The organism is Tenacibaculum sp. L6 (assembly GCF_028823685.1).
In the GTDB taxonomy this organism is placed as follows: Bacteria; Bacteroidota; Bacteroidia; order Flavobacteriales; family Flavobacteriaceae; genus Polaribacter.
On record NZ_JAPEHZ010000017.1, the window covers coordinates 1 to 41839 of the forward strand.

Genomic DNA, 41839 nt, shown 5'->3' on the forward strand with positions numbered 1-41839 from the left:
TCGCCCAGTTCTTTTTTTATTTCTTCTAAATCGTTGTCTAAAATAGCATCTGCTAATTCGTAAGTTTCTTCAATAGTTAAATGACGTAGACTTTGTAAGGTTTGTTTTTTATCCCACGGACATTGCTCACGAAGATCATCCATGATGTCTAACAAACGATTAAAGGCGGCTAACTGTTGCTTACGAGTATTCACGATTTAAGCTTCTTCTGTAGTTGTTTCTTCAGCTTCAACTAAGGTACTAAAATCAAAATTAGCTTGTGCTAAGGTGTTGTACCACTGAATTACTTTTTTAATGTTTGAAGCATATACACGCTCTTGATCAAAATCAGGTAAAACTTCACTGAAGTACTCAGTTAATTTAGCAGCACTTTCTTTGTGAGAAATCGCTTCTTTACCTTCTGCTTTTTCAGCAATATTCTTAAATACACGTGCTAAAGGCACTTCTTCTTCGTATGTGTAAATAGCGATGTTTTCTAATAAACTTACATTGTGAGTCGCTGTAATAGGAAAACGTTTACCATCTACGATTGATTTTACGATAACACCAGTTTTGGTTTGTGATAAAATTTCATATAAACCTGGCTTACCAGTAACAGCTATAATTTTGTTAAATTCCATGTCTTAATTTTTTAGTGTATTACTACTTATTATTTCTTAGCATTTGGAAAACGCATGCGATACCCTGCATTTACTTTTCCTTTCGAAATATTCTCTAATTTCTTTTTAATTAATCGTTTCTTTAAAGAAGAAAGTTTGTCGGTAAACAAAACTCCTTCAATATGATCGTATTCATGTTGAAAAACACGTGCAGGTAATCCGCTTAACGTTTCCGTGTGTTTTTCAAAGTTTTCATCTTGGTATTCAATAGTAATGGTTTCTTGACGGAAAACATCTTCGTTTATTGAAGGAATACTTAAACATCCTTCACTAAAAGCCCATTCATCACCTTCTTCTTTAACAATTTTAGCATTGATAAAAACGCGTTTAAAACCTTCTAAAACCGTACGTTCTTCTTCGCTTAATTCTTCATCTTCAGCAAAAGGAGAAGCATCGATGATAAACAAACGGATGTCTTTTCCTATTTGAGGAGCCGCTAAACCAACACCATTGGCGTTGTACATAGTTTCTTCCATATCGGCAATTAGTTTTTCTAACTGCGGATACTCTTTATCGATTTCTTTTCCTACTTTACGTAATACGGGGTCTCCGTAGGCAACAATGGGTAAAATCATCTACTTTTTAATTTTTAAGGAATGCAAAAATACAAAGAAAGCGCTGTGTTAGAAAATTTATTTGTTGTACAAATACGATTGTAAGATAATTGTAGCACTAATTTCGTCTACTAAGGCCTTATTTTGACGTTGTTTTTTCTTTAAACCGCTATCAATCATTGTTTGAAAAGCCATTTTTGAAGTAAAACGCTCATCTACACGTTTGATAGGAATAGAAGGGATTGCTTTTTCAAGTTTTTCTAGAAATGGAAGAATAAGAACTTCACTTTCACTATCAGAATTGTCCATTTGTTTAGGTTTACCTACCAAAAAGAGTTCTACATTTTCTTTTTGAGTATAGTTTTTTAAAAATGTTAGCAACTCAGAAGTGTCAACTGTTGTTAATCCCGAAGCTATAATTTGAAGCTCGTCAGTTACAGCAATTCCCGTTCTTTTTTTTCCAAAATCTATGGCTAGTATTCTGCCCATTAAAAAAGTTTTTTGCAAATGTAGCTAAATTAAACAAGGAAGGAATATCTGTTTAAAAAATGTATCTTCGCGGCATATTCTTGAAAGCAATTTTATTTTTGCTGAAAAATATTTTAAAAATGACAGAATTACAATCAATTATAGAAAAAGCGTGGGATAACCGCGATTTATTGAAAGAAGAAACTACAATTAACGCAATTAGAAAAGTAGTAGATTTATTAGATACTGGAGATTTACGTGTTGCTGAGCCAACTGAAAATGGATGGCAGGTTAACGAATGGGTAAAGAAAGCAGTGGTATTATATTTCCCAATTCAAAAAATGGAAACCTTAGAGGCAGGTATTTTTGAATACCACGATAAAATTCCATTAAAGAGAGGTTATGAAGCGAAAGGAATTCGTGTGGTGCCTAATGCAGTAGCACGTCACGGTGCTTATATTTCAGCAGGAACTATTTTAATGCCTAGTTATGTAAATATTGGAGCATATGTTGATGAAGGAACGATGGTTGATACATGGGCAACAGTAGGTTCTTGTGCACAAATTGGTAAAAACGTACACTTATCAGGTGGAGTAGGAATCGGTGGAGTATTAGAACCTTTACAAGCAGCACCTGTAATTATTGAAGACGGAGCTTTTATTGGTTCTCGTTGTATTGTTGTTGAAGGAGTTAGAGTAGAGAAGGAAGCGGTTTTAGGAGCGAATGTAGTATTAACAATGAGTACTAAAATTATTGATGTAACTGGAGATGAGCCAGTAGAAATGAAAGGAGTAGTTCCTGCACGTTCGGTGGTAATTCCTGGGAGTTATACAAAAAAGTTTGCTGCAGGAGAGTATCAAGTCCCTTGTGCTTTAATTATTGGTAAACGTAAAGAGAGTACGAATAAGAAAACATCATTAAACGATGCTCTTAGAGAGTATGATGTAGCGGTTTAAAAAATATTTTATGCAAATAGATGCAGTAATTACTTGGGTAGATAGTTCTGATGAAGAATGGAGAAGCAAGATTAATCAATATTTAGATAAGAAAATTAATTGGGAAGATAAAGTTGATTCTACAAGGTACAATTCAATTAATGAAATAGAAATATCAATAACATCAATACTTAAATTCGCTACATTTATAAAAAATATCTATGTAGTAACAGATAACCAGATACCAAAGAACTTTTTGAAGTTGAAAGATAAAGCTTCAGATATAGGGGTAAATTTAGAACTAATAGACCATAAAATATTGTTTAAAGGGTATGAAGAATACCTACCTGTATTTAATTCTCAGACAATAGAGACAATGCTTTATAGAATCCCTAATTTGTCAGAGCATTTTGTATATTTTAATGATGACTTCTTTTTAATTAATAAAACAAATTCTAGTGATTTCTTTAAAGAGTCATATCCATTTTTAAGAGGGAATTGGAAGGAGTATGACGAAAATATTTGGTACAAAAGAATAGTAAATTCAAGGAAAAAGAAAAGAATATTCAATCATAGATATGTGAAAGAAGATACGGCTAAATTACTAGGTTATGAAAAGTACTATAATATTCACCATACTCCTTATCCTCTTAGAAAATCTACTATTCAAGCTTTTTTTGAAGAAAATCCTAGTTTATTAAAAAGAAATCTAAAATATAGGTTTAGACATAAAAATCAATTTTTATTACAAGTATTAGCTAATCATATAGAAATAAAGAATGGAACATGCACTTTAACTGAAGATTTAGCTTTATTTTATACTCATAAATATAGTTGGTTTAAAATTTTAGAGAAAATATATAAAACAAATTTAAGAGGAGATAAAGTATTATTTTGTTGTTTACAAAGTTTGGAAACTATTAGTAAAAGTAAATTAAAGTTTTTATTAAAATGGGTAGATAAAAAACTTGATTCAAATTTCGCAAATGAACTATAAAAAAATTATAGAATTCATAAAAAAAGAAAAAACCATTCTTTATCCAACTGATACAGTTTGGGGATTAGGTTGTGATGCAACTAATCAAGAAGCTGTTAAGAAAATCTATCAATTAAAAAATAGAGAAGAATCCAAAAGCTTAATTATTTTGGTAGATTCTGTTAAAATGTTGCAAAAGCATGTAGGGAATATTCCTGAAAAAGCTTTAGAAATTCTAAAAATATCCGAAAAACCAACTACCATTATTTATAACAATCCGAAAGGATTAGCACCCAATACCATTGCATCAGACAATACAATTGCTATTCGAATTCCTCAGGATGAGTTTTGTATTCAGCTAATTAAAGAGTTTGGAAAGCCTATTGTGTCTACTTCAGCTAACGTTAGTGGAGAACCTACACCTAAGTCTTTTTCAGAAATAAGCGAAGCAATTTTAAAGAATGTAGATTATGTGGTAAATTTGCATCAAGAGAAAGTAGCAGAGAAGTCTTCAACTATTTTAAAAATTGAAGGTGACGATGTTATTGTGATTAGAGAATAATTGTATGCAAAAACAATATTTTAAGGAAGCAATTTCCGCAGAAATATTTCAATATATATCCCAAGCAGCTAAAGAATTACAACTAGAAAGCTATGTAATTGGTGGTTTCGTACGTGATTTTATTTTACAACGAGGCACAGCCAAAGATGTAGATGTGGTTGCTGTTGGAAGTGGGATAGAGCTAGCCCAAAAAGTTGCCGAATTACTTCCAAACAAACCAAAAGTTCAAGTGTTTAAAACTTACGGAACAGCAATGTTGCGTTTTCAAGATATTGAAGTGGAGTTTGTAGGCGCTCGTAAAGAATCATATTCAGAAGAGAGTAGAAACCCAGAAGTTTCTGAGGGAACTTTACAAGACGATCAAAACAGACGAGATTTTACGATTAATGCCTTAGCATTGAGTTTGAATGAAGAAGATTTCGGATTGTTGTTGGATCCTTTTGGAGGAATAGCAGATTTAGAAGCTAAAATTATCAGAACACCGTTAGATCCTGATATTACGTATTCTGATGATCCGTTACGTATGATGCGTGCCATCAGGTTTGCTAGCCAGTTGAATTTCGAAATAGAAGAGAACTCTTTAAATGCAATTACAAAAAATGCTTCGAGAATTGATATTATTACTCGTGAGCGTATTGTGGTTGAGTTGAATAAAATTATAGAATCTCCAGTGCCGTCTATCGGGTTTTTACTGTTAGAAAAAACGGGATTGTTAGAGAGAATTTTACCAGAACTAATTGCTTTAAAAGGAGTAGAAGAGGTAGAAGGACAAAAGCATAAAGATAATTTTTATCATACCTTAGAAGTAGTTGATAATATTTCTGAAAACACGAATGATGTATGGCTTCGTTGGTCAGCCTTGTTGCACGACATAGGTAAGGCACCCACAAAACGTTATCACAAAAAAATAGGTTGGACGTTCCATTCTCATGAATTTGTGGGGTCGAAGATGGTGTATAAGTTATTTAAACGTTTAAAAATGCCATTGAACAATAAGATGAAATTTGTTCAAAAAATGGTGATGTTAAGCTCTCGTCCAATTGTTTTAGCAAGTGAAGTGACAGATTCTGCTGTACGTCGTTTAATTTTTGATGCAGGAGATGATGTAGAATCTTTAATGACACTGTGTGAAGCAGATATTACGACTAAAAATCCGAAGAAATTTAAACGTTATCATAAAAATTTCGAGCTTGTTCGTCAAAAAATAAAAGAGGTAGAAGAACGTGATCGAGTTCGTAATTTTCAACCTCCGATTACTGGTGAAGAGATTATGGAAGCTTTTAATTTGAAACCTTGTAGAGAAATTGGTCAGATAAAAGAAGCGATAAAAGAAGCTATTTTAGATGGTAAAATTCCGAATGAACACGATGCTTCTTATCAATTTATGATTGAAAAAGGAGAGCAGTTAGGATTAAAAATAAATCAAGAATAAGGATAAAAAAAAAAGAGAAGCATTTGCTTCTCTTTTTTTATCCTATCGACTGCATGTCAACAAGTTTCTTATAAATTCCACTTTTAGAAATCAATTCTTCGTGTGTTCCTCGTTCTACAATTTTTCCTTTTTGCATAACTACAATCAAATCTGCTTTTTGAATGGTAGACAAACGGTGCGCAATGACCACAGATGTTCTGTTTTGCATCATTTTTTCTAATGCATCTTGTACCAATTTTTCTGATTCAGTATCTAAAGCTGAAGTAGCTTCATCTAAAATCATAATTGGCGGATTTTTAAGAACCGCACGAGCAATGCTTAAACGCTGTTTTTGTCCGCCTGAAAGTTTATTTCCGCTATCACCAATATTAGTATCATAACCATTCGGTAAGTCTTTAATGAACTCATGAGCATTGGCAATTTTTGCTGCTTCGATAATTTCTTCGTCGCTTTTACCTTCAATACCTAAAGTAATATTGTTTTTTATGGTATCGTTAAATAAAATAGAGTCTTGAGTAACCAGACCTTCTAATTGACGTAGTGAATGTTTTTTGATGTTTTTGATATCTGTTCCATCAATTAGGATTGCTCCTTCATTTACATCATAAAAACGAGTTAATAGGTTTGCTATGGTTGATTTTCCACTTCCTGATTGTCCAACTAAAGCTACCATTTTTCCTTTAGGAATGGATAAAGAAAAATCTTTTAAAACGTAATTGTCTTCATATTTAAAAGAAATATTGTTAATAGTAATTTCAGCATCAAATGTTTTCTTATCAACTGCATTTTCAACATCTTCAAGAGGGTTTTTAGTTTCTAAAATTTCTAAAATACGTTCTGCTGCTGCATTTCCTCTTTTTACATTGTAACTTGCTTTAGATATAGCTTTAGCAGGAGTTAAAATATTATAGGCTAATCCCATATAAGCAATAAAATCTTCACCATCTAAAGAACCATCTGTAATAACTAGCTGACCACCATACCAAAGTAACACAGCAATAACTCCAATTCCTAAAAATTCACTTGCAGGACTTGCTAAGTTCGTTCTGTTTAATAGTGTGTTAGAGTAGTGATAGAATCGATTGGTTGAGTCTTCAAACTTTTGCTGAAATTCTTTTTCAGCAGTAAACCCTTTAATAACTTTCAGTCCGCCTAAAGTTTCTTCTAACAGTGATAAAAAATACCCTTGCTCTTTTTGTACATTATCTGATTTTCGCTTTAAACTTTTACCTATTAAAGAGATGATATACCCAGAAAGAGGGATGAAAATAAAAACAAAAAGCGTTAGTTTAAAGCTAATAGCAACCATAGCTACAATGGTAAAAACGATGGTTAATGGTTCTCGCACTAACATTTCTAAAATAGATAAAAAAGAATGTTGTATTTCTAATACATCTGTACCAATTCTTGCCATAGTATCGCCTTTTCTTTTTTCTGAAAAGTAAGCAAGAGGTAGCTCAATTGTTTTTTTATACAGTTCGTTTCTAATGTCTTTTAAAACTCCATTTCTTAAAAATGTAATAAAATACATAGCTAAGTAATTAAAGATATTTTTAAAAAAGAAAGTAATAATAACTAAACCAACAACAAGCATTAATGCCTTAGCTTTATCATCACCAGCAACTTGGTATATATAAAAAGATATAGTTTCTTTAAAATACTCGATTATTTTTGAAACACCTTCAAAAACTGGTTTTACAGTAACTTTAGGAGAATCGGGTTTAAAAATAACATCTAGCATTGGTATTAATGCTAAAAAAGAAAGAGTAGAAAAAAAAGCATACAAGATATTAAATAGTACATTTAATAAACCATACTTTTTGTAGGGAATGGCATATTTAATAATCTTTTTAAAGTAATTCATTATAAATTTAATTCTTTAATAATACGTTGAATTTTAGCGTCTAAATCATTTTCTACTTCAGCAATTTCATTAATAGTATTTAATTTAGTTTTTACACTAAAATAGAATTTGATTTTTGGCTCGGTACCACTTGGGCGAGCTGCAATTTTAGTTCCGTCTTCTGTGTGATAAATTAATACATTCGATTTAGGAATATCGATTGTTATTTCTTCACCAGTGATTAAATTTTTTCTTGTTGAAGATTGATAATCATATAAGAATTCAACTTTAGAACCGTCGATTTCAGTAAAAGGATTGTTACGTAAATCAACCATCATTTGTTTGATTTGTTGCGCTCCATCCATTCCTTTTTTTACTAAAGAAATTAAATGTTCTTTATATAAATGATGACGTGTATATAAGTTTAATAATTCTTTATAGAAAGAACTGTTATTAGCTTTTGCATCAGCAGCGATTTCACAAGCTAGTAGGGCAGAGGTAACCGCATCTTTATCGCGCACAAAATCGCCTACCATATAACCGAAACTTTCTTCACCACCACCAATAAAATCAAGTTCAGGGTGGTCTTTAATCATTTTAGCAATCCATTTAAAACCAGTTAAACCAACTTTGGTTTCAACCCCGTATGAATCTGCTATTTCATTCACTAAATTGGTAGAGACAATTGTAGAGCCTACAAATTGCTTTCCGTTTAGTTTTCCTTGTTTTTTCCAATCATTGATTAAGAAATCGGTCATCATACTCATGGTTTGATTTCCGTTTAACAAGGTCATGTTCCCTTCTATATCTCTAACAGCAATTCCAATTCTGTCTGAATCAGGATCGGTTCCTAATACGATATCAGCGTCAATTTTATTAGCTAAATCTACTGCCATTTTAAGAGCAGCTGGTTCTTCAGGATTTGGAGATTCTACCGTAGAGAAATCACCATCAGGAATAGCTTGTTCTTCAACAATATGAACTTGAGTATAACCTGCACGTTTTAAAACTTCAGGAATTAACTTGATAGAGGTTCCGTGTAACGAAGTAAAAACAATTTTTAAGTCTTCACGACCTTTGATATCAAAAGTACCATTGGCTAAAGAAGCTTTCCAAAAGGCTTCATCAATTTCGCTTCCGATAGAAGTTATCAATTCTTCTTTTGCATTGAAATTAATTTCAGAAAAGTCTAAAGAGTTTACTTCGTCGATAATTTCAGTATCTTGTGGAGGCACAATTTGCCCACCATCATTCCAATATACTTTATATCCGTTATATTCAGGTGGATTGTGTGAAGCGGTTAAAACAATTCCTGCATCACATCCTAAGTAATTTACTGCAAAAGATAACTCTGGAGTAGGGCGCATATCTTCAAACAAAAACACGTGAATGTTGTTTGCTGATAAAACATTCGCAACCACTTTAGCCAACCACTCACTGTCGTGACGACAATCGTAACCGATAGCTACTTTTAATGCTTTATTAGGGTAAGTTTTGTGTAAGTAATTACTTAGTCCTTGAGTTGCTTTACCTAAGGTATATTTGTTAATTCGGTTGGTACCTGCGCCTACAATTCCGCGCATTCCACCTGTTCCGAATTCTAAATTTTTATAAAAACGATCAGCTAAATCCTCAGCATTAGCGTCAATTAATTGCTGAATTTCTTGTTGTGTTTCCGAATCGAAAGCGTCAGAAAGCCACTGTTTAGCGTTGTTTAAAATCTCTTTCATGTGTCAAATTAAAAAACGTACAAAGGTACGAGTTTAAAAATTCAGTTGGTCTTTAATTTTGTAATGTTTTTGTTGTGGATTGCTCTTAATTATTAGCTCACCTAAGAAGCCTGCTAAAAACATAAGAGTTCCTAAAATCATAGAAGTTAAGGCTATGTAAAACCAAGGGTTATTTGTAACTAGTATTGCTTTTACTCCCACAGTAAGGTTGTATATTTTCATCACTCCAATAAAAAAAGCAGACAAGAATCCGAAAATAAACATTAAGGTTCCCCATAAACCAAAAAAGTGCATAGGACGTTTTCCGAACTTAGATAAAAAAGAAATAGTAATTAAGTCTAGAAAACCGTTTACAAAACGATCCATACCAAACTTGGTAACTCCGTATTTACGAGCTTGGTGTTGTACTACTTTTTCATCAATACGATTAAAACCTTCATTTTTAGCTAAAACAGGAATGTAACGATGCATTTCACCGCTCACTTTTACTGCTTTTACCACTTCATTTTTATAAGCTTTTAAACCACAGTTAAAATCGTGTAATTTTAATCCTGATGTTTTTCGAGCCGCCCAATTAAATAATTTAGAAGGAATATTTTTCGTTACAACATTGTCGTAGCGCCCTCTTCTTCCAACCAGAAACTAAATCGAAGTTGTCTTCTGTAATGAGTTTATATAATTCAGGAATTTCATCTGGACTGTCTTGTAAGTCAGCATCCATGGTAATAACCACTTGCCCTTGTGCTATACCAAAACCAGCATCTAACGCTTGAGATTTTCCGTAATTTTTTTGAAAACGAATTCCTTTAACTGATTTGTTTTTAGCCGATAACTCTTTAATAACACTCCAAGAAGTATCTGTGCTACCATCATCTATAAAAATGAGTTCGTATAAAAACTGATTGGATTGCATGACATTTGCAATCCAATCGTGTAATTCGTGTAAAGACTCTTCTTCATTAAGAAGAGGTATTACTACCGATATATCCATATAATTAGTTCAAAATTTATCAGGTAAAGTTACGAAGTATTACTTTTATGTAAAACTTTAACCTGTTTAAACTATGTTTTAATATTGTTCTTCTTCTGTTTTTTTCATGATAGCGCCTCCAATTGCAGAAATGATAAATCCGAAGAAAGCTGAAACAACTAAAGACACCGGAATAGTTATTACAGGGCTACTAAATTTTTCAGCCATAGCTTCTGAAGCTTCAATTTGTTCATCGTTCATACCTGCATCTAACCATGCTTGCTTTTGTACTTCCATCATTTGAGCTTGAAAATCTGGCTCAATAACATTTGTAAATAATAATGTGTAAACGGTAGTAATTACAGCGCTAATAACAGCAATACCAACTCCTACTTTTAAAGCTTGCCCAAAGGTTAAAAATCCGCCATTATCGGTTTTAAACTTTTTGATTCCTAGAATGATAATAGCAACCATTGCTACAAAGCTAATGATTCCATTTAACCATCCAAATTTAATTAAGGTACCTGTTGCATAAAATGCTAAATGAATAAAAACTCCAATAATACCTAGATATAATCCGTAGTTTAAAATTGTGCTTTTGCTGTTTGCTTGATTTTCCATTGTGTAATTTTTGTTAGTGATACAAATATATTCTTTTTTAATGTTACGTTTATTTAATACTGCTAAAAGCAAAAAATAAAAGCAACAACCTATTAGTATTCAAAAACTTAGAAATGTTACAGATTTTTTATGCAAATTTTGTTGTTTTTTACGGAAAAATCGTTGTAAATTTGCACAGGCAAGTCCTACACAACCAGCTCCCTTTGAATCCCCCAGGGCGGGAACGCAGCAAGGGTATTAGGTCGTAGCGGTGTGATGTAGGTAGCTTGCCTTTTTTTGTACCCGAAAGTTTCGTTTATTTTTCCTCTTCATTTAAATTAAAACCACTTCTAGGGTGATGTAATTCAACCACTTCTTTAAGATAGCTATTGTCTAAATGGACATAAATTTCGGTTGTCGTAATACTTTCGTGACCTAATAATTGTTGAATAACACGTAAATCTGCTCCGTTTTTTAGTAAATAAGTAGCAAAAGAGTGTCGTAATGTGTGTGGACCAATACTTTTTTTAAGATTAATTTTTTGAGCTAATTCTTTTAAAATAATAAAAATCATTTGACGGGTTAGCTTATTACCTCTTCTATTTAGAAAAACAGTATCTTCATCTTCCTTTTTAGGAGTTATTTGAGATCTGATTTCATTAATATAGAAGTTCAATCGATGAATAGTGGTAATATGAATAGGTACAAAACGGTATTTGTTTCCTTTTCCAAGAACTTGAATATAGCCCTCATCAAAAAATAAATCAGAGAGTTGTAAATTGATTAATTCGCTTACACGGAGTCCGCAACTGTAAATAGTTTCTATAATGGTTTTATTACGCTCTCCTTGAGGGTGACTTAAATCGATAGCAGCAATTAACTCATCTATATCTTCTTTTTCTAAAGTATCAGGAAGTTTTCTCGTAATGTTCGGGCTTTCAATTAAATCGGTTGGATTGTCTTTTCGATAATCTTCAAAAACCAAATAATCAAAAAAACTACGAAGTCCAGAAATTAACCGAGCTTGACTACGAGCATTGATACTTTTACTAGTTTCATAAATAAATTGTTGAATAGTTTCTGTAGTTATAAAAATTGGTGAAGGAGTGTTTTTTGGATTTTCTACAAATAAAAAAAGTTTATTTATATCCCTTGTATAGCTATCTATCGAGTTTTTTGAAAGTCCTCTTTCAATTTTTAAATAATTAGCATAGTCGTAAATAGTTTGATTCCAGTTCATTATTAAAAAGAGAAATGTTTTTAAAAAAAATATGATAAAAAATAAAAATACAGTTATTTTTGCTGCTCAAACTTAAAATTATAAATTTAAAAATTATGAAAAAATTATTATTAGTAATTGCTATGGTTGCTGCAGGTTTTACGGCTAATGCACAAGAAGGAAGTAAAGGTGGTTTTGAAAAACAAGATTGGTATGTAACAGGTACTGCTGGTTATAGCGATTCATCAGAAGGAGATAGTGATGCTAGTGTATTTACTTTTTCACCATCTGTAGGTTACTTTGTCTCAGAAAACATAGCTTTAGAGGCTGGTCTTATTATTGGAAGTGGTTCGCAAACATCTGTAGGAAATGAAGTAGATTACAATTCATTTGGTGTAAATTTAGGTGGTAATTACTTTTTTACTCCAAAAAATGATTTCTCATTTATCGTTGGGGCTGGATTATCATATGTTTCTTCAGGACGTGAAGTTAATGGAGTAGACCAACCTGATTCAGATACTTTTGCGATTGTTGTAGCACCAGGAGTAAACTATTTCATTTCTGAAAATTTTGCATTAAGAGCTTCAATAGGAGCGTTATCTTATTCAAACACAAGTATAGATGTTAATGGAGCTCCTTCAACTGATAATTTTAGACTAAACTTAAACTTATCTGATATTAATTTCGGACTAACATATAAGTTCTAAATAAATATTTTAGAAAAAATTTAAAAAGGAAGCAAAATTGCTTCCTTTTTTTATACAAGAAAGTTAAAAAAGCTATTTTTACCATAAATACTAGAGATGAAAAAAATAATCATAATTAACGGACCGAATTTAAATTTATTAGGAAAACGAGAGCCTACTATTTATGGTTCAAGTTCTTTTGAAGATTTTTTTAATGAGTTAAGAGATAAAAATAAGACAGTTGTATTAGAATATTTTCAATCAAATATTGAAGGAGAAATAATAGATAAACTACATGAAGTTGGTTTTGATTATGATGGTATTATTCTAAACGCAGCTGCTTATACACATACTTCTGTAGGTATTGGTGATGCTGTAAAAGCAATTGATACTCCTGTTGTTGAAGTGCATATTTCTAATATACATGCTCGTGAAGAGTTTCGTCATGTAAGTTATATTGCTCCGAATGCTAAAGGAGTTCTTTTCGGGTTTGGTTTACAAGGGTATGAATTAGCACTTCAAAGTTTTTTGTAGATACCAATAACGTATTCCTAACAATACAAATAAAGGAATCATAGGGTAGGTGTATAGTTGTATTTTAGTTAGCCATACTATAGGAATAAGGAGTAAAAAACCTAATAAAACTAAACAGTATTTACGAATCCACATAGGTGGTTCTTTTTTTAGCAAGAAGAAAGCTACAACTATATTTGGAGCAAATGCCCATAAAAAATTAAAGTTATTTGGTGCTGTTGAATGGTTGGTGAAAAACCATAAGAATACAATTAATAAACCTAAAATTCCTGTTGTAAAAAACAATGTAAAGTCAAGCCATTTACTTCTTTTTGAGTTTTTTATGTCTTTATAGGTTATAAAAAGTCCTAATAAAAAGAAAAGTACTATTGCTAAAAAAGGACTAAAAGCATCACTTTTTGATTTTTTTTCTTTAAAATCTAGTAAAATGTTTGTTTTTTGAACTAAATTTTCTTCTTTATTTTCTTTGATAATTTTTGAAGCTTTTAAAGCCTCAAAAACATAATCAGGTAGGTATAAATACTCTGAAGGACTAGCAATTTTATCTAGTTTACTTCCTAGCGCAATATTAATACCTAAACTTCCCCATGTATTAGGGTTAATTTCTTTATTCATTAACTGCCTCAGTGATAAATCTTCTGAAACAAAATCATCTTTAAAAAGTAAACTGTCATCTACTACTTTTTGGATGATGTCACGTGGTCTGGTAGCGCAATTGTCAAAAAATGGATCGTAGAAGTAACTTGCGTTTTCAGGAAGCGCATTGTTTTCTAAAAATTTAAAAAACTCATTTTTTTGTAGTTGTGTTAAGTTTAAAACTTGTTCTTTAACCCAACGCCCATCTTGTTGTGCGCTTTTTAAGGATAAATAAAATGGGTAGCGAGCCAATTTATATTTCATAAATCCTTTTGTGAAATTGATATAAAAGTTAGGGTCTTCAAAATCGAAAATACCGTAGTTATAGATTAAATCAATTTGCAAAACAGGATCTTTTACACGAACCGCTGTGTGCCCAAATTTTTCATATAAAGCTTCTCCAGGTCCTGAAGTAATTACACTTATTTGTGAAAATTTAGATAAAGTTAAAGTATTGGTGTTTTGAGAAATTCCTACGGTAATACTTAATAAAGTAAGTAAAATGAAAGCAAATTTTTTTATCATCATAAAAAGCTAAACTACATGAGTGTTTTACAAATATCATAAAACCGATTCATATAGTTATGAATTTTTAGGTTAATGTTTAATTCCAATAGTTTCTTCTATAAATTGAGCAATACGTTTTTCTAACCAGTCATTTTCAGTATTGGTAAAAGATGATATAAAACCAACATGTCCGCCATAATTTGGGGTTAACAAATAAAAGTTCTTCATGTTTTTGGCTTCTTTTGTTGGAAAGCACTCTTTTGATAAAAAACTATCGTTTAAAGCATTTATAAGTAATGTTGGGGCTTTTATTTCAGGAATAAAAGGTTTTGAGCTTGCTTTTTGCCAATAATCTTCAGGACTTTCGAATCCAAAGACAGGAACTGTGTATTGTTTTTCTAAGTGACGAAACTTACTTGCTTTAAATAACAATTCTTTGTTGAGTTTAAAATCAGGAAATTTTTCAGCTTTTTTTAGAAGTTTTAACTTCATTGTTTTTAAAAACTCATTCAGGTATATTTTGTTTTTTAGCTTGTTTAATTCAGCTTGTGAAGAGGTTAAATCAACAGGAACAGAAACAGCTACACCTCCTTTTACTTCTGAAGGAATGTCGCTAAACTCACCCAAATACTTTAACGTTAGGTTTCCTCCTAAACTAAATCCGACAAGAATAATTTCATCATAACTGTAATTTTTATTAAGATATTTGATGATAAAATCAACATCATCAGTTTTACCACTGTGGTATGTTCCTAAAAGTAAATTGTCTTCACCGCTGCAACCTCTCAGATTCATGCAAACAGTATCAAACCCTTTTTTATTAAGGTAATTAGAAGTGGTAATCATATAGTTTGATTGTGAACTCCCTTCTAATCCGTGAATTAACAAAACTAAGCTTTTTGAACCTACCAATGAAAAATCTAAATCTATAAAATCGGCATCCCAAGTTGTTACTCTTGTTCGGTCATACACAATTGTGTTTTTCATGAACAAAGGACGATATATTGTGTTAAAATGCCCGTTCTTAAAAGGTAAGCTGGGTGAAAATATGTCTGAAATAATTGGCATAATACTGCGTTATAGCTTTTAAAACAAATATGACAAAAAATAGCTAAAACATAAAACTCAACAAATGATTTCTTATTTTAGCTGTAAATTATGAACACTATGAATATCAAAAAATACATTCCAAATTTATTGACGTTAGGAAACTTGTTATGTGGTACAATTGCTACTGTTTTTGCGATTAAAGGAGACTTTTTCGCAACGGCAATTTTAGTAATGACAGGAATTCTTTTTGATTTTTTTGATGGATTTGCTGCACGTATGTTAAACGTTCAAGGAGAATTAGGAAAACAATTAGATAGTTTAGCAGATATGGTAACGAGTGGTGTAGTACCAGGAATTGTAATGATGCAAATGTTGGTAAATGCTTTTGATGTTGATGCTGTTGGTTACTTTGGTGTTGATACATACGGAGCTACTGGTAGTAATTTACCATATTTAGGATTGATATTAACACTAGGGGCAGGGTATCGTTTGGCTAAGTTTAATATCGATGAACGTCAATCGGATAGTTTTATTGGTGTACCAACACCAGCAATGAGTTTATTTGTAATTTCATTGCCATTGATAGCTCAGTTTGATAAAGAATCTTTTTTTATAGGTTTGATAGAAAATCAATATTTTTTATTGACTATAACTGCATTATTTACATATTTGATGAATGCTGAAATTCCGTTATTTTCTTTAAAGTTTAAAAACTTTTATTTTAAAGATAATGTGATAAAATATGTGTTTTTAGTTTTATCTGTAGTGTTAATTATCACCTTAAAGATAGTTGCAGTACCTATGATTATTCTTTCATATATAGTGTTGTCTCTTGTAAATAATTCGGATAAAAAACTTTCGTCAAAATAATATAGAAAAACTACCAAATAAAGGAGTGAAGTCATAAAAAAACCACGTTGTTAACAACGTGGTTTTTTGTATTAATTACTTTTTTCAGGATCATAAATATCCATTATGAAGTGGTAGTTATCTAAGGATAATTTATCTTCAGCAAAAGGTTTACTTATATGTTTGTTTTTTGAATAGTCTCCGCCTTTGAAGATATCCCAGTTTTCATTGTTTCTATTCGTTAATATAACTTTATCAGTGTCTATTTCGAAATTACACCAATCATTATAGTTGGCAATTTTACTGAAACTGTGATCAGAAACTTTAATGTTTCCTTTCACGCCTATATTTTTAATATCAATACAGATATTGCAAAAATCAACAAAGTTTGTCTGATCAGAAGGGATAACAAGGAAAGAACTGGTATTTCCCTTTTTTCTGTATAGTTTGAATCCTTCTTTTAAATTGTGATTATGATAAACTTCAGAAAAAGAGGCTAGAATTTCATCTTCTTTAGCACTTTCAATTATAAAATGATTCTGAGTAATGGCATGATTATTCTCAAAATTCTTCTTTTTTAGTTCAAAATCTTTTCCAAGATATACCTTACGAACTGTTTCGTCTTCTGCCAACTCTTCAGGGGTACCTTCTTTTAAAATACCACCATTGTACATTAAATAGGTTCTATCAGTAATAGCTAAGGTAGCTTGTACATCGTGATCTGTAATTAAAATACCGATGTTTTTATTCTTTAATTGAGCAACGATTCCTTGAATATCCTCTACGGCAATAGGATCTACACCTGCAAAAGGCTCATCTAATAAAATAAATTTAGGATCAGAAGCTAAACAACGAGCTATTTCTGTTCTACGACGTTCTCCACCAGATAATAAGTCACCACGGTTTTTACGAACATGACCTAAACTAAATTCATCAATTAATTCTTCTAAACGTTGTTTTCTTTCAGCTTTTGTTCTGTTTGTAAATTCTAAAACAGACATAATATTATCTTCAACAGATAATTTTCTAAAAACAGAAGCTTCTTGAGCTAAATAACCAATTCCTTTTTGAGCACGCTTGTACATGGCATCGGTAGTTATTTCTTCATCATCTAAAAATATATGACCGTCATTTGGCTTAATCATACCAACAATCATATAAAAAGAAGTCGTTTTTCCTGCTCCGTTAGGCCCAAGTAACCCAATAATTTCACCTTGCTCTACCTCTAAAGAAATACCTTTTACAACTTTTCTGTTACCGTAAACTTTTTGTATGTTATCTGCTCTTAATTTCATTTCTTATAGTTGAAAGTGGAATTGTTTAAAAGTGTAAAAGTAACAAAACAGTTTCTTAAAATCCTCTTAAACAATTGCACGATAAAGTTAAGCTTCGTTTTCTAAAGCTTCCCAAAACTCTACAGCTCTTCGTAAATGAGGAATCACAATGGTTCCGCCTACTAAAGTAGCAATACTCATAGTTTCCATCATTTCTTCCTTGGTAACGCCATTTTTATACGCTGTTTCTAAATGGTAAGCAATACAATCGTCGCAACGTAATACAGCAGAAGCAACCAAACCTAATAATTCTTTGGTTTTTACTGACAAATGACCTTCTGCATAAGCATTAGTATCTAAATTAAAAATACGTTTGATTACTTTATTATCTGATGCTAGAATTTTCTCGTTCATTTTTGAACGGTACTCATTAAACTCTTGGACTTTTTGTGACATTCTTTTGTTGTTTTTTTATTACAAACTTTGAGATATAAATACTAATCTCATATAAAATCATGATAGGAACCGATACAATTATTTGACTTGCAACGTCAGGAGGTGTTATAATTGCTGATAAAATCAAGACAACAACTAATGCGTGTTTACGGTATTTTCGTAAAAACTCAGGAGTAATCAATCCTATTTTAGAAAGGAAATAAATTACTACAGGCAACTCAAAAAAGACAGCAACTCCTATAAGAGTATTGGTTATTAGACCTATATAAGCATCAACTTTAAAGTTATTTTGGATAGCATCTGATATTTCAAAATTGTAAAAGAAATAAACAGACATTGGTAAAATAACGTAATAGCTAAATAAAACTCCTAAGAAAAATAAGAAAGAGGAAGTGAAAATAAATCCTTTAGATTTCTTTCTTTCATTTTGATGAAGACCAGGAGCTATAAAACGCCATATTTCCCATAAAACATAAGGAAAGGCAACTACAAAACCTAAAATTAACGAAGACCAAATTCCCGTCATTAATTGCTGAGTAGGGTTTAAAGCTTGTAGTGTTTGGTTAAAACTTATATTACAAAAACTACTATCAATTCCTATAGCAGTAAATGTTTTGCAGAAGAATTTATAGGTAGCAAAATCAGGTTTTAAATGTGCCAATAAAATTTCATTAAATACAAAATTGATATTTGCAAAAATGACAATTGCTACCACAAAAATTGCAGTAAAACTTCTAACTAAATGCCATCTTAATTCTTCAAGATGATCTAAAAAAGACATTTCTTTTTCTGCCATATTAGAAAATGTTGTATTTAATTAATATTGAAAGAGAATCGTGTTAGTATAGCTGTTGTTATCTTTAAACTTAACGATAAAGTTACAACACTTGTATAAGAGCTCTTTAATAATTTTGCTAAATTAGCAAGAGTATTACTTTTTATAAGTATAGTTTCTTTTGCGATTGAGAGAGTAGCGTTTGCGTCTTTCAAGTTAAAAAAGTTTTAAGAAATTTTTAGAGTGTAAAAATAGGAATATTTAGGAAGAAAATCTTTTTAATAAAAAGAAAGTTTCGGCTGTTTATTGTTAGGATTTTTTGTAAATTAGTTCTCGTTTTTAATTTTTGATATTAGAAGATGAATAAAGAGCAGACGGATTTATATGGATCATTAAAAAAGATCTTCGGGTTTAATAAGTTCAAAGGACTACAGGAAGCTGTAGTGAATAGTGTGTTAGAAAATCATAACACATTTGTAATCATGCCGACAGGGGGAGGTAAATCGCTGTGTTACCAATTACCAGCACTAATGAAAGAAGGTACAGCTATTGTAATTTCACCTTTAATTGCTTTGATGAAGAATCAGGTAGATGCTATTAGAGGTATTTCTGAAAACCATGGAATAGCTCATGTTTTAAACTCATCCTTGAACAAATCGGAGATTGCCCAAGTAAAATCAGACATAGAGTCTGGTGTTACTAAATTATTATATGTAGCTCCAGAATCACTTATTAAAGAAGAATATGTAGATTTTTTAAGAAATCAAAAAATATCTTTTGTTGCAATTGATGAAGCACACTGTATTTCAGAGTGGGGACACGATTTTAGACCAGAATACAGAAATTTACGTAGTATTATTAAACAAATTGATAATGTACCAATTATTGGTTTAACAGCTACTGCTACTGAGAAAGTTCAAGAAGATATATTAAAAACACTAGGGATGACGGATGCAAACGTCTTCAAAGCATCCTTTAACAGAGCCAATTTATTTTACGAAGTACGTCCAAAAACGAAAGAAGTTGAAAAAGATATCATTCGTTTTATAAAACAACGACAAGGTAAATCAGGGATTATTTATTGCTTGAGTCGAAAAAAAGTAGAAGAAATAGCTCAGGTTTTACAAGTAAATGGTATCAATGCAGTTCCGTATCATGCAGGGTTAGATGCTAAAACGAGAGTAAAACATCAGGATATGTTTTTGATGGAGGACTGTGATGTTGTTGTTGCTACTATCGCTTTTGGTATGGGAATCGACAAACCAGATGTACGCTACGTTATCCACCATGATATTCCTAAAAGTTTAGAAAGTTATTACCAAGAAACAGGTAGAGCAGGTCGAGATGGAGGTGAAGGTTACTGTTTAACTTTCTATTCATATAAAGACATAGAAAAGCTTGAAAAATTTATGGCTAATAAGCCAGTAGCTGAACAAGAGGTAGGACATGCATTGTTACAAGAAGTAGTAGGATATGCAGAAACTTCAATGAATAGACGTAAATATTTGTTACATTATTTCGGTGAAGAGTTTGATGAAGTAAATGGTGAAGGAGCTGATATGGATGACAATATGCGTAATCCGAAGAAAAAACACGAAGCAAAAGACGAAGTAGTAACCTTATTATCGGTTATTAAAAATACTAGTGAAATGTATAAGCCTAAAGAAATAGTAAATACTATCATAGGTAAAGAAAATGCATTACTAAAGTCTCACAAAACAAACGAACAACCATTTTTTGGAGTAGGAAAAGCTAAAGATAATCACTATTGGATGGCGTTAATTCGTCAGGTATTAGTAGCAGATCTCATCAAAAAAGAGATTGAACAATATGGGGTTTTAAAAATCACAAAAGAAGGTAAACAGTTTATGAAAAATCCTGTTTCTTTTATGATGACTGAAAACCACGTCTACGAAACAGCTGATGACGGTACCATAATAACAAACGAAAAGTCAAATGCCGGAGGAGTTGATGATAAGTTGGTGGCAATGCTGAAAGATCTAAGAAAAACTGTAGGGAAACGATTAGGAGTTCCTCCTTTTGCAGTTTTTCAAGATCCATCCTTAGACGATATGGCTTTAAAATATCCAATTGATTTAGATGAATTGGCAAAAGTTCATGGTGTTGGAGAAGGAAAAGCTAAAAAATATGGTAAAGATTTTGTCGCATTGATATCAAAATATGTAGAAGAAAATGATATCATGCGTCCTGATGATTTAATCGTTAAGAGTACAGGAGTAAATTCAGGATTAAAACTATATATTATTCAGAATACAGATAGAAAACTACCTTTAGAAGATATAGCAAGTTCAAAAGGTTTAGAAATGTCTGAGTTGATTAAAGAAATGGAAGCTATTGTGTTTTCTGGTACTAAGTTGAACATCGATTATGCAATTGATGACTTATTAGATGAAGATCAGCAAGAAGAAATCCATGAATATTTTATGGAAGCTGAAACAGATAAAATTCAAGATGCTTTAGATGAGTTTGATGGAGACTATGATGATGATGAATTACGTTTAATGCGTATAAAATTTACAAGTGATATAGCTAACTAAAAAAACAACTAATATGCAAGCAAGTACGTATTTACATTTTAATGGAAACTGCAAAGAAGCAATGACTTTTTATGCTGATGTATTAGGTGGAGAAGTAACCATGTTAATGCAATTTAAAGATGCGCCAGAAGAAGTATGTAAAAATGTACCTGCTGAGGCTATGGAATTAACAATGCACTGTATGTTAGAAGCAGGAAATATTGCTCTTATGGCTTCTGATTATTTGAATGAACATGAGGCTTTTACCAAAGGAAATAACTTTGCAGTTAGTATAAATACTGAAGATGAAGATGAAGCTGTGGCTATTTTTAATGGACTTTCAGAAGGAGCTTTTGTAATGATGCCTCTTGAAGAAGCTTTTTGGGGTGGTAAATTTGGAATGTTACGAGATAAATATGGTGTAAATTGGATGGTTTCATTAGAAGAGCCGATAGCTTAATGAATGCTAAAGTAACAGAATATATTAATGATAAGAATACATGGACGCAAGAGTTGAATCTCTTGCGTTTTGTTTTGTTAGAAGTAGGTTTTGAAGAAACTGTTAAATGGGGAGCGCCCGTATATGTTCATAAAGGAAAAAATATAGTAGGACTCTCTGCTTTTAAAAATTATTGCGGATTGTGGTTTTTTCAAGGAAGTTTTTTAATTGATGAACAAAAAAAGTTGGTCAATGCGCAAGAAGGAAAAACACAAGCGATGCGTCAATGGAGGTTTTTTACAGTAGAAGATATTCAGCCTGATTTAGTAAAACAATATGCTTTAGAAGCAATTAAAAATTCTGAAGAAGGAAAAGAATTAAAGGTTAAAAGGAATACAAAACCTTTGTCGATTCCTGATGAGCTTCAATTAGAGTTTGATAAAGATGAGAGATTAAAAGAGGCTTTCAACGGTTTTTCTTTAAGTAAACAAAGAGAGTTTTCAGATTATATATCTGAAGCTAAAAGAGAAGCTACCAAACAAAAACGATTAGAAAAAATTATCCCGATGATTTTGAATGGAGTAGGCTTATATGACAAATACAAAAACTGTTAGTTAATCGTAATTTTATCGATAGTTGACGTAGAACCGCAGCGTATTACGTATAAATCAATATGTTTTAAGCTGTCTTTTCCAGTAATAAAATACTCAGCACAAGGTTTTAAACGAGGTTTACTTTTTCCAAAGTCCACATCACCATGAGTTAAAATAGTTGAAATTGTAGTAGTGTCAATTTTAGAGCTAGCTAATACTTGTTGAGCTTGTTCAGAAAATAAACGCTCTTTAATTCTGATCGTTTTTAAAGTACGAGCATCCATTCCGTAGTCAAAAGAAACATCTTTTCCTTTCCAGATAAAAAGAACTACTAAACTACCTAGGGCAATACCTATTAAATAATAACCAAAACGTTTTAACCACTGCATATTTTAAAATTGAAAGGCAAAAGTAATAACTTATATTATTCTTTTGGTAACATTTTTACTTTATTATATCTCGTTTTTGAAACTTTAGAAAAAGAGTAAGTTGATATCTCTATAGGGTAAATCAAACCAATCAGCTACTGTTTTATTCGTTAAAATTCCATGGTAAAAATACATACCATTACGTAAGCTTTTATCAAAACGAGCGGCATTTTCAAAGCCTCCTTCTTCAGCAATTTCTAACAAATAAGGAGTGAAAATATTACTAATAGATACAGATGCTGTTCTTGAATACCTAGAGGGAATATTAGGAACACAATAGTGAATTACTCCATGATTAGAGAAAGTAGGTTTACTATGTGTTGTGATTTGAGAAGTTTCAAAACAACCACCTCTATCAATACTTACATCAACAATTACAGCGCCATCTTTCATTTGTTCTATCATTTCTTCGGTAACAACAACTGGCGAACGATCCTTACCTCTAATAGCTCCAATAGCCACATCGCAACGCATTAGTGCTTTTTGAAGGGTTTTTGGTTGAATTGTAGAAGTGTAAATAGGAGAATTAACACAGCTTTGTAGCTTTCTGAGTTTAGTTATTGAATTATCAAAAACTTTAACTCTTGCACCTAAACCAATAGCAGATCTAGCAGCAAATTCACCAACAGTACCAGCTCCTAAAATAACGACATCAGTAGGAGGTACACCTCCTATATTTCCTAATAGTAAACCGTTACCTCCGTAAGAAGCTGTCATAAGTTCGGCAGCAATATGCATTGAAGCAATTCCTGCAATTTCACTTAATGATTTTACAATAGGGTAAACACCATGTTCATCTTTAATATAGTCAAAAGCAATAGCGGTAATTCGTTTTTTAGCTAAAGCTTCAAAGTATTTCTTGTCTTGTGTTTTAAGTTGTAATGCAGAAATTAACACCGTTTGCGGATTTAACATCTGAATTTCATCTAAAGAAGGCGGTTCAACTTTTAAAACAATATTACAAGCAAAAGCCTCGGTTCAACTTTTAAAACAATATTACAAGCAAAAGCCTCTTTTACATCGTAAGAAATTTTTGCACCAGCATCAGAGTATTCTTTATCACTGTAATTAGCACCGTCTCCGGCACCAGTTTCAACAACAATTCGATGTCCATGAGCAACAAGAGCAGCCACAGCATCGGGGGTTAAACTAATTCGTTTTTCTTCAAAATGGGTTTCTTTTGGTAAACCGATAAACAATTCGCCTTTTTGCTTTTTAATTTCAAGCATTTCGGTTTGTGGCATTAACTGCTCTTTGGTAAAAGGTGAAATAGACCCCATGTAATTAGTTGGTTTTTAATTGAATGTTTCGTTGCCCGTTTTCTAATAAGCTAATTGAGATGGAAACAGTATCTAAAGGTAGTAAATTTTTAATGTTTTCTGGCCATTCTACTAAACACCAATTATTACTGTAAAAATAATCTTCAACACCCATGTCATAGGCTTCTTCTTCATCCTCAATACGGTAAAAATCGAAATGATAAACAGTTTCACTGGTATTAGTTCTATATTCATTAACTAAAGAAAAGGTAGGGGAGCTAGCGATGTCTTCAACTCCTAAAACTTTACATAATTCTTTAATTAATGTAGTTTTACCAACGCCCATTTCTCCATAAAATAACAATATTTTATGTGGTGCTGTTGCAACGATTTCTTTAGCAATAGCTGTTAATTCGTTTAATGAATAGTTTTTGTTCATAAAAGCAAAAATAAAGAAGAAAACTTGTTTTGACTAGTAGAATTTACACGTTAGTTAATTTTCCTTTTTTAGATTACTTTGGATTATAAACTGCACAGGGAATAATCATTTCTTCTAACGAAATTCCACCATGCTGATAGGTGTTTTTATAATACTTTACAAAGTGATTGTAGTTATTAGGATAGGCAAAAAACAAATCTTCTTTGGTGAAAATAAACGGACTGTTAATTGCTACAGTTGGTAAAAATATATCCTTTGGATTTTTAACTGCGTATACATCTTTATCTTCATAACTTAAACTTCTACCTGTTTTATAACGTAGGTTTGAGCTGATATTTTTATCACCGATAACTTTGGTAGGATGTTTACAGTTTATCGTACCATGATCAGTAGTAATAATAAGTTTTTGACCTAATTTTTGCGCCTTTTGAATGATGTCATATAGCGGAGAGTTTTTAAACCAACTTACCGTTAAAGAACGATATGCTTTATCATCACCCGCCAATTCTTTAATTACTTCCATTTCAGTTTTAGCATGTGAAAGCATATCAACGAAGTTAAAAACAACAGCTGTTAAATCGTTTTGCTTTGTTCCGTTGTAATTGTCGGCTAAATCTTTTCCGCTTTTTAGCGAAACAATTTTGTAATATTCATGCTTAATATCTAAACCTAAACGTTTAATTTGATCGTCTAAAAACTCAGCTTCAAATAAGTTTTTACCACCTTCATCAGTATCATTTTTCCAATCTTTAGGAAATCTTTTTTCCATTTCTGAAGGCATGAGTCCGGAAAATATCGCATTACGAGCATACTGCGTAGCAGTAGGTAAAATACTGTAATAAGAGTGCTCTTCTTCCTTTTTATAATAATTGTTGATGAATGGCTCTAAAACTCGGTATTGATCATAACGAAGATTATCAATTACCACCCATAAAACTCCTTGTTCTTTAGACAAGTTAGGAACGACATAATCTTTAAATAAAGTATGAGAAAATGTAGGTTTATCGTTGCTAGTTAACCAGTTTTGATACTTCTTTTTAATGAATTTAAAAAACTGAGAATTAGCTTCCGATTTTTGAGATTCTAAAATCTCTAACATTCCTGTATCATTAATATCTTCTAATTCAAGCTCCCAGTGTACTAGTTTTTTATAGAGTTCACTCCATTCTTCATAGGAATTCACCATGGCTAAATCCATTGAGATTTTTCTGAATTCTTGTTGGTAGTTTGAAGTGGTTTTTTCTGAAACTAAACGAGAATGATCTAAATTCTTTTTTAAACTCAATAATATTTGGTTCGGATTTACTGGCTTAATTAAATAATCAGCAATTTTAGATCCAATAGCTTCTTCCATAAGGTACTCTTCCTCACTTTTGGTAATCATAACTACAGGAAGGTTAGGGTTTTTCTGTTTTATTTCAGACAAGGCTTCCAAGCCAGAAATACCTGGCATATTTTCATCTAAAAAAACAATATCAAAATTGTTTTCATCAACCATATCAATTGCATCAGCTCCGTTAGTACAAGTAGTTACTTTGTAGTCCTTTTTTTCTAAAAATAATATGTGTGGTTTTAATAAATCTATTTCATCATCAACCCAAAGAATATGTATGTTTTTCATCATAATTTTTCATTAAATTTTTACTAAAACAAAATCGTTGTCATAGTAGACTATACAGTAAATAACGTCTAAAAGGAGTTTTGTTGCGTTTTTAAAAGCTAAAAATACGTTAATTAAACGCTCGTTAATTTGGTTTTGTTGATAAATTATGATTTTTTTGTTTAAAATTCAAGGAATTATACATTTTGAAGAAATCGACAACCAATAAATTAAAGATAATTAACGACCCGATTTACGGATTTATCTCAATACCAAACTCACTAATTTTTGACATTATAGAGCATCCATACTTTCAGAGATTACGTAGAGTAACTCAAATGGGATTGTCAAATTTGGTGTATCCAGGGGCGAATCACACACGTTTTCATCATGCGATTGGTTGTATGCACTTAATGCAGAAAGCAGTTCGTGTATTGCGCGTAAAAAATGTTGAAATTTCTGAAGATGAAGCGAATGCTTTATACATAGCTATTTTACTGCACGATATTGGTCATGGAGCTTTTTCACACGCATTAGAGCATAGTATTGTAAACGGAATTACTCATGAAGAGATTTCTTTAAAGTTTATGAAAGCTATAAATGAGGAGTTTGACGGAAAATTAAGTTTAGCCATTGAAGTTTTTGAAGGAAAACATCCACGTAAATTTTTATATCAACTAATATCAAGTCAATTAGATATTGATAGATTAGATTATTTAAAAAGAGATAGTTTTTATACTGGTGTTGCTGAAGGTAATATTTCTTCTGATCGCTTAATTGCGATGATGAATGAGGTAGACAATGAATTGGTAATAGAACAAAAAGGAATTTATTCTGTTGAAAAATTCATTATTGCACGTCGTTTAATTTAGTTAGTATCTTAAAACGAGCAAAAGACTTAGCCACAAAAGGAGTGGAGCTGCCAGCAAGTTCAGCATTAAAATACTTTTTGTATAATCAAATAACTAGTGAAAATTTCTCAGGTAAAACCTTACAAATATTTTCTGAGTTAGATGATTATGACATCTTTTCGGCTATCAAAGAATGGAAAAATCACGAAGATTTTGTGTTATCTACCTTAGCTAAGAAAATTATAGATAGAAATCTTTTAAGAATTGAAATCCAAGAGAAACCATTTTCAGAAGAATATATTGAAAAAAGAAGAAAAAAACTTCAAAAGCTAGTAAACCTAACCGATGAAGAGTTAGAGTATTTTGTTTTTTCAAATAAAATTAAACATCAAGCCTATAATTCTGATAAGCCTATAAAAATTTACACAAAAAAAGGTAAGTTAAAAGATATTGCAAAAGCATCTGATCAACTAAATTTGAAAGCGTTAACGAAGCCTGTAGTAAAGCATTATCTGTGTTATCCTAAAAAAATCACCTAGACTAATTACTAGAAACAAATACGAATGGAGAGGTAATTGAACAAAAATAATTACTTTTGCACTTAATGAAATTTACAGCACAACAAATAGCCGATATTTTAGAGGGAGAGATTGTAGGAAACCCAGAAGCTGAAGTATCTAAACTTTCCAAGATAGAAGAAGGTACCTTGGGGTCATTAACCTTTTTATCTAATCCGAAATATAATTCATATATCTATTCAACAAAGGCTACAGTAGCCATTGTTAATAAAAGTTTTGTTCCTGAAAAGGAAATAGAAACAACTTTAATCAAGGTTGAAAATGCATACAAATCATTTTCAAAACTGTTAGAGTTTTATAACGAAGTGAAAAACAATAAAGTAGGGAGAGAAAATCCTCACTTTATGGCAGATTCTGTGACTATTGGAGATAATGAATACATTGGAGCTTATGCTTACATAGGTGAAAATGTGGTGCTTGGAAATAATGTGAAAATTTATCCGAACTCTTATATTGGAGACAATGTAGTTATTGGAGACAATACGGTTGTTTTCGCAGGAGTAAAAATTTATTCAGAAACAGTTATAGGTAAGAATTGTAAGATTCACTCAGGAACAGTAATAGGTGCAGATGGATTTGGTTTTGCTCCTGATGAAAATGGAGAGTATAAAGCAATTCCACAGATTGGAAACGTTATTATAGAAGATAATGTTGATGTGGGATCGAATTCAACCATAGATAGAGCAACTTTGGGTTCAACAATTATTCGTAAAGGAGTAAAGTTAGATAACCAAATTCAAATAGCTCACAATGTTGAGATAGGAAAAAATACCGTAATAGCTTCTCAAACAGGAATTGCAGGTTCTTCAAAAATAGGAGAAAACTGTATGATTGGAGGTCAAGTAGGTATTGTTGGACACATTACTATTGGAAATAATGTAAAAATCCAAGCGCAAGCAGGAATAGGAAAAAGTTTAAAAGATGACGAAGTTGTTCAGGGGTCTCCTGCCTTCGGATATTCTGACTATAGTAAATCGTATGTACACTTTAAAAACTTACCAAAGTTAGCAACAACAGTACATAAAATAGAAAAAGAGTTGAATGCTCAAAATTTAAACAATGAGTAAGAAACAAAAAACAATACAAAACGAAATAACATTATCAGGTGTAGGGTTACACACAGGTAATCAAGTTACAATGGTTTTTAAACCAGCTCCAGAAAACCACGGATTTGCTTTTAAGCGTGTAGACCTAGAAGGAAGTCCAATAATTGAAGCAAAAGCTGAATACGTAACAAATACACAAAGAGGTACAAACCTTGAAAAAAACGGAGTTCAAATTCAAACATCTGAGCACGTATTAGCTGCTGCAGTAGGCTTAGATATTGATAATTTACTTATTGAAGTTAACGCTTCAGAACCACCAATTATGGATGGTTCTTCAAAGTTTTTTATTGAAGCATTAGAAGAAGCAGGAATTGTAGAGCAAGAGGCTGAAATAGAAGAGTATGTTGTAAAAGAAATTATTTCGTACAAAGACGAAGTAACTGGAAGCGAAATTATTTTAATGCCAGCTGATGAGTACCAAATTACTACTATGGTAGATTTCGGAACTAAAATTTTAGGAACTCAAAATGCTACTTTAGACAAAATTTCTGATTTTAAAGACGAAATTTCAGCAGCAAGAACATTCAGTTTCTTACACGAAATTGAAACTTTATTAGAGAATGATTTAATTAAAGGAGGAGATTTAAATAATGCTATTGTTTATGTTGATAAAGAGTTGTCAGACAGTACAATGCAAAAACTTAAAAAAGCCTTTAATAAAGAAAACATAACCGTAAAACCTAACGGAGTGTTAGATAACTTAACGTTGCATTGGGCTAATGAAGCTGCACGTCATAAGTTGTTAGATGTTATTGGAGACCTAGCTTTAACAGGAACTCGTATTAAAGGTAAGGTAATTGCTAACAAACCAGGGCATTCAGTAAATACTACATTTGCTAAAAAGTTGGCTAAAATCATTAAACAAGAGAAAAGAAACAACGTTCCTACTTTTGATTTAAACCAACCACCATTAATGGATATTCATAAAATCATGGATATCTTACCTCACAGACCACCATTTTTATTAATTGATAGAATTATTGAACTATCTGACAAACATGTGGTTGGAATGAAAAATGTTACGATGAATGAAGATTTCTTCGTAGGACATTTTCCAGGAGCACCTGTAATGCCAGGGGTTTTACAAGTAGAAGCAATGGCACAATGTGGTGGAGTTTTAGTATTAAACACAGTACCAGATCCTGAAAATTACTTAACATATTTCATGAAAATGGACAATGTAAAGTTCAAACAGAAAGTATTACCAGGAGATACATTAATATTTAAGAGTGAATTAATAACGCCGATAAGAAGAGGTATTGCTCATATGCAAGCATATGCTTATGCTAATGGTAAGCTGGTTTGTGAAGCAGAATTAATGGCTCAAATTTCAAAAATAAAATAATATGAACCAACCACTTGCGTACGTACACCCTCAAGCAAAAATAGCTCGTAATGTAGTTATTGAGCCTTTTACAACCATTCATGCAAATGTAGAAATAGGTTCAGGAACTTGGATTGGTTCTAACGTTACAATTATGGAAGGTGCGCGCATCGGTAAAAATTGTCGAATTTTCCCAGGAGCAGTAATCTCTGCAATTCCTCAAGATTTAAAATTCAACGATGAAGAAACCACTGTAGAAATAGGTGATAACGTTACTATTAGAGAATGTGTTACCATTAACAGAGGTACTTCTGATAGAATGAAAACAGTTATAGGTGACAATTGCTTAATTATGGCATATTGCCACATAGCTCATGATTGTAAAGTGGGAGATAATTGTATTTTTTCAAACAATTCAACGTTAGCGGGTCATGTTACTATTGGTGATAATGTAGTTTTAGCAGGTATGGTAGCTGTACACCAGTTTGCCTCTGTAGGAAACCATGCTTTTGTTACTGGAGGATCTTTGGTTCGTAAAGATGTACCCCCGTTTGTTAAGGCTGCTAGAGAGCCTTTGTCGTATGTGGGTATCAATTCTGTTGGATTACGTAGAAGAGGTTTTACTACTGAAAAGATTAGAGAAGTTCAAGATGTATACCGAATTTTATTCCAGAAAAATTACAACAACTCACAAGCAATAGATATTATTGAAGCTGAAATGGAGGCTACTTCTGAGCGTGATGAAATCATTCAGTTTATCAAAGATTCACATCGTGGAATAATGAAAGGATATTTTAAAGCAAATTAATTAGTAAAATTGCACTTGATTGAGCAATTATAAAGATCAAAATAAATGGCAACAACATCAGATATTAAAAAAGGATTGTGTATAAAGTTTAATCACGATATCTATAAAATTATTGAGTTTTTACATGTGAAACCTGGAAAAGGACCAGCTTTTGTACGTACAAAATTAAAAAGTGTAACTACAGGAAAAATTTTAGATAATACATTTTCTGCAGGACATAAAATAGAAGACGTTCGTGTTGAAACTCATAAATTTCAGTATTTATATCCAGAAGGAGATACTTATCATTTCATGAATACTGAAGATTATAACCAAATTACACTTCAAAAATCAGTATTAGACGCTCCAGATTTAATGAAAGAAGGAGAGGTTGTAACTGTTTTAATTAATACTGAAGATAATATGCCATTATCTGTAGAAATGCCATCGCATGTTATTTTAGAAGTAACGCATACAGAGCCAGGTGTTAAAGGTAACACAGCAACAAATGCTACTAAACCTGCAACTGTTGAAACAGGCGCTAGAATTAATGTTCCTTTATTTATTAATGAAGGAGACAAAATAAAAATCGACACGGAAAAAGGCGCATATACAGAGCGAATTAAAGAATAAATATACGATTCCCGCTCTTTAGCGGGAATTTCTTTTTAAAGATGAAATTCAAACAGCCTCAAACTTTAGAGCAAATAGCTACGTTGTTAAATGTAGAATTTGTGGGAAAAAATGATTTTCCTATTTTAGGAATTAATGAAATTCACGTAGTAGAAAAAGGAGATATTGTTTTTGTAGATCACCCTAAATACTACGATAAAGCCTTAAACTCTGCTGCAACTACTATTTTAATTAATAAAAAAGTAGAATGCCCTGAAGGAAAATCATTATTAATTTCTGATGATCCTTTTAGAGATTTCAATAAAATAACAAAACATTTCAATCCTTTTATAGCTTCAAAAAGTAGTATTGCTGAGTCGGCTATTATAGGAGAAGGAACAATTATACAACCAAATGTTTTTATTGGTGAAAATGTAACGATTGGAAAAAATTGTTTAATTCACGCCAACGTAGCAATCAATAATAACTGCGTAATAGGTGATAATGTTACAATTCACGCCAATACAGTTTTAGGGGGAGATGCTTTCTATTACAAAAATCGACCAGAAGGTTTTGATAAACTAATTTCTGGAGGTAGAGTAGTACTTGAAGATAATGTAGATTTAGGAGCTTCTTGTACTATTGATAGAGGAGTAACAGGAGATACATTAATAGGTGCTGGATCAAAAATTGATAACCAAGTTCACATTGGTCACGATACTGTAATCGGTAAAAAGTGTTTAATTGCAGCGCAAACAGGTATTGCTGGTTGTACTGTTATTGAAGATGAAGTAACAATTTGGGGTCAAGTAGGTATTATTAGTGGATTAACTATTGAAAAGGGTACCGTTTTAATGGCACAAACAGGAGTTACAAAATCCTTAAAAAAAGGAGTATACTTCGGAACACCACAGCGTGAATACCGTCAAACTCTTAGAGAAGTGGTCTATTTAAAGAATGCAACAAATAAAGAAAAAAAGTAACCTAAAATTAATTGTGAAAACACAATTAAAAAGTTATTTTTGTCTGTCTTAAAAAATAAAAAAAAAGCAAACCAATGAGTGTTTTAGTAAATAAAGATTCAAAAATTATAGTTCAAGGTTTTACAGGAAGCGAAGGAACTTTCCACGCTAGCCAAATGATCGATTACGGAACAAACGTAGTTGGAGGTGTAACACCAGGTAAAGGAGGTCAAGAGCATTTAGGAAAGCCAGTTTTTAATACAGTTGATGAAGCTGTACAAAAAGCAGGAGCAGATACTTCTATTATTTTTGTACCACCAGCATTTGCTGCTGATGCTATTATGGAAGCTGCTGAAGCAGGAATTAAAGTAATCATTTGTATTACTGAAGGAATTCCTACTGCTGATATGGTAAAAGTAAAAGCTTATATTGATCAATTAGATTGTACTTTAGTAGGACCTAACTGTCCAGGAGTAATTACTCCAGAAGAAGCTAAAGTTGGAATTATGCCAGGATTTATCTTCAAAAAAGGTAAAGTAGGTATCGTTTCTAAATCAGGAACTTTAACGTATGAAGCTGCTGATCAAGTTGTAAAACAAGGTTACGGAATTACTACAGCTATTGGTATTGGTGGAGATCCAATTATTGGAACTACTACTAAAGAAGCTGTGGAGTTATTAATGAATGACGATGAAACTGAAGCAATCGTAATGATTGGTGAAATTGGAGGTAACTTAGAAGCTGAAGCTGCTCGTTGGATTAAAGCTGACGGTAACCGTAAGCCAGTAGTTGGTTTTATTGCAGGTCAAACTGCTCCAGCTGGTAGAACAATGGGACATGCAGGTGCTATCGTTGGTGGTGCTGATGATACTGCTCAAGCAAAAATGAAAATTTTAGCTGAAAATGGAGTTCACGTTGTAGAGTCTCCTGCTAAAATTGGAGAAATGGTAGCTAAAGTTTTAGCATAACAAACTACATACATATTAGAGTAAATTCCCGTTTTTAACGGGAATTTATTTTTATATTTGAATCCAATAAACTACCCAGATATAAGCATCTTGGGTATCAAAAAAAATATGTAAGAATTTAGAGGCAAGCTTTTGGGAATAAAACCCTTGGCTATGGTCTTGCGATTAAAACAACTAATAAATGAAACTTTTAGAAAATAAAACTGCAATTGTTACAGGTGCTACTAGAGGAATTGGTAGAGGAATTGCCTTAGAGTTTGCAAATCAAGGATGTAACGTTGCATTTACGTATAGCTCTTCTGTTGAAGCAGCAACTGCCTTAGAAAATGAGTTGAAAGCATTAGGAGTAAAAGCAAAAGGATATCAATCAAATGCAGCTGAATTTGATGCAGCACAAGAATTGGCTAAAAACGTTTTAGAAGAATTCGGAACTATTGATGTGTTAGTAAATAACGCAGGTATTACAAAAGATAATTTGTTAATGCGTATTTCTGAAGAAGATTTTGATAAAGTAATTGAAGTAAATTTAAAATCTGTTTTCAATTTAACCAAAGCAGTAATTCGTCCGATGATGAAACAACGTGCAGGTTCAATTATCAACATGAGTTCAGTTGTTGGATTAAAAGGAAATGCTGGTCAAGCAAATTATGCAGCTTCAAAAGCAGGAATTTTAGGATTCTCAAAATCTGTAGCATTAGAATTAGGTTCTCGTAATATTCGTAGTAATGTAGTTGCTCCAGGTTTTATTGAAACTGAAATGACTGCAAAATTAGATGAAAAAGTAGTTGAAGGTTGGAGAAATGAAATTCCTTTAAAAAGAGGAGGAACTCCAGAAGACATCGCTAACGCTTGTGTATTCTTAGCATCAGATATGAGTTCATATATTACTGGTCAAACATTATCAGTTGACGGAGGAATGTTAACATAAAATTTGACTTACTTGTAAAAAACAAAAAAGCCTGTGTTATTTTTATAATACAGGCTTCTTTTATTTTTAAGGGGGTTGTGTTTGCTTGTTAAGGGGTGCAAGCACGAGGGGTTTGTCTGGGGGACAAATTTCTAAACTCACAACTTAAAGGGGACATAAGTTTTAGGGGAGAGTTTAGTTTTTAATGATTTATAAAATTCAAAAGATTTGTTGGGGGATACAAATACTGAGGGGTTATTTGAATTTCACAACTCATTAAATTCTTTGGGGATTTTTTAGGGAATCATTTATAGTATCATCTTTTTTTGTAATCTTCAAAGGTTCCATCATCATATAGAACCAAAATATTTTTAATTTCTCTAAAAGCGGCCGATTCTTTTGGTTTTATAGCACTCTCTGAGAATTGCGTATTTGATTTTTTTTCGGGTTCTTGGTCAAATACTATATTTTCAGCGAACAGAGAAGGAGCTTCATTTTTTTCTATTTTTACCTCTTTCTCTTGGTTTTGTGTATTTGGAGGAAAACTACCTTTACCATACACTAACCAATTTAAATCAACTTCATCAAAAGCCGTTTCAACTTTTATAATAAAATCTAGACTTGGTTTATTTCTTCCTGATAGCAGGTGAGAAATGCTAGATCTTGGAACATCAATTTTATCCGCAAAACTTGACGCCGATAAATTGTAATAGTCTAATATCTGTTTTAATCTTTCAATCATTTGTTTACTAATGTAAACATTAGGGTTTGTTTACGATTGTAAATATATGTTGTTTTATAATTGTAAACAAGAAAAATTTAATATTTTTTCAAAACAATTCAAAACAAGACTATTAATTACTTCAATAAACAATATTTAAATCATTGTAATTTAAGCTTTTAAGTGTTTTATATAAAGAAAATTTATTTTTTTGATAAATGCCTTTATTTACATTTGTAATTAAGTTAATTGTTTGATTTGCTAAATTCACGAATGTAAATGCATTTCTTTTTTAATAAATATGATGTGTTTAAATGACCATTTATCCTTATTTAACTGACTTAAACGTCAAATAAGCAACTTTAAGGCGAATAATAATGATGTTGCGGTATTTTAAATCTAAATAAATATGAATCAGACTATAAACTTTATAATACTTCTATAACTACTTTAAATTACTTATAGGTTTAATCATATCCTTTTAAAGTACTTATATAAACAGATTATATATGCAGAATAGAAGTTGAATGAGAAGAATATTACAAATGTTACCACAATTTGATAGTTAATAAATGTAAAATACGCACTGTATTGTTTACTTTTGTAAAAAAAGAAAGCACCCTGTTTACAGAGTGCTTTTTGTAGTTGAGAATGTAGTATTCTACTTATTTTTTATTCTCTATCCATTTTCTTGCATTAACAAAAGCTTCTAACCAAGGAGAAACTTCATCTTGTCTGTCTTGTGGATAGTTAGCCCAGTTCCATTGGAAAGTAGAACGTTCAATATGTGGCATAGTTACTAAATGACGACCAGTCTTATCACATAACATTGCTGTATTATAATCTGAACCGTTTGGATTGTTAGGATATCCTTCATATCCGTACTTAGCAACAATGTTGTAATTGTCTTCAGTTTCAGGTAAATTGAATTTTCCTTCTCCGTGAGAAATCCAAACTCCTAATTCAGTTCCTGCTAAACTAGATAACATTACTGAATTATTCTCTTGAACTTTTACAGATGTAAACGAACTTTCGTGCTTTTTAGAATCATTGTGCAACATCTTACCATGCTCATTATGCTCTGGGTTGATTAACTCTAATTCCATAAACAACTGACATCCGTTACAAATACCAACAGAAAGTGTATCTTCTCTTTTAAAGAAGTTTTTCAAAGCAGTGTTCGCTTTTTCATTATATAAAAATGCTCCAGCCCATCCTTTAGCAGAACCCAAAACATCTGAATTTGAAAAACCACCAACAGCTCCAATAAATTGTATATCTTCTAACGTTTCACGACCAGAAATTAAATCTGTCATGTGAACATCCTTCACATCAAAACCAGCTAAATACATGGCATTTGCCATTTCACGTTCAGAGTTTGAACCTTTTTCACGAATGATAGCAGCTTTAGGTCTGTTAGTTACAGTACCCAGAGTGTCAGCAAGCTTTCCTGTAAAATGCGTTGGGAATGTATATTGTAAAGGTTGATTTTTATAATTATCAAAACGATCTTTAGCTAAACCATTTGCTGTTTGCTTTTGATCTAATAAATACGAAGTCTTATACCAAGTATCTCTTAATTCAGCAATCGATAAAGCAAAAACATCAGATCCGTTTTTAATATTTAATCGATCAGATTCAGTTACCGAACCAATTTTAAAGAATTCAATATTATTATTAGTTAAAGTTTGTTCTACAGAAGCGTCGATTGCTTGGAAAACAATTCCAGAGTTTTCAGCAAATAACAACTTGATACTATCAGCTTCATTTAAAGTAGATAAATCTAAGTTTGCACCTACATTTACATCTGCAAAGCACAATTCTAACAAGGTAGTAATCAATCCTCCAGATGCAACATCGTGACCAGCAACGATTTTTCCTTCCTTAATTAAATTCTGTAAAACATTAAATGCCGATTTAAAGAACTCATTATTAGTAATCGTAGGAGCAGAGTTACCTAATTTATTTAGTATCTGTGCAAATGAACTTCCTCCTAATTTGAAATCATCTTGTGATAAGTTGATATAATAGATATCTCCTTTGTTTGCTTGTAAAAGAGGTTCTACTACTTTAGTAATATCGTTACAGTTAGCCGCAGCAGAAATAACTACAGTTCCTGGAGAAATTACTTCTTCATTAGGATATTTCTGTTTCATCGATAAAGAATCCTTTCCTGTTGGAACGTTGATTCCTAAATCGATAGAAAAATCAGAAACAGCTTTTACTGCTTTGTATAAACGAGCATCTTCACCTTCATTTTTACAAGGCCACATCCAGTTTGCTGATAATGAAACCGATTGTAAACCATCTTTTAAAGGAGCCCATACGATATTAGTTAATGCTTCAGCAATTGAATTTTTACTTCCTGCTTCTGGATCAATCAATCCTGAAATAGGAGAGTGTCCAATTGTAGTAGCAATACCTTCTTTACCTTTATAATCTAATGCCATTACACCGACATTGTTCAATGGAATTTGTAAAGAACCAACACATTGTTGCTTCGCTACTTTACCTCCAACACAACGGTCAACTTTATTCGTCAACCAATCTTTACAGGCAACAGCTTCTAATTGTAAAACTTGCTCTAAATATTGTGTAAAGTTTTCTTTAGAATACTCAACATCAGCATAATTACGATTTACTGTTTTATCAGTCATAATCGTTTTTGGAGAACTTCCAAACATATCTTCTAAAGCTAAATCCATTGGTTTGTTACCATTGGTTTTAGATTCAAAAGTAAAACGGTGATCCCCAGTAACATCACCTACTGTGTACATTGGTGAACGTTCACGTTCAGCAATTTTATTAAGGGTGTCGATATGCTTTTCAGCAATAACTAACCCCATACGTTCTTGAGATTCGTTACCGATAATCTCTTTATCAGATAGCGTAGGGTCTCCAACAGGTAATTTATCTAAATCGATTTTTCCGCCAGTATCTTCTACTAATTCTGATAAACAGTTTAAGTGCCCACCAGCTCCGTGATCGTGAATAGAAACAATAAAGTTTTCATCACTTTCTACCATACCACGAACAGCGTTGGCTGCACGTTTTTGCATTTCAGGATTTGAACGTTGAATTGCGTTTAATTCAATTCCTGTTGAAAATTCTCCAGTATCAGCAGAAGAAACTGCAGCTCCTCCCATACCAATACGGTAGTTTTCACCACCTAGAATTACTATTTTATCTCCTTCTTGTGGAGTATCTTTTAATGCTTGTTCTTTTTTACCATATCCGATACCACCAGCTTGCATGATTACTTTATCGAAACCAAGTTTGCGAGCATCTTCTTCGTGTTCAAAAGTTAGAACAGAACCACAGATTAATGGCTGACCAAATTTATTACCGAAATCAGAAGCTCCATTGGAAGCTTTGATTAAGATATCCATAGGAGTTTGGTATAACCACTTACGTTCATCCATTCCTTTTTCCCAAGGACGATTTTCCTCTAAGCGAGAATACGAAGTCATATATACAGCAGTACCTGCTAATGGTAATGATCCTTTTCCACCAGCTAATCTATCACGAATTTCTCCACCTGATCCTGTAGCAGCCCCATTAAAAGGCTCAACAGTAGTAGGAAAGTTGTGTGTTTCAGCTTTTAAAGAAATAACAGATTCAAACTCTTTTGTTTCGTAAAAATCTGGTTTATCTGCACTTTTCGGAGCAAATTGCTCTACTTTTGGACCTTTAACAAAAGCAACATTGTCTTTATAAGCTGAAACAATATCATTAGGGTTTTTTGCCGAAGTTTCTTTAATTAATTTGAATAAAGAAGTTGGCATTTCTTCACCATCAATAACAAAAGTACCGTTGAAAATTTTATGGCGACAGTGCTCTGAATTTACTTGAGAGAATCCAAATACTTCAGAATCTGTTAACTTTCTTCCAATTTTAGTAGCTACTTCTTCTAAATACACAATTTCTTCTTCACTTAAGGCTAACCCTTCTTGCTCATTATAAGTAGCAATATCATCAATTTCTAAAATTGGCTCAGGTTGAATATTGATCGTAAAAGTTTCTTGGTTTAATCCGTCAAACTTTTGAGAAATCATAGGGTCGAAGTCAGAAAAATTATTAGCTACTGCATCAAATTCTTCAATTCTGATAATTCCAGAAATTCCCATATTTTGAGTAATTTCAACTGCATTGGTACTCCAAGGAGTAATCATTGCTGCTCTAGGCCCAACAAAAAAGGCGTCAAGAGACGCCGCATTTATTTTCGGTTGGTTGCCAAATAACCAAGTTAACTTCGAAATTGTTTCAGATGTTAATTCTTCTGTTGTTTGAACAGCAAAAACCTTGCTGTTTACGTTTCCAAAGAAATGAATCATTATTAGTTGTGTTTGTGTGTGTTTTTGAAAGGTGTAAATTTAATTCTTTTGGATGAAATAGAAGCATAAAAAAAGCAGCAAAATTTTGCTGCTTTTTATATGGTAATTTTACTTATTAAAGTAATGACTGTCAATATACATTTCTTGTTCAAACTTGTTTGTTGATACATTTATATCAATACGTTCAAAACTTTTTACTTCGTATGTAGATTTTGCCGATACACCTCTTATATCATCTAGTGCTGTTTTAAGCACAATTTCATTTTCATCACCAAAAGGTAAGATGTTATCCCAATGTTTCCATTCTTCGATTAAGATATTAGGCTCAAATCCATCACCATAATCATTTTGACCAAGCTTATTATAAATCTGAAAAACTATCGGTTGCATAGCCATTTTATGAGAAGAATTAGCAGAGTTTACATTTGTATAATCACTAATTGGAGAGTCATAGAGTGTTATAGATCCCTCGTTTTTACCTACTGTTTTGGTTCCTACTACTTTAACTTCTATAAAAGGGCGTAATCCGTTTATAATCATTTCACTAGCAGATGCTGTGCTACCAGAAGTTAAAACATATAATCTTTCAATACCAGACAGTCTATTAATGGTTTCTTCATGGGTTTTTTTTCCATCAGCCCCATAAACATTTAACGTATTATCAAAATAGTAAGGATCATTGTATTGAGAGTGTTTACTATTAAACTTTAATTCAGCAAATTTATCAGTACCAGCTTCTGCACGTATCATGCTTGCTAAATATGCAGATGTTTCTACAGAACCACCACCATTAATTCTTAAATCTAATACTAATTCTTGAACACCAGCAGACTTCAACTCGCCAAAAGCAGCGTTTAATTCATCATTATAAGATGATCTGAACCCATTATATAGTATATAACCAACTTTTGTGCCATCAACATCAATAATATTAGTTGAATGTACTGGATTGTCAGATACTACAGCTTGTGAAATTGTTTTATTTTCTTTAAAAGTTTGACCATCTTTTTCAGTAAAAGAAAATTCAGAGGTCTCTTGGTAATATCCATCAAGTACAGTTTCATAATTACTTACGGTCATTACAGTTCCATTTATAGCATTAATTATGTCTCCTCTTTTAAATCCTGCTAAATCTGCAGGAGAATTTTCAGAAACATGCTGAATATACATTACTACATAATCGGTTGTACCAACTCTAACCAAACTAGGTCTAAAACCAAAAGTTTTAGAAGTACCTTGAAATTGTTGTTGCTGAGCTACGTAATCTTCAATAAACCAAGAGAAATCATCATTTGCGTGCTTTAGGCTTTCAAATAACGAGCTAGGAGTACTATAGGAGTTAAGATAAGTATAGTAGTCATTTTTATTATCATCTTTACTATCTGTTAAATTAGGAACATCTTCTTGCCAGTTGTACCATGAGTTCATGGCTTTCCAAACAAAGTTGTTTACTTCATTGTTTAAAGTAACTTCTACAACAGGTTCCTCAATCTCTTTTTCTTTTTCAGGAACTACTTCATTGTCTTTACTACAGCTTAAAAATACAATAAACAGTAAAGATAATAATGTGATTTTTTTCATTTTAAAGTGTAATTATTTATTAGTTATTAAACAATATAACAGATAAATTATGAAAAACCCTACCTTTTTAACATAAAAGATATTATTTAGGAATCCTATCTCGCTCTATTTTACCATTTTTAACAGCCTTGTAGTTTTCATAACAGTTTAAAACGGCTTCGATTAATTGTAAATCACTAGCTTTTTTTATGAAATATTCAGAATAGTTGCAGTCAGAGAGTAGTTTGTTTAGCTCAGTTCTGTCCATTTCTAGATACTCCATCATAACTTCACGATCAAATTTACCAGCTAACATTTTACGTAAATCGTCTTCTTGTTTAAGTTTTTTCAGTTTTTTTAGCTGTTTAGGTTTGCTTCCGAAGTGATTATATACTAAATCGACAGGATTTAAGAGTTTAGCAATAGGAGAGGAGATCTTTTGAGGTTTTCCTACTTCATAGGTTTGTGGTAAACCGTTAATATGAATTCTTGTAAAACGATCTTTAGGTACTTGTTTTACATCAACTTCTAAAACACCAATAAGCTCTGTAGACTTAATTACGACTTCCTTAACCTCTTCAGGTTTTTCCTCTAAAGAAATTACCACTTCATTTCCTTTTAAAAGGTCGTTTGTTACTTTTAGTTTTATAGAAGAGTATCCTAAATAAGATACAAGTACAGTATCATTTGCTTTTGCTACTAGATCAAAAGCTCCTTGTTCGTTGGTAATTGTACCCACTACCGTATTTAAGTTTAATATATGTGCAGCACTTAAAGGTTTTTTAGATTCAGAATCTATAATTTGTCCTTTAAGGTTATTGTTTTGAGTGGTTTGAGCTATTGTTATAAATGATGAAACAAGTAATAACAATAAAAAAGTATATTTTTTTTGCATAATGCAATAATAAGCATAAATAAATTTTGTTTAGTTAATTATCTGTGAAATTGATACGGTAAGTACAAGATATTGTGGAATAAAAAAACACAAACTATATAATAGCTTGTGTTGTTTATAGTTGGTGCACATAAGAAGATTCGAACTTCCACATTCCTAAGAATACTGCCCCCTCAAGGCAGCGCGTCTACCAATTCCGCCATATGTGCGTAAACTAAAAAAGT

General features: G+C 31.9%; 36 protein-coding genes, 1 tRNA gene, 1 other RNA gene and 4 pseudogenes. 19 read left to right on the forward strand and 23 right to left on the reverse strand.

What is annotated here, in order from left to right:
• The 4 genes from OU788_RS05140 to ruvX all read right to left on the reverse strand — a co-directional run.
• A partial coding sequence (locus tag OU788_RS05140; protein ID WP_274634165.1) for a MazG nucleotide pyrophosphohydrolase domain-containing protein occupies nucleotides 1–194 on the reverse strand: 194 nt, incomplete at its 3' end.
• Between the two features lie 3 nt (nucleotides 195–197).
• On the reverse strand, nucleotides 198–620 hold the full coding sequence (locus OU788_RS05145; RefSeq protein ID WP_274634166.1) for a DUF5606 family protein: 423 nt from the start codon (nucleotides 618–620) through the stop codon (nucleotides 198–200).
• A gap of 29 nt (nucleotides 621–649) precedes the next feature.
• Complete coding sequence (gene def, locus OU788_RS05150) at nucleotides 650–1234, reverse strand: peptide deformylase (RefSeq protein WP_274634167.1); 585 nt, start codon at nucleotides 1232–1234, stop codon at nucleotides 650–652.
• Nucleotides 1235–1291: 57 nt separating this feature from the next.
• Nucleotides 1292–1702 carry a Holliday junction resolvase RuvX gene (gene ruvX / locus OU788_RS05155; protein WP_274634168.1) on the reverse strand — a complete coding sequence of 137 codons (411 nt, stop codon included), beginning with the start codon at nucleotides 1700–1702 and terminating at the stop codon, nucleotides 1292–1294.
• A 119-nt stretch (nucleotides 1703–1821) separates the two neighbouring features.
• Between ruvX and OU788_RS05160 the strand changes: the two genes are divergently transcribed.
• Genes OU788_RS05160 through OU788_RS05175 form a run of 4 tightly spaced genes read left to right on the forward strand, consistent with a single transcriptional unit; the run spans nucleotide 1822 to nucleotide 5586 of the window.
• A complete protein-coding gene (locus OU788_RS05160) occupies nucleotides 1822–2637 on the forward strand; it encodes a 2,3,4,5-tetrahydropyridine-2,6-dicarboxylate N-succinyltransferase (protein WP_274634169.1) in 816 nt (271 codons plus the stop codon).
• A 10-nt stretch (nucleotides 2638–2647) separates the two neighbouring features.
• Nucleotides 2648–3613 (forward strand): Stealth CR1 domain-containing protein, encoded by a 966-nt coding sequence (locus OU788_RS05165; protein WP_274634170.1) that lies wholly within the window; start codon nucleotides 2648–2650, stop codon nucleotides 3611–3613.
• Nucleotides 3603–4154: an L-threonylcarbamoyladenylate synthase gene (locus OU788_RS05170; protein WP_274634171.1), complete on the forward strand. Its 552-nt coding sequence runs from the start codon at nucleotides 3603–3605 to the stop codon at nucleotides 4152–4154. The genes OU788_RS05165 and OU788_RS05170 overlap by 11 nt, the downstream gene beginning before the upstream one ends.
• Nucleotides 4155–4158: 4 nt before the next feature.
• A complete protein-coding gene (locus tag OU788_RS05175) occupies nucleotides 4159–5586 on the forward strand; it encodes a CCA tRNA nucleotidyltransferase (protein WP_274634172.1) in 1428 nt (475 codons plus the stop codon).
• A gap of 37 nt (nucleotides 5587–5623) precedes the next feature.
• Here OU788_RS05175 and OU788_RS05180 read toward each other — a convergent pair whose 3' ends face one another.
• From OU788_RS05180 to OU788_RS05195, 4 genes and pseudogenes are all read right to left on the reverse strand, one after another.
• Nucleotides 5624–7450: an ABC transporter ATP-binding protein gene (locus OU788_RS05180; protein WP_274634173.1), complete on the reverse strand. Its 1827-nt coding sequence runs from the start codon at nucleotides 7448–7450 to the stop codon at nucleotides 5624–5626.
• The gene (locus tag OU788_RS05185) at nucleotides 7450–9159 is read right to left on the reverse strand and encodes a phospho-sugar mutase (RefSeq protein ID WP_274634174.1); all 1710 of its coding nucleotides are present in this window, start codon (nucleotides 9157–9159) and stop codon (nucleotides 7450–7452) included. Before OU788_RS05185 ends, OU788_RS05180 begins: the two co-directional genes overlap by 1 nt.
• Before the next feature lie 33 nt (nucleotides 9160–9192).
• Nucleotides 9193–10150 (reverse strand): annotated as a pseudogene (locus OU788_RS05190) (glycosyltransferase).
• A gap of 78 nt (nucleotides 10151–10228) precedes the next feature.
• Nucleotides 10229–10750, reverse strand: coding sequence for a DUF4199 domain-containing protein (locus tag OU788_RS05195; RefSeq protein WP_274634175.1), 522 nt, complete (start codon nucleotides 10748–10750; stop codon nucleotides 10229–10231).
• A gap of 176 nt (nucleotides 10751–10926) precedes the next feature.
• Here OU788_RS05195 and ffs point away from each other — a divergent pair.
• An RNA gene (gene ffs, locus OU788_RS05200) (signal recognition particle sRNA small type) lies at nucleotides 10927–11025 on the forward strand.
• 20 nt (nucleotides 11026–11045) lie between these two features.
• On the opposite strand, the gene xerA is transcribed toward ffs, so the two are convergent.
• A complete protein-coding gene (xerA, locus tag OU788_RS05205; RefSeq protein WP_274634176.1) occupies nucleotides 11046–11969 on the reverse strand; it encodes a site-specific tyrosine recombinase/integron integrase in 924 nt (307 codons plus the stop codon).
• 95 nt (nucleotides 11970–12064) lie between these two features.
• Between xerA and OU788_RS05210 the strand changes: the two genes are divergently transcribed.
• Entirely contained in the window at nucleotides 12065–12655 is a 591-nt protein-coding gene (locus OU788_RS05210; protein ID WP_274634177.1) for a porin family protein, read from the forward strand.
• A gap of 96 nt (nucleotides 12656–12751) precedes the next feature.
• Entirely contained in the window at nucleotides 12752–13168 is a 417-nt protein-coding gene (gene aroQ / locus OU788_RS05215) for a type II 3-dehydroquinate dehydratase (RefSeq protein ID WP_274634178.1), read from the forward strand.
• Here the strand turns inward: aroQ and OU788_RS05220 are convergent.
• On the reverse strand, nucleotides 13145–14332 hold the full coding sequence (locus tag OU788_RS05220) for a lipoprotein N-acyltransferase Lnb domain-containing protein (protein ID WP_274634179.1): 1188 nt from the start codon (nucleotides 14330–14332) through the stop codon (nucleotides 13145–13147). The two genes, aroQ and OU788_RS05220, sit on opposite strands and share 24 nt — an antisense overlap.
• 69 nt (nucleotides 14333–14401) lie before the next feature.
• Nucleotides 14402–15298, reverse strand: coding sequence for a YheT family hydrolase (locus tag OU788_RS05225; RefSeq protein ID WP_274634180.1), 897 nt, complete (start codon nucleotides 15296–15298; stop codon nucleotides 14402–14404).
• Between the two features lie 186 nt (nucleotides 15299–15484).
• Here OU788_RS05225 and OU788_RS05230 point away from each other — a divergent pair, with 186 nt between their 5' ends.
• Nucleotides 15485–16231, forward strand: coding sequence for a CDP-alcohol phosphatidyltransferase family protein (locus OU788_RS05230; protein ID WP_274634197.1), 747 nt, complete (start codon nucleotides 15485–15487; stop codon nucleotides 16229–16231).
• Nucleotides 16232–16770: 539 nt separating this feature from the next.
• Here the strand turns inward: OU788_RS05230 and lptB are convergent.
• The 3 genes and pseudogenes from lptB to tatC all read right to left on the reverse strand — a co-directional run.
• Nucleotides 16771–17505, reverse strand: a pseudogene (gene lptB / locus OU788_RS05235) (LPS export ABC transporter ATP-binding protein); the annotation flags it as partial.
• Between the two features lie 87 nt (nucleotides 17506–17592).
• Entirely contained in the window at nucleotides 17593–17940 is a 348-nt protein-coding gene (locus tag OU788_RS05240) for a carboxymuconolactone decarboxylase family protein (RefSeq protein WP_028891915.1), read from the reverse strand.
• Nucleotides 17915–18736: a twin-arginine translocase subunit TatC gene (gene tatC / locus OU788_RS05245; RefSeq protein ID WP_274634181.1), complete on the reverse strand. Its 822-nt coding sequence runs from the start codon at nucleotides 18734–18736 to the stop codon at nucleotides 17915–17917. The genes OU788_RS05240 and tatC overlap by 26 nt, the downstream gene beginning before the upstream one ends.
• A 338-nt stretch (nucleotides 18737–19074) precedes the next feature.
• On the opposite strand from tatC, the gene OU788_RS05250 reads away from it, so the two are divergent.
• The 3 genes from OU788_RS05250 to OU788_RS05260 are packed head-to-tail and all read left to right on the forward strand — an operon-like array spanning nucleotide 19075 to nucleotide 22305.
• Nucleotides 19075–21273, forward strand: coding sequence for a RecQ family ATP-dependent DNA helicase (locus OU788_RS05250; RefSeq protein ID WP_274634182.1), 2199 nt, complete (start codon nucleotides 19075–19077; stop codon nucleotides 21271–21273).
• A gap of 13 nt (nucleotides 21274–21286) precedes the next feature.
• A complete protein-coding gene (locus tag OU788_RS05255) occupies nucleotides 21287–21712 on the forward strand; it encodes a VOC family protein (protein WP_274634183.1) in 426 nt (141 codons plus the stop codon).
• Nucleotides 21679–22305: a YdeI/OmpD-associated family protein gene (locus OU788_RS05260; RefSeq protein WP_274634184.1), complete on the forward strand. Its 627-nt coding sequence runs from the start codon at nucleotides 21679–21681 to the stop codon at nucleotides 22303–22305. The genes OU788_RS05255 and OU788_RS05260 overlap by 34 nt, the downstream gene beginning before the upstream one ends.
• Here the strand turns inward: OU788_RS05260 and OU788_RS05265 are convergent.
• From OU788_RS05265 to porX, 4 genes and pseudogenes are all read right to left on the reverse strand, one after another.
• Complete coding sequence (locus tag OU788_RS05265; protein WP_274634185.1) at nucleotides 22302–22673, reverse strand: DUF4258 domain-containing protein; 372 nt, start codon at nucleotides 22671–22673, stop codon at nucleotides 22302–22304. The genes OU788_RS05260 and OU788_RS05265 overlap by 4 nt on opposite strands.
• A gap of 84 nt (nucleotides 22674–22757) precedes the next feature.
• A pseudogene (locus tag OU788_RS05270) lies at nucleotides 22758–23992 on the reverse strand (alanine dehydrogenase).
• A gap of 4 nt (nucleotides 23993–23996) precedes the next feature.
• The gene (gene tsaE, locus OU788_RS05275) at nucleotides 23997–24410 is read right to left on the reverse strand and encodes a tRNA (adenosine(37)-N6)-threonylcarbamoyltransferase complex ATPase subunit type 1 TsaE (protein WP_274634186.1); all 414 of its coding nucleotides are present in this window, start codon (nucleotides 24408–24410) and stop codon (nucleotides 23997–23999) included.
• 73 nt (nucleotides 24411–24483) lie between these two features.
• Entirely contained in the window at nucleotides 24484–26031 is a 1548-nt protein-coding gene (gene porX, locus OU788_RS05280) for a T9SS response regulator signal transducer PorX (protein ID WP_274634198.1), read from the reverse strand.
• Nucleotides 26032–26216: 185 nt separating this feature from the next.
• Here porX and OU788_RS05285 point away from each other — a divergent pair.
• From OU788_RS05285 to fabG, 8 genes and pseudogenes are all read left to right on the forward strand, one after another.
• Nucleotides 26217–27400 (forward strand): annotated as a pseudogene (locus OU788_RS05285) (HD domain-containing protein).
• Between the two features lie 65 nt (nucleotides 27401–27465).
• Nucleotides 27466–28506 carry a UDP-3-O-(3-hydroxymyristoyl)glucosamine N-acyltransferase gene (gene lpxD, locus OU788_RS05290; RefSeq protein ID WP_274634187.1) on the forward strand — a complete coding sequence of 347 codons (1041 nt, stop codon included), beginning with the start codon at nucleotides 27466–27468 and terminating at the stop codon, nucleotides 28504–28506.
• Complete coding sequence (locus OU788_RS05295; RefSeq protein ID WP_274634188.1) at nucleotides 28499–29890, forward strand: bifunctional UDP-3-O-[3-hydroxymyristoyl] N-acetylglucosamine deacetylase/3-hydroxyacyl-ACP dehydratase; 1392 nt, start codon at nucleotides 28499–28501, stop codon at nucleotides 29888–29890. The genes lpxD and OU788_RS05295 overlap by 8 nt, the downstream gene beginning before the upstream one ends.
• 1 nt (nucleotide 29891) lies before the next feature.
• Nucleotides 29892–30677, forward strand: coding sequence for an acyl-ACP--UDP-N-acetylglucosamine O-acyltransferase (gene lpxA, locus OU788_RS05300; protein ID WP_274634189.1), 786 nt, complete (start codon nucleotides 29892–29894; stop codon nucleotides 30675–30677).
• A gap of 45 nt (nucleotides 30678–30722) precedes the next feature.
• The gene (efp, locus tag OU788_RS05305) at nucleotides 30723–31289 is read left to right on the forward strand and encodes an elongation factor P (RefSeq protein ID WP_274634190.1); all 567 of its coding nucleotides are present in this window, start codon (nucleotides 30723–30725) and stop codon (nucleotides 31287–31289) included.
• Nucleotides 31290–31330: 41 nt separating this feature from the next.
• Nucleotides 31331–32251, forward strand: coding sequence for a UDP-3-O-(3-hydroxymyristoyl)glucosamine N-acyltransferase (locus OU788_RS05310; RefSeq protein ID WP_274634191.1), 921 nt, complete (start codon nucleotides 31331–31333; stop codon nucleotides 32249–32251).
• A 74-nt stretch (nucleotides 32252–32325) separates the two neighbouring features.
• Nucleotides 32326–33198 carry a succinate--CoA ligase subunit alpha gene (sucD, locus tag OU788_RS05315; protein WP_028891930.1) on the forward strand — a complete coding sequence of 291 codons (873 nt, stop codon included), beginning with the start codon at nucleotides 32326–32328 and terminating at the stop codon, nucleotides 33196–33198.
• A 181-nt stretch (nucleotides 33199–33379) separates the two neighbouring features.
• Nucleotides 33380–34126, forward strand: a complete 747-nt coding sequence (gene fabG, locus OU788_RS05320; RefSeq protein WP_274634192.1) for a 3-oxoacyl-[acyl-carrier-protein] reductase — start codon at nucleotides 33380–33382, stop codon at nucleotides 34124–34126.
• A gap of 295 nt (nucleotides 34127–34421) precedes the next feature.
• Here fabG and OU788_RS05325 read toward each other — a convergent pair whose 3' ends face one another.
• The 5 genes from OU788_RS05325 to OU788_RS05345 form a co-directional block, all read right to left on the reverse strand.
• Nucleotides 34422–34847, reverse strand: coding sequence for a helix-turn-helix domain-containing protein (locus OU788_RS05325; protein WP_274634193.1), 426 nt, complete (start codon nucleotides 34845–34847; stop codon nucleotides 34422–34424).
• 644 nt (nucleotides 34848–35491) lie between these two features.
• Nucleotides 35492–39160: a phosphoribosylformylglycinamidine synthase gene (purL, locus tag OU788_RS05330; RefSeq protein ID WP_274634194.1), complete on the reverse strand. Its 3669-nt coding sequence runs from the start codon at nucleotides 39158–39160 to the stop codon at nucleotides 35492–35494.
• 108 nt (nucleotides 39161–39268) lie between these two features.
• Nucleotides 39269–40741 (reverse strand): S41 family peptidase, encoded by a 1473-nt coding sequence (locus OU788_RS05335; protein ID WP_274634195.1) that lies wholly within the window; start codon nucleotides 40739–40741, stop codon nucleotides 39269–39271.
• Nucleotides 40742–40823: 82 nt separating this feature from the next.
• On the reverse strand, nucleotides 40824–41615 hold the full coding sequence (locus OU788_RS05340; protein WP_274634196.1) for a carboxypeptidase-like regulatory domain-containing protein: 792 nt from the start codon (nucleotides 41613–41615) through the stop codon (nucleotides 40824–40826).
• A gap of 122 nt (nucleotides 41616–41737) precedes the next feature.
• A tRNA-Leu gene (locus tag OU788_RS05345) sits at nucleotides 41738–41824 on the reverse strand.
• Nucleotides 41825–41839 lie beyond the last annotated feature (15 nt).

Bases quoted from the DNA above. Each gene is read 5' to 3' on its own strand.
- fabG (WP_274634192.1), top strand. From the start codon at position 33,380: ATGAAACTTTTAGAAAATAAAACTGCAATTGTTACAGGTGCTACTAGA.
- def (WP_274634167.1), bottom strand. From the start codon at position 1,234: ATGATTTTACCCATTGTTGCCTACGGAGACCCCGTATTACGTAAAGTA.
- porX (WP_274634198.1), bottom strand. From the start codon at position 26,031: ATGAAAAACATACATATTCTTTGGGTTGATGATGAAATAGATTTATTA.
- xerA (WP_274634176.1), bottom strand. From the start codon at position 11,969: ATGAACTGGAATCAAACTATTTACGACTATGCTAATTATTTAAAAATT.
- OU788_RS05175 (WP_274634172.1), top strand. From the start codon at position 4,159: ATGCAAAAACAATATTTTAAGGAAGCAATTTCCGCAGAAATATTTCAA.
- OU788_RS05250 (WP_274634182.1), top strand. From the start codon at position 19,075: ATGAATAAAGAGCAGACGGATTTATATGGATCATTAAAAAAGATCTTC.
- OU788_RS05335 (WP_274634195.1), bottom strand. From the start codon at position 40,741: ATGAAAAAAATCACATTATTATCTTTACTGTTTATTGTATTTTTAAGC.
- OU788_RS05265 (WP_274634185.1), bottom strand. From the start codon at position 22,673: ATGCAGTGGTTAAAACGTTTTGGTTATTATTTAATAGGTATTGCCCTA.
- aroQ (WP_274634178.1), top strand. From the start codon at position 12,752: ATGAAAAAAATAATCATAATTAACGGACCGAATTTAAATTTATTAGGA.
- lpxD (WP_274634187.1), top strand. From the start codon at position 27,466: ATGAAATTTACAGCACAACAAATAGCCGATATTTTAGAGGGAGAGATT.
- OU788_RS05180 (WP_274634173.1), bottom strand. From the start codon at position 7,450: ATGAATTACTTTAAAAAGATTATTAAATATGCCATTCCCTACAAAAAG.
- ruvX (WP_274634168.1), bottom strand. From the start codon at position 1,702: ATGGGCAGAATACTAGCCATAGATTTTGGAAAAAAAAGAACGGGAATT.
- OU788_RS05195 (WP_274634175.1), bottom strand. From the start codon at position 10,750: ATGGAAAATCAAGCAAACAGCAAAAGCACAATTTTAAACTACGGATTA.
- OU788_RS05185 (WP_274634174.1), bottom strand. From the start codon at position 9,159: ATGAAAGAGATTTTAAACAACGCTAAACAGTGGCTTTCTGACGCTTTC.
- sucD (WP_028891930.1), top strand. From the start codon at position 32,326: ATGAGTGTTTTAGTAAATAAAGATTCAAAAATTATAGTTCAAGGTTTT.
- OU788_RS05220 (WP_274634179.1), bottom strand. From the start codon at position 14,332: ATGATGATAAAAAAATTTGCTTTCATTTTACTTACTTTATTAAGTATT.
- OU788_RS05225 (WP_274634180.1), bottom strand. From the start codon at position 15,298: ATGAAAAACACAATTGTGTATGACCGAACAAGAGTAACAACTTGGGAT.
- OU788_RS05170 (WP_274634171.1), top strand. From the start codon at position 3,603: ATGAACTATAAAAAAATTATAGAATTCATAAAAAAAGAAAAAACCATT.
- OU788_RS05255 (WP_274634183.1), top strand. From the start codon at position 21,287: ATGCAAGCAAGTACGTATTTACATTTTAATGGAAACTGCAAAGAAGCA.
- tsaE (WP_274634186.1), bottom strand. From the start codon at position 24,410: ATGAACAAAAACTATTCATTAAACGAATTAACAGCTATTGCTAAAGAA.
- OU788_RS05210 (WP_274634177.1), top strand. From the start codon at position 12,065: ATGAAAAAATTATTATTAGTAATTGCTATGGTTGCTGCAGGTTTTACG.
- lpxA (WP_274634189.1), top strand. From the start codon at position 29,892: ATGAACCAACCACTTGCGTACGTACACCCTCAAGCAAAAATAGCTCGT.
- OU788_RS05165 (WP_274634170.1), top strand. From the start codon at position 2,648: ATGCAAATAGATGCAGTAATTACTTGGGTAGATAGTTCTGATGAAGAA.
- purL (WP_274634194.1), bottom strand. From the start codon at position 39,160: ATGATTCATTTCTTTGGAAACGTAAACAGCAAGGTTTTTGCTGTTCAA.
- OU788_RS05145 (WP_274634166.1), bottom strand. From the start codon at position 620: ATGGAATTTAACAAAATTATAGCTGTTACTGGTAAGCCAGGTTTATAT.
- OU788_RS05310 (WP_274634191.1), top strand. From the start codon at position 31,331: ATGAAATTCAAACAGCCTCAAACTTTAGAGCAAATAGCTACGTTGTTA.
- OU788_RS05295 (WP_274634188.1), top strand. From the start codon at position 28,499: ATGAGTAAGAAACAAAAAACAATACAAAACGAAATAACATTATCAGGT.
- efp (WP_274634190.1), top strand. From the start codon at position 30,723: ATGGCAACAACATCAGATATTAAAAAAGGATTGTGTATAAAGTTTAAT.
- OU788_RS05240 (WP_028891915.1), bottom strand. From the start codon at position 17,940: ATGTCACAAAAAGTCCAAGAGTTTAATGAGTACCGTTCAAAAATGAAC.
- OU788_RS05325 (WP_274634193.1), bottom strand. From the start codon at position 34,847: ATGATTGAAAGATTAAAACAGATATTAGACTATTACAATTTATCGGCG.
- tatC (WP_274634181.1), bottom strand. From the start codon at position 18,736: ATGGCAGAAAAAGAAATGTCTTTTTTAGATCATCTTGAAGAATTAAGA.
- OU788_RS05340 (WP_274634196.1), bottom strand. From the start codon at position 41,615: ATGCAAAAAAAATATACTTTTTTATTGTTATTACTTGTTTCATCATTT.
- OU788_RS05160 (WP_274634169.1), top strand. From the start codon at position 1,822: ATGACAGAATTACAATCAATTATAGAAAAAGCGTGGGATAACCGCGAT.